Source organism: Streptomyces blastmyceticus (assembly GCF_039521185.1).
GTDB lineage: Bacteria > Actinomycetota > Actinomycetes > Streptomycetales > Streptomycetaceae > Streptomyces > Streptomyces blastmyceticus.
Window position 1 is genome coordinate 57,672 of record NZ_BAAABW010000027.1, and the last position, 57,671, is coordinate 115,342.

Consider the following 57,671-nt stretch of genomic DNA (forward strand, 5'->3'; position numbering starts at 1 on the left):
GCGTGACTGACGGTCAGACGCTTGGTCTTGCGACCCTGCGCCTCGAACGCGGCGGCGATCTCCAGAGCCGCGTCCTCGTCACCCGCGACGACCACGGACTGCGGCCCGTTCACGGCGGCGATGCTCACGCGCTCGGTCAGCAGCGGAAGAACCTCGTCCTCCGACGCCTGCACCGCGATCATCGCGCCACCGGACGGCAGCGCCTGCATCAGACGACCACGAGCCGCCACCAGCTTCGCCGCGTCCACCAGCGACAGGACACCCGCGACATGCGCGGCGGCCAGCTCACCGATCGAGTGGCCGGACAGGAAGTCGGGCTTCAGCCCCCAGCCGTCGACGAGGCGGAACAGCGCCACCTCGACCGCGAACAGCGCGGGCTGGGTGAAAGCCGTACGGTCCAGGACCGAGGCGTCGTCCCCGAACAGCACGTCCTTCAGCGGGCGCTCAAGGTGCTGGTCCAGCTCGGCGCAGACCGCGTCCAGCGCCGCCGCGAACGCAGGGTAGGCGGCGTACAGTTCACGGCCCATGCCCAGCCGCTGGCTGCCCTGGCCGGTGAACAGGAACGCGCACCTGCCGGTGGCGACCTTCCCGTCGACCAGGCCGGCGGCGGGCTCGTCGCGGGTCAGCGCCTCCAGGGCCCGTACGAGGCCCTCGCGTCCGTCCGCGACGACCGCGGCACGGTGGTCGAAGGCGGCGCGGCCGGTGGCGAGGGAGTGGCCGAGGTCGGTGAGGGACTGCTCGGGGTGCGCGGCCAGGTGGGCCAGCAGGTTGGCGGCCTGGTCGCGCAGCGCGGGCCGGTTCTTGGCCGACAGGGTCCACAGCGGCAGCGCGGCGGCCGGCTCCTCCGGCGCGTCGGCGGGCTCCGGCTCGGGGGCCTGCTCGAGCACCGTGTGGGCGTTGGTGCCGCTGATGCCGAACGAGGAGACGGCGGCGCGGCGCGGCGCGCCGGTCTCGGGCCACGGGCGGGCCTCGGTCAGCAGCTCGACGGCACCGGCCGTCCAGTCGACGTCGGTGGCGGGCTCGTCGACGTGCAGGGTCTTGGGCAGCACGCCGTGGCGCATCGCCATGACCATCTTGATGATGCCGGCGACACCGGCCGCGGCCTGGGTGTGGCCGATGTTGGACTTGACGGAGCCGAGCCACAGCGGCTGGTCGGCCTCGCGGTTGCGGCCGTAGGTGGCGAGCAGCGCCTGGGCCTCGATCGGGTCGCCCAGGGTGGTGCCCGTGCCGTGCGCCTCGACGGCGTCGATCTGCGCGGCGGAGAGCCGGGCGCCGGCCAGGGCCTGGCGGATGACGCGCTGCTGGGACGGGCCGTTGGGCGCCGTCAGGCCGCTGCTGGCGCCGTCCTGGTTGACGGCCGAGCCGCGGACCAGGGCCAGCACCGGGTGACCGTTCTTGCGGGCGTCGGAGAGCCGCTCCAGGAGCAGCATGCCGACGCCCTCGCCCCAGCCGGTGCCGTCGGCGGCCGCCGCGAAGGACTTGCAGCGGCCGTCGATGGCCAGGCCGCGCTGGCGGCTGAACTCGGTGAAGGTGCCGGGGGTGGACATGACGGTGACGCCGCCGGCGAGGGCGAGCGTGCACTCGCCGGTGCGCAGCGCCTGCGCCGCCAGGTGCAGGGCCACCAGCGACGAGGAGCAGGCCGTGTCGATGGTGACGGCCGGGCCCTCCAGGCCGAAGGTGTAGGACACCCGGCCGGAGGCGATGGAGCCGGTGCTGCCGTTGCCGAGGAAGCCCTCGACGTCCTCGGGCGCCGAGTACAGCCGGGAGGCGTAGTCGTGGTACATGAGGCCGGCGAAGACGCCGGTCTTGCTGCCGCGCAGCGCGCCCGGGTCGATGCCGGCGCGCTCGAACGCCTCCCAGGTGGTCTCCAGCAGCAGTCGCTGCTGGGGGTCCATGGCGAGGGCCTCGCGCGGCGATATGCCGAAGAACGCCGGGTCGAAGTCGGCGGCGTCGTGCAGGAAGCCGCCCTCGCGGACATACTCCTCGTGCCCGGTCTCCGGGTCGGGGTCGAAGAGCACATCCTCGCCCCAGCCGCGGTTGACGGGGTACGGCGAGACCGCGTCGCCACCGCGGGCCACCAGCTCCCACAGCTCCTCGGGGGTGCGGACCCCGCCCGGGTAGCGGCAGCTCATCGCCACGATGGCGATGGGCTCCTGCTCCCGCTCCTCCACCTCGCGCAGCCGCCGACGCGCTTCGCGCAGATCGGTCGTCGCCCGCTTGAGGTAGTCGAGGTACTTCTCCTCGTTCGCCACAGCCATTTACGCCATCCCCACGTACTTAAGACTTAAGAGTTCCGAAAGCTCACGTGGAGCTGGTCAGTTGAGCCCGAGCTCGTCATCGAGCAGATCGAAGATCTCGTCTGCGGTCGCGGACTGGATCTCGCGGTCCTCGGCGGCGCCGTCCGTTGCACTTTGCGTTTCATTCCACTTCGACAGGAGATCGCGCAGGCGGGCGGCGATTCCGGGGCGTTCGACGTCGTCCGGGCCGATCTTGGAGAGGATCGTCTCGAGCTTGTCGAGTTCTGCGTGTACGGGCGGGAGCGCGGAGTCCGCGCCGTCCACCCCGAGTTCCTCGCGGAGGTATCCGGCGAGTGCGGTGGGTGTCGGGTAGTCGAAGATCAGCGTGACCGGCAGCCGCAGCCCGGCGGCCGCGCCCAGTCGGTTGCGCAGGTCCACGGCGGTGAGCGAGTCGAAGCCCAGGTCGAGGAAGCCCCGTCCGGCGTCGACGCCGTCCGGCCCGGCGTAGCCGAGGACGGCCGCCACGTGCGTCCGTACCAGTTCCATGAGTTCGCGGTCGCGCTCGGCCTCCGAAAGACCGGCCAGCCGCTCGGTGAGCGAGCCGGTGGCGGTGGCGTCGGCGGTGGTGGTGCCGGGCGTCTCCGCGGCGCGCCGTGCGGGGGTACGGACCAGGCCGCGCAGCAGCGTGGGCAGCATCCCGGCGGCGGCCTGGGCGCGCAGCGCCCTGGTGTCGAGCCCGATCGGGACCAGCACCGGCTCGTCCAGCGCGCCGGACAGGTCGAACAGGGCCAGGCCCTCGTCCTGCGACAGCGGCGCGTAGCCGCCGCGCCGCATCCGGGTCACATCGGACTCGTCCAGGCTGCCCGCCATGCCGCCGGCCGCCTCCCACAGGCCCCAGGCCAGCGAGGTGGCGGGCAGGCCGCGGGCGGTGCGGTGCTGCGCCAGTGCGTCCAGGAAGGTGTTGGCCGCGGCGTAGTTGCCCTGGCCCGCGCTGCCGAAGACACCGGCGGCGGAGGAGAACAGTACGAACGCGGACAGGTCCAGGCCCTGGGTCAGCTCGTGCAGGTTCCACGCCGCGTCCACCTTGGGACGCAGCACCGCGTCAAGCCGCTCGCCGGTCAGCGAGCCGATCACACCGTCGTCCAGCACACCGGCCGTGTGCACCACACCGGTCAGCGGGTGCTCGGCCGGGATCGTGCCGAGGAGCTGTTCCAGCGCCTGGCGGTCGGCGGCGTCGCAGGCCGCCCACGTCACCTCGGCGCCCAGAGCGCCGAGTTCGGCCGCGAGCTCCTCCGCACCCGGAGCGGCACCACCACGACGGCTGGCCAGCAGCAGGTGCCGTACGCCGCGCTCGGCCACCAGGTGGCGGGCGAACAGGGCGCCCAGGGTGCCGCTGGCGCCGGTCAGCAGGACCGTGCCGGACGGGTCGAACTCCGGCGCGGAGCCGGTGTCGTGGGCCAGGACACGGGCCAGTCGGAAGGAGTGGGCGGCACCGGAGCGCAGCGCGAGCTGCGGCTCGTCGGTGGCCAACGCCGCGGGCAGGGCCCGGTGGGAGGCGTCGGTGCCGTCGGTGTCGACCAGGACGAAGCGTCCGGGGTTCTCCGACTGTGCCGAGCGGACCAGGCCCCACACGGCGGCGTGGGCCGGGTCGGTGAGCTCCTCGCCGTCGCGGGCCGCGACCGCGCCGCGGGTGACGAACACCAGGCGCGCGTCGTCGAACCGGGGGTCCGCCACCCAGCCCTGCACCAGCTCCAGGGCGGCACGGGCGGCGGTACGGGCGGTGTCGGGCAGCCGCGGTCCGGTGCCGGCCGCGGCCAGCGGGACGAAGACCACGTCCGGGGCGGTGCCGTCGGCGGCCAGGGCCGCCAGGTCGGCGTAGCCGTCCAGGGTCCGGCCGGCGACCGCGAACGGCTCGCCGCCCAGCGCTGCCCAGCGCCGGCCGAGCGGGACCTCGCCGGTCTGCTCGGCGGGCAGCGCCAGCGGCGTCCACACGGGCCGGAACAGCGACTCGTGGTGCGCGGTGCGCGAGGCGTCCAGCTGCTCGGCCGAGACCGGGCGCAGCACGAGCTGGTCGATGGAGGCCACCGGCGCGCCGGTGGAGTCGGCGAGCTGGAGCGCCACGCCGCCGCCGGCCGGCCGCAGCCGGACCCGCAGGCCCGCGGCTCCGGCGGCGTGCAGCCGTGCCCCGGTCCAGGCGAACGGCAGCCGTGCGCCTTCGCCGGAGCCGTCCAGGCCAAGCGCGTGCAGCGCCGAGTCCAGCAGCGCCGGGTGCACCCCGAACTCGCCCGCCTGGGTCTCGAAGCCCTGCGGCAGCCGGACCTCGGCGTACAGCTCCTCGCCATCGCGCCAGGCGGCCGTCAGGCCCTGGAACACCGGCCCGTAGCCGAGTCCGGCGGCCGCCGCGCCGGCGTAGAAGCCGGAGGTGTCGACGGCGGTCGCCCCGGCGGGCGGCCACTCGGCGGGGAAGGGCTCGGCGGGAGCCGCCGCGCCGGGGGCCAGGAAGCCGGTCGCGTGCCGGGTCCACAGCTCGTCGGCGTCGGCTTCTTCGCGGCGCGAGTGCAGGCTCAGCGCCCGCCGCCCGGCCTCGTCGGCGGCGGCCAGCTCCAGCCGCAGCTGCACGGCGCCCCGTTCGGGCAGGACCAGCGGCGCCTGGAGGGTCAGCTCCTCGACGCTGTCGCAGCCCGCCTCCTCGCCGGCGCGCAGCGCCAGCTCGACGAAGGCCGTGCCCGGCAGCAGCACGGTGTCCATGACGGCGTGGTCGGCCAGCCAGGGGTGGCTGCGCAGCGACAGCCGGCCGGTGAAGACGAAGCCGCCGGTGTCGGGCAGTTCGACCGCCGCGCCCAGCAGCGGGTGGTCCGCCGTCTCCAGGCCCGCGGACGCGACGTCCTCGGCGGAGATGCCCACGTCCAGCCAGTAGCGCCGGCGCTGGAAGGCGTAGGTGGGCAGGGTGGTGCGGGACGCGCCGGTGCCTGCGTAGAACGCCTCCCAGTCCATGGCGGCACCCCGCACATGGGCCAGGGCCAGGGCGGTCGCCAGCGTCCGCGCCTCGGGGCGGCCGGTGCGCAGAGCGGGCGCGAAGGCCACGTCGGCGGCGTCGGTCAGGCACTCCTCGGCCATCGCCGAGAGCACGCCGTCCGGGCCCAGTTCGACGAAGGTGGTCACACCGGCCGCGCGCAGGGCGCGGACGCCGTCGAGGAAGCGCACGGCCTCCCGGACGTGGCGGACCCAGAAGTCCGGCAGCCGGATCTCGTCGGCCGCGACCAGGGCGCCGGTCAGGTTGGAAACGATCGGGATCTTCGGGGCGTGGAAGGTCAGACTCTCCGCGAGCTTCCGGAAGTCGGCGAGCATGCCGTCCATGTGCGGCGAGTGGAACGCGTGGCTGACGGTGAGGCGCTTGGTCTTGCGACCCTGCGCCTCGAACGCGGCGGCGATCTCCAACGCCGCGTCCCCGTCACCCGCGACGACCACCGACTGCGGGCCGTTCACGGCGGCGATGCTCACCCGCTCGGTCAGCAGCGGCAGCACCTCCTCCTCCGACGCCTGCACCGCGATCATCGCGCCACCAGCAGGCAGCTCCTGCATCAGGCGACCGCGTGCGGCCACCAGCTTGGAAGCATCAGCAAGGGACAGCACCCCAGCCACATGCGCGGCGGCCAGCTCACCGATCGAGTGACCGGACAGGAAGTCGGGCTTCAGCCCCCAGCCGTCGACGAGGCGGAACAGCGCCACCTCGACCGCGAACAACGCGGGCTGGGTGTACCGGGTCTGGTTCAGCAGCTCGGCGTCGTCACCGAACACCACGTCCTTCAACGGACGCTCAAGGTGCCCGTCCAGGTGCGCGCACACCTCGTCCAGCGCATCGGCGAACGCCGGGAAGGACTCGTACAGTTCACGGCCCATACCGAGCCGCTGGCTGCCCTGACCGGTGAAGAGGAAGGCCACGTTGCCCTCGGTCGCCACGGCACGCAGTTCCCGCGCCGGGTCGGCCTCGCCGCGTGCCAGCGCGTCCAGGGCGCGCAGCACCTCGTCGTGGTCGGCGGCGACCAGCGCCGCCCGGTGCTCCAGCGCCGCGCGGGTGGTGGCCAGCGAGTAGCCGAGGTCGGTCAGGCCGGACCACGGGCGGTCGTCGTCCGCGGCCGTCGTCAACTCGCCGATGTGGGCGCGCAACCGCTGGGCCTGGGCCCGCAGCCCGTCCTCGCCGCGTGCGGACAGCAGCACGGGCACGAAGGGCAGCCCGGTGCCGGCCGCGGGGGCGTGCGGCTCGGCCTCGGCCGCGTCGGCCTCGGGGGCCTGCTCGATGATGGCGTGCGCGTTGGTGCCGCTGATGCCGAAGGAGGAGACGCCGGCCCGGCGCGGGCGCTCGGTGCGCGGCCACTCCCTGGCCTCGGTCAGCAGCTCGACGGCGCCCGCCGTCCAGTCCACGTGCGGCGAGGGCTCGTCGACGTGCAGCGTCTTGGGCAGCAGCCCGTGCCGCATGGCGAGCACCATCTTGATGATGCCTGCGACGCCGGAAGCGGCCTGGGTGTGGCCGAGGTTGGACTTGACCGAGCCGAGCAGCAGCGGGCGCTCCGCCGGGCGGTCCTGGCCGTACGTGGCCAGCAGCGCCTGGGCCTCGATCGGGTCGCCCAGGGTGGTGCCGGTGCCGTGCGCCTCGACGGCGTCCACCTGGTCGCTGGTGAGGCGCGCGTTGGCCAGGGCCTGGCGGATGACGCGCTGCTGCGAGGGGCCGTTGGGCGCGGTCAGGCCGTTGCTGGCACCGTCCTGGTTGACGGCCGAGCCGCGGACGACCGCCAGCACCTCGTGGCCGTTCTTGCGTGCGTCGGAGAGCCGCTCCAGGAGCAGCACGCCTGCGCCCTCGCCCCAGCCGGTGCCGTCGGCGGCCGCCGCGAAGGACTTGCAGCGGCCGTCGGCGGCCAGGCCGCGCTGGCGGCTGAACTCGATGAAGGTGCCAGGAGTGAACATCACGGTGACACCGCCGGCCAGGGCCAGCGAGCACTCGCCGTTGCGCAGCGCCTGCGCCGCCAGATGCAGGGCGACCAACGACGAGGAGCACGCCGTGTCGACCGTGACGGCCGGGCCCTCCAGGCCGAAGGTGTACGCGACGCGGCCGGAGACGACACTGCTGGAGCTGCCGGTGCCGAGGTAGCCCTCGACCTCCTCCGGCGCGGCGTGCAGACGCGAGCCGTAGTCGTGGTACATCACGCCGGCGAAGACGCCGGTCTGGCTGCCGCGCACCGACAGCGGATCGATGCCCGCGCGCTCGAACGCCTCCCAGGAGGTCTCCAGCAGCAGTCGCTGCTGCGGGTCCATCGCCAGGGCCTCGCGCGGCGAGATCCCGAAGAACGCCGGGTCGAACTCGGCGGCGTCGTGCAGGAATCCGCCCTCGCGGGCGTACGAGGTGCCCTGGGTCTCCGGGTTCGGGTCGTAGAGGGCGTCCAGGTCCCAGCCTCGGTTGTCGGGGAAGAGCGAGATGCCGTCGTTGCCGACGGAGATCATCTGCCACAGGTCCTCGGGGGTGCGCACCCCGCCCGGGTAGCGGCAGCTCATGGCGACGATGGCGATCGGCTCGTCGTCGCCGACGGCCGCCGCGACCGGCGCCGGGGCGAGCGCCGCGGTGCCGGTGCCGGCCAGCTCGGTCCGCAGGTGGCGGGCGAGGACGGTCGGGTCCGGATAGTCGAAGATCAACGTGGCCGGCAGCCGCAGCCCCGTCACCGCGTTCAGCTGGTTGCGCAGTTCGACCGCGGTCAGCGAGTCGAAACCGAGCTCCTTGAACGCCCGGCCCGAACCGACGGTCTCCGCCCCGGCGTAGCCGAGGACGGTCGCCACCTGGCCACGGACCAGATCCAGCAGCATCCGCTCCTGCTCCGCCGGGCTCAGCCCGGAAAGCCGCTGGACAAGGCCGGATTCACCCGCACCCGCCGCGACGGCGTCGACCGCACGCCGCACCGGCACCCGCACCAGCCCGCGCAGCAGCGGCGAGATGGCGCCCGAGACTGCGGCGGCGCGCAGCGCCGTGACGTCCACGCGCATCGGCACCAGCGCCGCTTCGCGCACCCGCAGGGCGGTGTCCAGCAGGGCCAGGCCCTCGGCCACCGGCAGCGGCGGCAGGCCGGCGCGCCGCATCCGGGCGATGTCGGCCTCGTCCAGGGTGCCGCCCATGCCGCCACCGGCCCACAGACCCCAGGCGAGAGCGGTCGCGGGCAGATCCTGCGCCCTGCGGTGCTCGGCGAGAGCGTCCAGGAAGGCGTTGGCAGCCGCGTAGTTGCCCTGACCCGGGCCGCCGAAGACACCGGAGGACGACGAGAAGAGGACGAACGCCGCCAGGTCGAGATCGCGGGTCAGCTCGTGCAGGTTCCACGCCGCGTCCACCTTCGGGCGCATGACGTGGTCGACGCGCTCGGGGGTCAGCGAGCTGATCACACCGTCGTCGAGCACACCGGCGGTGTGCAGCACGGCGGTCAGCGGGTGCGCGGCCGGAACGTCCGCCAGGACGGCGGCAAGCGCCTCCCGGTCGGCCACGTCACACGCAGCCCAGGTGACGGAGGCACCGGATTCGGCCAGTTCGGCCGCCAGTTCCTCGGCGCCGGGGGCCTCGCCGCCGCGGCGGCTGACCAGCAGCAGGTGCCGTACGCCGTGCTCGGCCACCAGGTGCCGGGCCACCAGCCCGCCCAGCGAACCGCTGGCGCCGGTGACCAGCACCGTGCCGTCGGCGGCCGGACGGAAGTCCCGCTCGGTGTCGGCGTCCACGGCCACCCGCATCAGCCGGGGCGTGTACGCCACGCCCGCGCGGAGCGCGAGCTGCGACTCGCCCGCCGCCAGGGCGCCGGGGAGCGTACGGCGGGAATCGTCCCGCCCGTCGAGGTCGACCAGCAGCAGCCGGTCCGGGTTCTCCGACTGCGCCGAGCGCAGCAGGCCCCAGACGGCGGCCCGTGCCACGTCGGGCACCGGCTCGCCCGGTACGGCGGCCACCGCACCGGAAGTCAGCACGACCAGCCGGGAGTCGGCGAACCGCTGGTCCGCCAGCCACTCCTGCGCCAGGCCCAGTGCCTCGGCGGCGGCGTGGTGCGCGGCGGCCGCCGCGTCCGTGCCCCCGGCCGCACCGGGCGGGACGAGGACGAACTCCGGCGCCCGGACGCCCGCGTCGACCGCCGCGGCGAGCGCGGCCAGGTCGGCGTAGGAGGGGACGTCCGCGCCGACGAGGCCCGCGTCGCCCAGAACGGCCCAACGACCCGCGACGGTCGCCTCGGTGGCGGTGAGCCGCGTCCACTCCATGTGGAACAGCGACTCGTGGAAGGCCGTGTGCGCGGTCCGCAGCTGCTCGGCCGAGACCGGGCGCAGACCGAGCGACTCGACGGCGGCGACCGGCGCGCCGGTCGTGTCGGCGATCTCCAGCCGCACGCTCTCGGCGCCCACGGGCGCGAGGTGGACGCGCAGCGCCGAAGCCCCGCTCGCGTACAGCGACACCCCGCTCCAGGCGAACGGCAGTCGGCCCGTGTCGTCGCTGACGCCCAGGCCGCCGATGCCGATGGCGTGCAGCGCGGAGTCGAGCAGCGCCGGGTGCAGCCCGTAGCGGCCCGCCTCCTCCTGGGTCTCCTCGGGCAGCCGCACCTCGGCGAAGATCTCGCCGTCGCGCCGCCACGCCTTGCGCAGGCCCTGGAAGTCGGGGCCGTAGGCGAAGCCGATCTCGAGCAGCCCCGCATAGCGGTCGCCGAGCTCCACCTCGACCGCGTCCGCCGGCGGCCACACGTCCATCTCGAAGGCCGGCCGCGGCTGATCGTCGGCGGCCGCGAGCACACCACTGGCGTGCCGGGTCCACGGCTCCTCGGCCGGGAGGTCCTCCAGGCGGGAGTGCAGCGACAGCGGACGGCGGCCCGACTCGTCGGCCGCGCCGACCGACAGCCGCAGCTGGACGCCACCCTGCTCGGGCAGGACCAGCGGCGCCTCGAGCGTCAGCTCCTCCAGGTGCGGGCAGCCGACCTGGTCACCGGCGCGGATCGCCAGCTCCACGAAGGCCGTGCCCGGCAGCAGGACCGTGTCCATGATGGTGTGACCGGCCAGCCACGGGTGCGTCGACAGCGCCAGGCGGCTGGTGAACAACACACCGTCCGCGTCCGGAAGTTCGGCACTGGCCCCCAGCAGCGGGTGCCCGGCCTCGCCCAGACCCAGGGCCGTGACGTCCCCGAGGTACAGCGAGGACACCTTCGGCCAGTAGCGCTGGCGCTGGAAGGCGTACGTGGGCAGGTCGACCCGCGCGGCACCGGTACCGGCGAAGTACGCCGCCCAGTCCACCGCGAGGCCACGGGCGTACGCCCGGGCCACAGCCGCCACCAACGACCCGGCCTCGGCACGATCCTTGCGCAGCGCGGAGACGAACGCGACGTCCTCGCCCTGGGCACACTCCTGCGCCATGGCGGTCAGCACACCGTCGGGGCCCAGCTCCACGAAGGTCGTGACGTTCTGGGCCTCCAGGGCGCGGATGCCGTCGAGGAAGCGGACCGCCTCGCGGACGTGACGGACCCAGAAGTCCGGGTTCGTGATCTCCTCGGCGGAGACCAGCGCACCGGTGAGGTTGGAGACGATCGGAATGCGCGGGGCCTCGTACGTCAGGCCCTCGGCGACCGTGCGGAAGTCCTCCAACATGCCGTCCATGCGCGGCGAGTGGAAGGCGTGCGAGACCGTCAGGCGCTTGGTCTTACGACCCTGCGCCTCAAAGGCAGCAGCGATATCCAGAGCCGCGTCCTCGTCACCCGCGATCACCACGGAAGCAGGGCCGTTGAGGGCGGCAATGCTGACGCCCTCCGTCAGCAGCGGCAGCACCTCCTCCTCAGAGGCCTGCACCGCGATCATCGCGCCACCGGCGGGCAGCTCCTGCATCAGGCGACCGCGCGCGGCCACCAGGGTGCAGGCATCCGCCAGCGACAGCACACCCGCAACATGCGCAGCGGCCAGCTCACCGATCGAGTGACCCGACAGGAAGTCCGCCTTCACGCCCCACGCCTCGACCAGACGGAACAGCGCCACCTCGACCGCGAACAACGCGGGCTGAGTGAAACCGGTCTGGTCCAGCGCCGCGGCGTCCTCGCCGAACACCACGTCCTTCAGCGGACGCTCAAGATGCCCGTCCAGGTGCGCGCACACCTCGTCCAGCGCATCCGCGAACACCGGGAAGGACTCGTACAGTTCACGGCCCATACCAAGCCGCTGACTGCCCTGACCCGTGAACAGGAACGCCGTCTTGCCACCGTCCGCGGAGCCCGTCACCAGACCCGGGGCCGACTCGCCGCGCGCCAGCGACTCCAGGCCCGCCAGCAGGGCGTCCCGGTCGGCGACGACCAGCGCCGCGCGCTCCTCGAACGCCACGCGCTGTGTGGCCAGGGAGTAGCCGACGTCCGCCAGTGCGGCGTCCGGTGTCCCGGTCAGGTGCGTCCGCAGTCGCTCGGCCTGCGCTCGCAGGCCCTCATCGGTGCGGGCGGACAGGAGCACGGGCAGCACGGCCGGCGCGTGGCTCGGCGCCACGGGCTGGTCCTCGGTGACCGGGGCCTGCTCGATGATCGTGTGGGCGTTGGTGCCGCTGATGCCGAAGGAGGAGACCGCGGCCCGGCGGGGGCGGCCGGTCTCGGGCCACGCGGTGGCCTCGGTCAGCAGCGCGATCTCGCCCGCCGCCCAGTCGACGTGCGGGGAGGGCGCATCCACGTGCAGCGTCTGCGGCAGCGTTCCGTGCTCAAGCGCCAGCACCATCTTGATGATGCCCGCGACACCGGCGGCGGCCTGCGTGTGGCCGAAGTTGGACTTGATGGAGCCCAGGTAGAGCGGCTGCTCGGGGGCGTGCTCCTGGCCGTAGGTGGCCAGCAGCGCCTGCGCCTCGATCGGGTCACCCAGCGTCGTACCCGTGCCGTGCGCCTCGACCGCGTCCACGTCGGCGGCCGAGATGCCCGCGCTGGCCAGCGCCTGCCGGATCACCCGCTGCTGCGACGGGCCGTTGGGCGCCGTCAGGCCGTTGCTCGCACCGTCCTGGTTGATCGCACTGCCACGCACGATGGCGAGGACCGGGTGACCGTTGCGCTGCGCGTCCGACAGCCGCTCGACGAGCAGCATGCCGACGCCCTCGCCCCAGCCCGTGCCGTCCGCACCGGCCGCGAACGCCTTGATCCGGCCGTCTGCGGCCAGTCCGCGCTGGCGGCTGAAGTCGATGAAGTTCCCGGGGGTGGACATCACGGTGATGCCGCCGGCGAGGGCGAGTTCGCATTCACCGGCGCGCAGCGCCTGGATGGCCCAGTGCAGCGCGACCAGCGACGAGGAGCACGCGGTGTCGACGGTGACCGCCGGACCCTCAAGGCCCAGGGCGTAGGAGACCCGGCCGGACAGCACGCTGGCCGCGTTGCCGGTGCCCATGAAGCCCTCGGAGCCACCGGGGGCGGCGAGGATGACGGGCAGGTAGTCCTGGCCGTTGGTGCCCGCGAAGACGCCGACCTGCCGGCCGCGCAGCGCGGCCGGGTCGATGCCCGCCCGCTCGAACGCCTCCCACGAGGTCTCAAGCAGCAGCCGCTGCTGCGGGTCCATCGCCAGGGCCTCGCGCGGGGAGATCCCGAAGAACGCCGGGTCGAAGTCGGCGGCGTCGTGCAGGAATCCGCCTTCGCGGACGTACGTGGTGTTCTCGGCGCCGGACTCCGGGTCGTAGAGCGCGTCGGTGTCCCAGCCGCGGTCGGCGGGGAAGCCGGTGACCGCGTCCTGGCCCGATATGAGCAGCTTCCACAGCTCTTCGGGGGTGGTGACGCCGCCGGGGAAGCGGCAGCTCATCGCGACGATCGCGATCGGGTCGTCGTCGACTGCCGCCGTGGCGGCGGGGGCGGCGGCGACCGGGCGGGAGCCGACCAGCTCCTCCTGGAGGAACTCCGCCAGGATGACCGGGGTCGGGTAGTCGAAGATGATCGTGGCGGGGAGCCGCAGCCCGGTGAGCGAGCCCAGCAGGTTGCGGATCTCGACCGCGGTCAGCGAGTCGAAGCCGAGGTCGCGGAAGGCCCGGGTGGGCTCGACGGACTCCGGTCCGCTGTGGCCGAGGACGACCGCCACCTGGGTGCGGACGAAGTCCAGGGCGAGCGCCTCGCGCTCCTCCTCGGTCGCGGCGGCGGCCAGCCGCTGCGCGAAGGAGGCGTCGTCGGAGCCGCTCCCGGCGGCCGTGCGTGCCGCCTCCAGGGCCTGCCGTGCCTCGGGGAGGTCGGCGACCAGCGGGTTGGGGCGGACGGCGGTGAGGCCGGGCGTGAACAGGTCCCAGTCGATGTCCACGACCAGGGAGAAGGTCTCGTCCAGGTCGAGGGCGGTGCGCAGCGCGGCGGTGGCCGGCTCGGAGGCGAGTGCGGGCAGCCCGGACAGCCGGAGCCGCTCGGCGACCAGTTCGTCGGTGGCCATGCCACCCTCGGCCCAGGCGCCCCAGGCCAGCGAGACGGCGTGCAGCCCCTCGGCGCGGCGCTGTTCGGCCAGCGCGTCCAGGTAGGCGTTGGCGGCGGTGTAGTTGGCCTGGCCCGCGGCGCCGAAGGTGGCGGCCATGGACGAGAACAGCACGAAGGCGGTCAGGTCGAGATCGCGGGTGAGCTCGTGCAGGTGGAGCGCGGCGGTGGCCTTGGGGCGCAGCACCGCGGCCAAGCGGGCCGGGGTCTGGGCGTCCAGGACTCCGTCGTCGAGGATGCCGGCGGCGTGCACGACGGTGGTCAGCGGGTACTGCTCGGGGATCGAGGCCAGCAGCGCGGCCAGGGCGTCCCGGTCGGCGGCGTCGCAGGCGGCGATGGTGACCTCGGCGCCCAAGGCGGCGAGTTCCTCGCGCAGTTCGGCCGCGCCCGGCGCGTCCGGGCCACGGCGGCTGGTCAGCAGGAGGTGTTCCACGCCCTGGCCCGCGAGCCAGCGGGCGACGTGCGCGCCGAGCGCGCCGGTGCCGCCGGTGACCAGCGCGGTGCCGCGGCCGGTCCAGGCATTGTCGGTGGTCTCGGCGTGCGGGGCGCGGGTGAGGCGGCGTACGAAGATGCCCTGCGGGCGGATGGCGAGGTGGTCCTCGTCGCCGAGGCCGGAGAGCGCCTCGGCGAACCGGCCGAGGGTCCGCTCGTCGGCGGCCTCGGGCAGGTCGATCAGGCCGCCCCAGCGCTCGGGGTGTTCGTGACCGACGGTGCGGCCCAGGCCCCACAGCTGCGCCTGGGCGGCGCTGGTGAGCCGGTCGGAGCGGCCGGTGGAGACCGCGCCCCGGGTGACGGCCCACAGGGGGGCGTCGAGTTCCGCGTCGCCCAGCGCCTGGACGAGGGCGACGGTGCCCGCGAGGTTCGCGCCGAGCTCGGGGTGGTCGGCGTGCGGCCGCTCGTCGAGGCCGAGGAGGGAGAGCACGCCGGCGGGCGTGGTGCCCTCGGGCAGGGCGGCGCGCAGCCGCTCGGCGAGGTCGGTGCGGTCGGCGGCGGTGGCGTCCACGGCGAGCTGTGCGACGCGCACGCCGCGCTCGGTGAGCATGCGGACGGACTCGGCCGGCCACGGGGAGTCGGCCGCGCCGGCCGGGGTGACGACGAGCCAGGTGCCGGTCAGCAGCGAGGGCTGGGCCCCGGTCAGCGGCTTCCAGGTGGTGCGGTAGCGCCAGCCGTCGACGGTGGAGCGGTCGTGGTGGCGGCGGCGCCAGGCGGACAGCGCGGGGAGCACGGCGCTCAGCGGCTGGTCGCCGTCGATGCCGAGGGTGTCGACGAGGGCCGCGAGGTCCTCGCTGTGCACGACCTCCCAGAAGCGGGCGTCGGTGGCGCTGAGCGCGCCGGTCCCGCCGTCGGCCGCGTCGCCCATGTCGGCGAAGGGGTCGGACGGCCAGAACCGCCGGCGCTGGAAGGCGTACGTGGGCAGGTCGACGCGGTCGGCGCCGGTGCCGGCGTAGAAGGTGGACCAGTCCACGGCCACGCCGCGCACGTGTGCCTGGGCGAGGGCCTGGGCGAGGGTGCGGGCCTCGGGGCGGTCGTCGCGCAGGGCGGGGACGAACGCCATGGCGTTCGCCCTGGTGGTGGCCGGGCAGTCCTGGCCCATGGCGGAGAGCACACCGCCGGGGCCGAGTTCGACGAAGGTGGTGACGCCGCGTGTCTCCAGGGCGCGGATGCCGTCGAGGAAGCGCACGGCCTCGCGGACGTGGCGGACCCAGAAGTCGGCGGTGGTGATCTCCTCTGCGGAGACCAGGTCACCGGTGAGGTTGGAGACGATCGGGATCTGCGGGGCCTGGTAGGTCAGCCGCTCGGCGACCGCGCGGAAGTCGTCCAGCATCGCGTCCATGTGCGGCGAGTGGAAGGCGTGACTCACCGTCAGGCGCTTGGTCTTGCGGCCCTGCGCCTCGAAAGCGGCGGCGATCTCCAGAGCCGCGTCCTCGTCACCCGCGATCACCACGGACTGCGGGCCGTTGAGAGCGGCAATGCTCACCCGCTCGGTGAGCAGCGGCAGGACCTCGTCCTCCGACGCCTGCACCGCGATCATCGCGCCACCGGACGGGAGCTGCTGCATGAGCTGGCTGCGGGCGGCCACCAGGGCGGCGGCGTGCGTCAGCGACAGCACTCCGGCGACGTGGGCGGCGGCGAGCTCGCCGATGGAGTGGCCGGCGAGGAAGTCGGGCTTGAGGCCCCAGGACTCGACGAGGCGGAACAGCGCGACCTCGACCGCGAACAGCGCGGGCTGGGTGTAGCCGGTGCGGTTCAGCAGCTCGGCGTCGTCGCCGAACAGCACGTCCTTCAGCGGCCGTTCCAGGAAGCGGTCGAGCTGGGCGCAGACGTCGTCCAGCGCCTTGGCGAAGACCGGGTAGGTCCCGTACAGCTCACGGCCCATGCCGAGCCGCTGGCTGCCCTGGCCGGTGAAGAGGAAGGCGAGCTTGCCCTCGGCGGCCAGCCCCTCGGTGAGGGTGGGGTGGTGCTGTCCCTCGGCCAGCGCGGCCAGGCCCGCGAGCAGTTCGTCGCGGTCGGCCGCGACGACGGTGGCGCGCCGGTCGAGGGCGGGGCGGGTGACGGCCTGCGAGTAGCCGATGTCGGCCAGGTCCGCGGCGGACTGACCGGACGTCAGGTGGGCGTGCAGCTGGGCGGCCTGGGCGCGCAGCGCGCCCTGGTCCTTGCCGGACAGCACGACGGGGGTGAGCGGCGGCCGGACGGGGGCGGGTGCGGGGGCGTCCGCCGGCTCCTCGGCCGCCGGGGCCGGTGCCTGCTCGATGATGGTGTGCGCGTTGGTGCCGGACATGCCGAACGAGGAGACGCCGGCGCGGCGCGGACGGCCGGTCTCGGGCCACTCGCGGGTCTCGGTCAGCAGCTCGATGTCGCCGGACGACCAGTCCACGTGCGGGGTGGGCTCGGTCAGGTGCAGCGTCTTGGGCAGCACGCCGTGCTTGAGCGCCATGACCGTCTTGATGATGCCGCCGACACCGGCGCCCGCCTGGGCGTGGCCGATGTTGGACTTGACCGAGCCGAGCAGCAGCGGCCGGCCCTCGGGCCGGGACTGGCCGTAGGTGGCCAGCAGGGCGTCGGCCTCGATCGGGTCGCCGAGCGCGGTGCCGGTGCCGTGCGCCTCGACGGCGTCGACCTCGTCCGGGGTGAGCCGGGCGTTGGCCAGCGCCTGGAGGATGACGCGCTGCTGGGAGGGGCCGTTGGGCGAGGTGAGGCCGTTGCTGGCGCCGTCCTGGTTGACGGCGGTGCCGCGGACCACCGCGAGGACCGGGTGGCCCTTGCGCTGCGCGTCGGACAGCCGCTCGACCAGCAGCACGCCGACGCCCTCGCCGAGGCAGAAGCCGTCGGCCTCGGGGGCGAAGGGCTTGGAGCGGCCGTCCAGGGCCAGCCCGCGCATCTTGCTGTAGTCGACGAAGACGCCGGGGGCACACATCAGGGTCGCGCCGCCGGCCAGCGCCATCGTGCACTCGTTGTTGCGCAGCGCCTGCACCGCCAGGTGCAGCGCCACCAGCGACGAGGAGCAGGCGGTGTCGACGGTGGCGGCGGGGCCCTCGAGACCGAAGGTGTACGAGAGGCGGCCTGAGGCGACGCTCGCGGCGTTGCCGGTGCCGAAGTAGCCCTCGAAGTTCTCCGTGGAGCTGAGGATCGCGGCGAGGTAGTCGTGGTTGCTGGTGCCGACGAAGACGCCGATCTGCTGACCGCGCACCGATGTCGGGTCGATACCGGCCCGCTCGAACGCCTCCCAGGACGTCTCCAGCAGCATGCGCTGCTGGGGGTCCATGCCGAGCGCCTCACGGGGGCTGATGCCGAAGACGGACGGGTCGAAGTCGGCGATGCCGTCGACGAATCCGCCCTCGTGCACATAGCTGGTGCCGGGGTGGTCGGGGTCCGGGTGGTACATCGTCTCGACGTTCCACCCGCGGTCCACGGGGAAGTCGCTGACCGCGTCCACGCCTTCGCTGACGACCCGCCACAGATCCTCGGCGGAGCGCACGCCCCCCGGGTAACGGCAGCCGATCCCCACGATGGCTATGGGGTCGTGGTTCTTGGCCTCCGCCGCATGCAGGCGAAGACGAGTCTGATGCAGATCCGCCGTTACCAGCTTGAGGTAGTCCCGCAGCGTCTCTTCATTCGCCATTTAACGCAACCCATTTACGGCAGACGGCATCGGAAATAAGCAATTGGTCCACTACTCGGCGAGAGGCTATGGCCGGACTAACCCTCCCTACAACCCCTAACTGCCCCCTATCACCCCCTGGGTGACAGCGGGGCGATAGGGGGCAGCGGGAATGCCGAGCCTTATACGAGAGTGCGGAAAATCCTGTCCGACTTCGAAAGGCGCGTCAATAGCGAAATGTTCATCAGGCCCTTCCGAGCCCCTTGTTGATGAACGCGAAGAGCTCTTCGTCACTGGCCGACTGGAGCTCCTCGACGACCTCCCCGGCCTCGGGGGCCGGGGCGGCCGCGGCGGGGGCCTGGGCGGCGGAACCGGCGTCCGGGCCCTCGTTCCACTTCCCGAGCAGCGACTGGAGCCGCATGGTGATCCGGGCCCGGGTGATGTTGTCCGGGGCGCTGCCGGCGATCGCCGCCTCCAGCCGGTCGAGCTCCTCCAGCACCGACACCCCGCCGGCCGCCTCGTCCGGCACCACCTCGGCGCGCAGGTACGCGGCCACCGCGGCGGGCGTCGGGTGGTCGAAGATCAGGGCCGCCGGCAGCTTGAGCCCGCTGGCGGCACCCAGCCGGTTGCGCAGCTCGACCGCGGTGAGCGAGTCGAAGCCCAGCTCCTTGAAGGCCCGGCCGGCCTCGATCGCCGAGGCGTCGGCGTGCCCGAGCACCGCCGCCACCGCGCCGCGGACCAGGTCCAGCAGCACCCGCTCCCGCTCGGTCTCCGGCAGCCCGGCGAGCTGCTGGGCCAGCGCGGGACCGGCGGCGCCGGCCTCGGCGGCCTCGGCCCGCATCTCCTCGACGACCTGGCGCGCCTCCGGCAGTTCGTGCAGCAGCGGCCGCGGCCGGTCGGCGGTGAAGGCCAGGGTGAACCGTCGCCAGTCCATGTCGATGACGGTCAGCGCCGTCTCGTCCCGGTCCAGCGCGTGCCGCAGCGCGGTGACAGCCGGCTCCGGCGCCATCTCGTTGATGCCGTGGCGGCGCATCCGGTCACCGACCGCGCCGTCGACGGTGGCACCGTCGCCCCACGGGCCCCAGGAGAGCGTGGTGGCGGGCAGCCCCTCGGCGCGCCGCCGCTCGGCGAAGGCCTGCAGATAGGCGTTGCCCGGGGCCTGGTTGCCCTGCCCCGGCGCCCCGAAGACCGCGGAGAAGTGCGAGAAGAGCACGAACGCGGAGAGCTCCAGATCGCGGGTGAGCTCGTGCAGATGGCGCGTGGCGTCGACCTTCAGCCGCAGCACCCGGTCCATCTGGTCAGGCGTCAGCGCCTCGATCACCCCGTCCTCGACCACCGCGGCGGTGTGCACGACGGCGGTCAGCGGCCGCTCGGCCGGGACCTCCGCGAGCAGCGCGGCCAGCGCGTCCCGGTCGGCGACGTCGCAGGCGGCGACGGTGACCTCGGCGCCCAGCGCGACGAGCTCCTCGCGCAGCTCGGCCGCGCCCGGCGCGTCCGCGCCACGACGACTGGCGAGCAGCAGGTGCTCGGCGCCGTTGCGGGCCAGCCAACGGGCCACCTGCGCGCCCAGGGTGCCGGTGCCGCCGGTGACCAGTGTGGTGCCGGACGGCTGCCAGTCCCGTACGGCCGGGGTGTCGGCCAGCGCGGCCCGCACCAGGCGCGGCCCGAGGACGCCGGTCGCGCGGATCGCCACCTGGCCCTCGTCGCCGTCGCCCGCGAGCACTCCGGCCAGCCGGCCCAGTGCCCGCTCGTCCAGGGTTTCGGGCAGGTCGACCAGACCGCCCCAGCGCTCCAGGTGCTCCAGGGCGGCCACCCGGCCGAGGCCCCAGATCAGCGCCTGCTCGGGCGACTCCAGCCGGTCCGAACGGCCGGTGGAGACGGCACCGCGGGTGGCGCACCACAGCGGCGCGGCGATCCCCGCGTCGCCCAGCGCCTGGACCAGCGACAGTTGCGCGGCGGCACCGGCGGGGAGGGCGGAGTGCCCCGGGTACGGGCGCTCGTCCAGCGCCAGCAGCGACAGCACGCCGTCGTAGGCCGCGTCGTCCCCGGTGAGCTCGGCGCGCACCAGGGCGGCCAGCGCCTCCCGGTCCGTCGCCGTGGCGTCCACCGTGAGCCGCCGTACGTCGGCGCCCCGCTCGCCCAGGGCGGCGGCGACGGCCGCCGCGCGCTCGTCCTCGGTCCCCGGCGCGACCAGCAGCCAGGAGCCGGAGAGCTGCGCGGACGGCCCCTCGGGCAGCTGCTTCCAGGTCACGCGGTAGCGCCAACTGTCCACAGCGGACTGCTCGCGGGCCTGCTTGCGCCAGGCGGAGAGCGCCGGCAGTACGGCGCTGAGCGGCTGCGAGCCGTCGACCGCGAGCTCCTGGGCCAGCGTCTGCCAGTCCTCACGCTCCACGGTCTCCCAGAAACGGGCGTCCACCGGGTCGGCCTGCGCCGCCCCGGCCGCCCGCGCGGGCGCCGCCTCCGGCCAGAACCGCTCGGTCCGGAAGGCGTAGGTGGGGAGTTCGACGCGTGCGGCGCCGGTGCCCTCGTAGACCGCGTCCCAGTCGACGTCGACACCGCGCGTCCACGCATCGCCCAGCGAGGTGAAGAAGCGCTCCAAGCCACCCTCGTCACGGCGCAGCGATCCGATGACGGCGGCCTCGCGGCCCGCGTCCTCGGCAGTCTCCTGCACACCCATCGTCAGCACGGGGTGCGCGCTGGACTCGATGAAGGCTCCGAAGCCCTCGTCGAGCAGACGACGGACAGCACCTTCGAGCTCGACGGTCTGACGGAGGTTGGTGAACCAGTAGTCCGCGTCCAGCTCGGGACCCTTGACCCACTCCCCCGTCACCGTGGACAGGAACGGCACCTCGGCCGCCCGAGGCTGTACGGGAGCCAGAAGTTCACGCAGCTCGTCGCGCAGCAGCTCGACCTGGGCGGAGTGCGAGGCGTAATCCACCGGCACCTTACGGGCCCGCACCTCGTCCGCCTCACACGAAGCGATCAGCTCATCGAGAGCCGTGGGCTCACCGGAAACCACAACGGACGACGGCCCATTGACGGCCGCCACCGAGATGCGGGATTCACCCCACGCGGCGATCCGATCCCGGACCTCGGCCACCGGCAGCGCTATGGACACCATGCCGCCCTTGCCCGCCAGCACCCGGCCAATAGCCTGGCTGCGCAACGCGACAACACGGGCAGCATCCTGGAGCGAGAGAATCCCCGCCACACACGCGGCCGCGATCTCACCCTGCGAGTGACCGACCACAGCGTCCGCACGCACACCGAACGAGCGCCACAGCTCCGCCAGCGAAACCATCACGGAGAACAGCACCGGCTGGACCACGTCCACCCGCTCCAACGACGGCGCACCCTCCACGCCACGCAGCACATCCACCAACGACCAGTCGCAGAACTCCGCGAGCGCCGCAGCGCACTCTTCGATCCTGGCGGCGAACACCGGCGAAGCGTCCATGAGCTGGACCGCCATGCCGACCCACTGCGAGCCCTGGCCGGGGAAGACGAAGGCGACCTGTCCGCCGACGGCCGAACCCTGCACCACGCCCGCGGCCATGCCGCCCTCGGCGAGAGTCGTAAGGCCGGCCAGCAGCTCGTCGCGGTCCTCGGCGACGATCGCCGCACGGCGCTCCAGGGCGGAGCGGGTGACGGCGAGCGAGTAGCCCACGTCCACCGGGCGGGCGCCGGTGTCGGCCCCCAGCCGGTCCAGCAGCTTGGCGGCCTGCGCGCGCAGCGCCGCCTCGCCCTTGGCGGAGAGCACCCACGGCAGCACGCCCGGCCGGCGCGTCGGCGCCTCGGCCTCGGCCGGCTCCTCCGCCGGGGCCTGCTCGACGATGACGTGCGCGTTGGTGCCGCTGAAGCCGAAGGCGGAGATGCCCGCGCGGCGCGGACGTCCGGTCTCCGGCCAGGCCGTGGCCTCCCGCGCGAGCGCCACCGAGCCGGCCGCCCAGTCGATGTGCGGGGAGGGCTCGTCGATGTGCAGCGACTCGGGCACCACGCCCTGTCGCATGGCGAGAACCATCTTCATGACGCCCGCGATGCCCGCGGCGCCCTGGGTGTGGCCGATGTTGGACTTGACGGAGCCCAGCAGCAGCGGCTGGTCGGCCGGGCGGTCCTGGCCGTACGTCGCGAGCAGCGCCTGCGCCTCGATCGGGTCGCCGAGGGCGGTGCCGGTGCCGTGTGCCTCGACGACGTCCACGTCGGCGGTGGACAGCCGGGCGTTGGCCAGGGCGCGTCGGATGACGCGCTGCTGGGACGGGCCGTTGGGCGCGGTCAGGCCGTTGCTCGCGCCGTCCTGGTTGATGGCGGTGCCGCGGACCACGGCGAGCACCTTGTGGCCGTTCTTCCGGGCGTCGGAGAGCCGCTCCAGGAGGAGCACGCCCACGCCCTCGGCCGGGCCGAAGCCGTCGGCGTCCGCCGAGAACGCCTTGCAGCGGCCGTCCCGGGACAGCCCGCGCTGCCGGCTGAACTCGATGAACAGGCCGGGCGTGGACATCACGTGGACGCCGCCGGCCAGCGCCAGCGAGCACTCCCCCAGCCGCAGCGCCTGCACCGCAAGGTGCATCGCCACCAGGGACGCCGAGCAGGCCGTGTCGACGGTGACCGCCGGGCCCTCCAGGCCGAAGACGTAACTGACCCGGCCGGAGAGCACGCTGGCGGAGTTGCCGGTGCCCAGATGCCCGCCGAAGTCCTCCTCGGCGTCCAGCGCGACCGACAGGTAGTCGGAGGCGTTGATGCCGGCGAAGACGCCGGTCTGGCTGCCGCGCAGGGCGGCCGGATCGATGCCCGCCCGCTCGAACGCCTCCCAGGAGGTCTCAAGCAGCAGCCGCTGCTGCGGGTCCATGGCGAGGGCCTCGCGCGGCGAGATCCCGAAGAACCCCGAGTCGAACCGGGTGGCGTCGGCGAGGAATCCGCCCTCGCGGGTGTAGGTGGTGTCCGGGGTGTCCGGGTCCGCGTCGAACAGGTTCTGCAGGTCCCAGCCGCGGTCGGCGGGGAATTCCGTCGCCGCGTCGCCGCCGGCGGCCAGCAGCCGCCACAGTTCTTCGGGGGTGCGGATGTCGCCGGGGAACCGGCAGCTCATTGCGACGATGGCGATCGGCTCGCGGGCCTGGTCCTCGATTCCCTGAAGGCGCCGGTACGCCTCGTCGAGGTCTGTGGTGACCTTCTTCAGATATTCGCGGAGCTTTGCTTCATTCGCCATGTGGCGCTTCCTATTCGAATGCGGTGGATCGTCGGGGTGGTCTGTGGGGTGGTGCTGCCGCGCTTCGGGCCGCTGAATTCCCCGTTGTTCGCGGGCCGGGCTTTCACGCCCGGCCCGCTCGGTCTTCTCAGCTCTTGCCGAACCTCTTGTCGATGAAGTCGAAGAGCTCGTCGTCACTGGCCTCTTCGAGCACGTTCGCCCCGGCGGTGTCATCCGCGGCGTTCCGGATGTCGTTCCACTTCGTCAGCAGGGACTGCAGGCGCACCGCGACGCGGTCGTGGGCGTCCTCGTCCTCGGTCAACGCGGCCAGGTCCTCCGGCGCCTGGGCCGACAGGATGTTCTCCAGCCGCTCCAGCTCCTCCAGGACGGAGTGCCCGGGCTCGGCGGCCTGCGGTGCCACCTCTTCCCGCAGCCGGTGCGCGAGCGCCAGCGGGGTCGGGTAGTCGTAGACCAGCGTCGCCGAGAGCCGCAGTCCGCTGGCCGCGTCGAGGCGGTTGCGGAGCTCCACGGCGGTCAGCGAGTCGAAGCCGAGCTCCTTGAACGCCTGCTCGGCGCCGACCTGTTCCGTGGACGCGTAGCCCAGGACGGCCGCCACCTGACGGCGCACCAGATCCAGCACGGTGCGCTGCTGCTCCGCCTCGGAGAGGCCGGCGAGGCGTGCCGCCAGCGTCTCCGCCGTGGCCTCGGCGGCCACGGTCGCGCGTCCGGACTCCGCGGCGCGGCGGGCGGGGACGCGCACCAGGCCGCGGTAGAGCGGCTGCAGCTCCCCGGCGGCGGCGTTGGCGCGCAGGGCGGCCAGGTCCAGCCGCACCGGCACCAGCACCGGCTCACCGGTCCCGTGCGCCGCGTCGAACAGGGCCAGGCCCTCCGCCGCGGACAGCGGCAGCACACCGCCGCGCGCCGACCGGTCGAGGTCGGCCGCGCCGAGCGTGCCTGCCATGCCGCGCTCCTCGGCCCACATGCCCCACACCAGGGACACGGCGGCCAGCCCGCGGGCCCGGCGGTGCCGGGCGAGTGCGTCCAGGAAGACGTTGGCCGCCGAATAGCTGCCCTGGCCGGGGCTGCCGAGGGTACCTGCCGCCGCCGAGTAGAGCACGAAGGCGGACAGGTCCAACTCCCGGGTCAGCTCGTGCAGGTTCACCGCCGCGTCGACCTTGGGCGCGAGCACCCGGTCCACCCGCTCCGGCGTCAGCAGGTCGATGACGCCGTCGTCGAGCACGCCCGCGGTGTGCACCACGGCCGTCAGCGGATGCTCCGCCGGGACGTCCGCCAGCAGAGCGGCCAGCGCCTCCCGGTCGGCGGCGTCGCAGGCGGCCACGGTGGCCTCGGCGCCCAGCTCCCGCAGTTCCGCGGTCAGTTCGGCCATGCCCTCGGCGGCCGGACCGCGTCGGCTGACGAGCAGCAGGTGGCGGGCGCCGTGCTCGGCGACCAGGTGCCGGGCCAGCAGCCGGCCCAGACCACCGGTGGCCCCGGTGATCAGGACGGTGCCCTCGGGGTCGACGGCACCCGCCCAGGCCGGCGTGCCGGCCTCGGCCTCGGTCCCGACCCGGGCCAGGCGCGGCGCGTACGCCGTGCCCGCGCGGAGCGCGATCTCCGGCTCGCCCGTGGCCAGCGCGCCCGGGACGGCCGCGAACGACGCTGCCCCCGACTCCGTCCAGGGGGACCCCAGGCCGTCGATGTCCAGCAGCAGGAACTGCTCGGGGTTCTCCGCCTGCGCGGCCCGCAGCAGACCCCAGACCGGGGCCGTCACCAGGTCGGCGACCTCGGTGTCATCGGCCGCGGCGACCGCGCCGCGGGTGACGACCACCAGCCGCGCGGCGCCCGGCCGACCGCCGTTCAGCCACTCCTGAAGCAGGTTCAGGGCGTGGTGGACGGCGGTGTGGACGGCTCCGGCGAGGTCCTCGCCGGCCGCGTCGCCGGGCTCGTGCAGCAGCGGCAGCAGCACCGTCTCCGGTGCGGAACCGCCCGCCGCGACGGCCGCGTTCAGCGCCGCGAGGTCGTCGTACGCCTCGACACGCACCCCGGCCGACTCCAGCGCCGCGCCCAGCTTGAGCTCGTCGCCGCCGATGACGGCGAACCGCTCGGCGGGGACCGCCTGGGCGACCGGCAGCGCCGTCCAGTCGACGCGGAACAGCGACTCGTGGCCGCCGTCCGTGGCCGTGGACGCACCGGCGATCCGGTCCACGTCCAGCGGCCGGGTGGCCAGCGCGTCGACGGTCGCGACGAGCGAGCCCGCCGCGTCGGCCAGGACCACCGAGACCGCCCCGTCCTGGGCCGGGTCGGCGGCCGGGGCCAGCCGTACCCGCAGCGCGTCCGCGCCGATCGCGCGCACGCTCACCCCGCGCCACGAACCCGCCAGCGCGGCACCGTCGGTGTCCGCGGCCAGCAGTGCCAGCGGCTGGAGCGCGGCGTCCAGCAGTGCCGGGTGCAGTGCGAAGCGCGCCGCCTCCGGCTGCCGGTCCTCCGCGAGGCGGACCTCGGCGAAGAGCTCCGCACCACGCCGCCAGACGCGCTCCAGGCCCTGGAAGGCCGGGCCGTGCGACAGACCGGTCCGGGCCAGCCGGGCGTAGACCTCGTCGGCCGGCACCGGCTGTGCCTCGGCCGGCGGCCAGGCGGACAGCCCGGCCGGGCTCGCCGCGGCCCCTCCGGTGGCCAGCAGGCCACTGGCGTGCCGGGTCCACGGCTGGTCCGCCCCTTCCGGACGGGAGTGGACGGCCAGCGTGCGGCGGCCGGCGTCGTCGGGCTCGCCGACCGACACCCGCAGTTGCACCCCGCCGTGCTCCGGAAGCACCAGCGGCGCCTCCAGGGTCAGCTCCTCCAGCAGTTCGCAGCCGGCGTGGTCACCGGCGCGGACGGCCAGCTCGACGAAGGCCGAGCCGGGCACCAGCGCCGTGTCGCCGACCGCGTGGTCGGCCAGCCAGCCGTGCGAACGCAGCGACAGCCGGCCGGAGAAGAGGAACGCGTCCGAGTCGGGCAGCTCCACCGCGGCACCCAGCAGGGGGTGACCGGCGGCGCCGAGCCCCATCGAGGCGAACTCGTCGAGGCCCAGCAGGGCGTCGGCCCAGTAGTGCCGCTGCTGGAAGGCGTACGTCGGCAGGGCCACGCGGCGCGCGCCCGTACCGGCGAAGAACGCCTCCCAGTCCGGGGCCGTGCCCCGGACGAACAGCCGCGCCAGCGCGTCCGTCGCCGCCTGCGCCTCCGGCCTGCCCTTGCGCAGCGCCGGTACGAGCTCGGCGCGGCCGGGCTCGGCCAGGCACTCCTGGGCCATGGCGGTCAGCACCCCGTCGGGGCCCAGCTCCACGAAGGTCGTGACGCCGTGCTCCTCCAGGGCTCGGATGCCGTCGAGGAAGCGGACGGCCTCGCGGACGTGACGCACCCAGAAGTCCGGGCTGGTGATCTCCTCGGCGGAGACCAGCGCGCCGGTCAGGTTGGAGACGATCGGGATGCGCGGAGCCTCGTACGACAGACCCTCGGCCACCGTGCGGAACTCCTCCAACATGCCGTCCATGCGCGGCGAGTGGAAGGCGTGGCTGACGGTGAGGCGCTTCGTCTTACGACCCTGCGCCTCGAAGGCAGCGGCAATCGCAAGCGCCGCGTCCTCGTCACCCGCGACGACCACGGACTGCGGGCCGTTGAGGGCAGCGATGCTCACGCGCTCGGTCAGCAGCGGCAGCACCTCCTCCTCGGACGCCTGCACGGCGATCATCGCGCCACCGGCGGGGAGTTCCTGCATCAGGCGACCGCGCGCGGCCACCAGGGTGCAGGCGTCCGCCAGCGACAGCACACCCGCGACATGCGCGGCGGCCAGCTCACCGATCGAGTGACCGGAGAGGAAGTCCGCCTTGATGCCCCATGCCTCGACGAGGCGGAACAGCGCGACCTCGACCGCGAACAGCGCGGGCTGGGTGTACCGGGTCTGGTTCAGCAGCTCGGCGTCGTCACCGAACACCACGTCCTTCAACGGACGCTCAAGGTGCCCGTCCAAGTGCGCGCACACCTCGTCCAGCGCATCCGCGAACACTGGGAAGGACTCGTACAGTTCACGGCCCATGCCGAGCCGCTGGCTGCCCTGACCGGTGAAGAGGAACGCCGTCTTGCCGGCCGTGGCCGAGCCCTGGACGAGCCCGGGCTCAGCCGACTCGCCGCGGGCGAGGGCGGCCAGACCGCGCAGCAGCCCGTCCCGGTCCCCGGCGGCCAGTACGGCCCGGTGGTCCAGGGCGCTGCGGGTCGTGGCGAGCGAGTACGCCACGTCCACCGCGTCGGCCTCGGGCCGCTCGGCGAGGTGCGCCCGCAGCCGCTCGGCCTGGCCGCGCAGCGCGGCCTCCGACTTGCCCGACAGCACCCACGGCAGCACCGGGAGCCCCGTCACCGGAGCGGTGGCGGCGGTCTCCGCCGGCAGCTGCTCGGGCGCCTGCTCCAGGACCGTGTGGGCGTTGGTGCCGCTGATGCCGAACGCGGAGACCGCGGCCCGGCGCGGGCGGCCGGTCTCCGGCCACTCCACCGACTCGGTCAGCAGCGCGATCTCGCCCGCCGACCAGTCGACGTGCGGGGTCGGCGCGTCGACGTGCAGCGTCTGCGGCAGCACCCCGTGCTGAAGCGCCAGCACCATCTTCATCACACCCGCGACGCCCGCCGCGGCCTGCGTGTGACCGATGTTGGACTTGATCGAGCCCAGGTAGAGCGGCTCGCCGACCGTGCGCTCCTGGCCGTAGGTGGCCAGGAGGGCCTGTGCCTCGATCGGGTCGCCCAGCGTCGTGCCCGTGCCGTGCGCCTCGACCGCGTCGACCTCGGCGGCCGAGATGCCCGCGCTGGCCAGCGCCTGCCGGATCACCCGCTGCTGCGACGGACCGTTCGGCGCCGTCAGACCATTGCTCGCACCGTCCTGGTTGATCGCGCTACCACGCACGATCGCCAGCACCGGGTGACCGTTCTTCTGCGCGTCGGAGAGCCGCTCGACGAGCAGCATGCCGACACCCTCACCCCAGCCCGTACCGTCCGCACCGGCCGCGAACGCCTTGATCCGGCCGTCCGTTGCGAGCCCGCGCTGCTTGCTGAACTCGACGAACGAGCCCGGCGTGGACATCACGGTCACACCGCCCGCGAGGGCGAGCGAGCACTCGCCGTTGCGCAGCGCCTGGATGGCCCAGTGCAGCGCGACCAGCGACGAGGAGCACGCAGTGTCGACGGTGACCGCCGGACCTTCCAGGCCCAGGGCGTACGAGACCCGGCCGGACATGACGCTGGCCGCGTTGCCCGTGCCCATGAAGCCGTCGCCGCCGTCGGACGAGTTGAGCACCAGCGACATGTAGTCCTGGCCGTTGGTGCCGGCGAAGACGCCGACCTGCCGGCCGCGCAGCGCGGCCGGGTCGATGCCCGCCCGCTCGAACGCCTCCCAGCTGGTCTCCAGCAGCAGGCGCTGCTGCGGGTCCATCGCGACGGCCTCGCGCGGCGAGATCCCGAAGAACGCCGCGTCGAAGGCCCCGGCGTCCGTCAGGAAGCCGCCCTCACGGACGTACGTGGTGTTCTCACCGTCGGACTCCGGGTCGTACAGCCCCTCGACGTCCCAGCCGCGGTCGGCGGGGAAGCCGGTGACCGCGTCCCGGCCGGAGGCCAGCAGCTTCCACAGCTCCTCGGGGGTGGTCACGCCGCCGGGGAAGCGGCAGCTCATCGACACGATCGCGATCGGGTCGTCGGCCACGGCCGCCACGGAGGCGGCGGGACCGGCGACGGGCTCGCTCTCCTCGCCCAGGACCTCGGTCCTGAGGTGGTCGGCGAGCGCCGCCGACGACGGGTAGTCGTAGACCAGGGTGGGCGGCAGCCGCAGCCCGGTCACGGAGTTGAGCCGGTTGCGCAGCTCGACCGCGGTCAGCGAGTCGAAGCCCAGCTCCTTGAAGGCGCGTCCGGCCTCGACCTCCGCCGCGTCGGCGTGGCCCAGCACGTCCGCCACCGCGGAGCGCACCAGGTCGAGCAGCGCCTGCTCGGCCTCGGCGCGGGACAGCCCGGCCAGCCGTCGGGCGAGTGAGGACTCGCCCTCGGCCGCCGCGCCCGCACCGGGCGCCTGTGCCGCTTCGGCCTCCAGCGCGGTGCGCGCCTCGGGCAGTTCGAGCAGCAGGGCGCTCGGCCGCGAGGCGGTGAAGCCCGGCGCGAGCAGCGCCCAGTCGATGTCCGCGATGGTCACCGCGGTCTCGTCCAGGTCGAGTGCCCGCTGCAGCGCGGCGATCGCCAGCTCCGCCGCCATCGGCGGCACGCCGGCGCGGCGCATGCGCTGCTCCAGGGCATCGTCGCCGGCCATGCCGCCCTCGGCCCACGGGCCCCACGCGATCGACGTCGCGGGCAGGCCCTCGGCTCGCCGGCGCTCGGCCAGCGCGTCCAGGAAGGCGTTCGCGGCAGCGTAGTTGCCCTGCCCGGCGGCGCCCATGGAACCGGCTGTCGAGGAGAAGAGCACGAACGCCGACAGGTCCAGATCCCGCGTCAGCTCGTCCAGGTTGGCCGCGGCCTCCGCCTTGGCGCGCAGGACGGTCGCGAAGCGCTCGGGGGTGAGCGCGTCCAGCACGCCGTCGTCCAGCACGCCGGCCGCGTGCACCACGGCAGTCAGCGGCAGCTCCGCGGGCAGCCCGGCCAGGAGACCGGCCAGGGCCTCCCGGTCGGCCACGTCACAAGCCGCGACCGTGACCTGAGCGCCCAGCGCGACGAGTTCGTCGCGCAGCTCGGCCGCGCCCGGCGCGTCCACGCCGCGACGGCTGGTCAGCACCAGGTGCTCGGCACCCTGGCCCACGAGCCAGCGCGCTACATGGCCGCCCAGCGCACCGGTGCCACCGGTGACCAGCACCGAGCCGGCGCCCGGTCGCCAGGTCCGGCCGGCCTTCGCCGGGGCCGTGCCCCGGGTGAGCCGGCGCCCGAAGACACCGGAGGAGCGGACCGCCACCTGGTCCTCGCCACCACGGCCGGAGAGCACCCCGGCGAGGCGCGCCAGCGCCCGCTCGTCCGCCGTCTCCGGCAGGTCGACCAGACCGCCCCAGCGCTCCGGGAGCTCCAGCGCCGCCACCCGGCCCAGGCCCCAGACCCGCGCCTGCACCGGGTCGACCGGCGCGTCGGAGCGGCCCACGGAGACCGCGCCACGGGTGGCCACCCACAGCGGGGCGTCCACGGCGGCGTCGCCCAGCGCCTGGGTCAGCGCGAGCGTACGGTGCAGCCCCGCGGCACCCGCGGCGGCCAGCAGCGAGAACACGCCCGCCACCGCACCGTCCCCGGCCTCCGCGCGCAGCCGCTCGGCCACCGAAGCGCGGTCGCCCTCGGCGCCCAGCTCGACGACCCGGGCCTCGGCGCCGCGTGCCGCCAGCGTCCGTACGACGCCCTCGGCCCACGCCGCACCGGCCTGGTCCGCGGCGGTGACGACCAGCCAACGACCACTCGGCGCGCCGTCGGCACGGAGGGTCACCGGCTTCCACGTCGCCTGGTAGCGCCAGGCGTCGACGGTCGACAGCTCGGTCTGCTGACGCCGCCACGAGGACAGCATCGGCAGGACGGCGCTCAGCGAGGAGAGCTCCTCGGCGTCTTCGGAGCGCAGCGTGCCCGCGAGGGCCTCCAGGTCCTCGCGCTCGACGGCCTCCCAGAACCGCGCGTCCACCGCGTCCGAAGTCGGCGCGCCGCCCTGGGCAGGCCCCTCGGGGGACTCGACCCAGTAGCGCCGGCGCTCGAAGGCGTACGTCGGCAGGTCGACCCGCGTGGCCTCCGTCCCGGCGAAGAACGCCGTCCAGTCCAGGGCGACACCCCGGACGTGCAGCGCGGCCAGCGCACCGGTCACCGACTCGGCCTCGGCACGCCCCTTGCGCAGCGCGGGGACGAACGCCGCGCCCTCGCCGGTGAAGCACTCCTGCGCCATCGCGGTCAGCACGCCGTCGGGGCCCAACTCCACGAAGGTCGAGACGCCCTGAGCCTCCAGGGTCCGCACCACATCCAGGAAGCGGACCGCCTCGCGGACGTGCCGGACCCAGAACTCCGGGCTCGTGATCTCCTCGGCGGAGACCGGCGCGCCCGTCAGACCGGAGACGACCGGGATGCGCGGGGCCTCGTACGACAGGCCCTCGGCGACCGTGCGGAACGCCTCCAACATGCCGTCCATGCGCGGCGAGTGGAAGGCGTGGCTGACGGTGAGGCGCTTGGTCTTACGACCCTGCGCCTCGAAACCGGCCGCAATCGCGAGCGCCGCGTCCTCGTCACCCGCGACCACCACGGAAGCAGGGCCGTTGAGAGCGGCGATGCTGACACCCTCCGTCAGCAGCGGCAGCACCTCGTCCTCGGAAGCCTGCACCGCGATCATCGCGCCACCGGCCGGAAGCTCCTGCATCAGGCGACCGCGCGCGGCCACCAGCTTGGAAGCATCAGCAAGGGACAGCACCCCAGCCACATGCGCGGCGGCCAGCTCACCGATCGAGTGACCGGCCAGCACGTCGGCCCTGGCACCCCACGCCTCGACGAGACGGAACAGCGCCACCTCGATGGCGAACAGCGCGGGCTGGGTGTACCGGGTCTGGTTCAGTAGCTCGGCGTCGTCACCGAAGACCACGGTCTTCAGCGGCTGTTCCAGGTGCCGGTCCAGCTCGTCGCAGACCGCGTCCAGCGCCTCCGCGAACGCCGGGTACGCGGCGTACAGTTCGCGGCCCATGCCGAGTCGCTGGCTGCCCTGGCCCGTGAACAGGAACGCCGTCCCGCTCTCGGTGGCGGTTCCTGTGATCAGGCCCGCGGCGGTGGTGCCGCGCGCCAGGGCGCCCAGTCCGGCGCGGAGGCCGGCGAGGTCGTCGGCGACGACCGCCGCGCGCCGCTCCAGTGCCGCCCGGCCGGTCGCCAGCGAGTAGGCCACGTCGGTGGCGGCCGTCTCGGTGTGCGCGGCGAGGTGGGCGAGGAGCCGCTCGGCCTGGCCGCGCAGCGCGGCCTCGGACTTGCCCGACAGCACCCACGGGACCGCCGGGAGCTCCGCCGCCGGGGCGGCGGGCCGGGCGGGAGCCTGCTCGGGCGCCTGCTCCAGGATGGTGTGGGCGTTGGTGCCGCTCACACCGAAGGAGGAGATCGCCGCGCGGCGCACCCGGCCGGTCTCCGGCCAGGCCCGTGCCTCGGTCAGCAGCTCGATGTCACCGGCCGCCCAGTCGACGTGCGGGGTGGGCTCGTCCACGTGCAGCGTCTGCGGCAGCACACCATGGCGCATCGCCATGACCATCTTGATGATGCCGCCGACACCGGCGGCGGCCTGGGTGTGACCCACGTTCGACTTGAAGGAGCCCAGCCACAGGGGCTGTCCCTCGGGCCGCTCCTGGCCGTAGGTGGCCAGCAGCGCCTGCGCCTCGATGGGGTCGCCCAGGGTGGTGCCGGTGCCGTGCGCCTCGACGGCGTCGACCTCGGCGGCCGAGACGCCCGCGTTGGCCAGCGCCGCGCGGATGACGCGCTGCTGCGACGGGCCGTTGGGAGCGGTCAGGCCGTTGCTCGCGCCGTCCTGGTTGACCGCGGAGCCCCGCACCACGGCGAGGACCGGGTGGCCGTTGCGGCGGGCGTCCGAGAGCCGCTCGACGAGCAGCATGCCCGCACCCTCGGACCAGCCGGTGCCGTCCGCCGCGGCCGCGAAGGACTTGCAGCGGCCGTCGGTCGAAAGGCCCTGCTGGCGGCTGAAGTCGATGAACGTGTCGGGGGTGGCCATGACGGTCACACCACCGGCGAGCGCCATCGTGCACTCACCGTTGCGCAGCGCCTGCGCCGCGAGGTGCAGGGCGACCAGCGACGAGGAGCACGCCGTGTCGATGGTGACCGCCGGGCCCTCCAGGCCGAAGGTGTACGACACCCGGCCGGAGGCGACGCTGCCCGCGGCGCCGGTGCCGAGGTAGCCCTCCAGGTCCTCCGGGACGCCCGTCAGGCGCGTCAGGTAGTCGTGGTACATCACACCGGCGAAGACGCCGGTCCGGCTGCCGCGCACCGAGGTCGGGTCGATGCCCGCCCGCTCGAACGCCTCCCAGCTGGTCTCCAGCAGCAGTCGCTGCTGCGGGTCCATCGCCATGGCCTCACGCGGGTTGATCCCGAAGAACGCCGGGTCGAACTCGGCGGCGTCGTGCAGGAATCCGCCCTCGATGGTGGAGCTGGTGCCGGACGCGCCGGGGGTGCCGCCGTTCAGTGCCTCCAGGTCCCAGCCACGGTCCGCCGGGAAGCCGGAGATCGCGTCCACCGAGCCCAGGACGAGCTGCCACAGCTCCTCGGGGCTGGTGATCCCGCCCGGGAAGCGGCAGCTCATGCCGACGATGGCGATCGGCTCGTCGTCGGCCACGACGGCGGTGGTGTCCGGGGCCGTGGTGACGACCTCGTCGCCGACCAGCTCGGTCCGCAGGTGACGGGCGAGGACCGTCGGGTCCGGATAGTCGAAGATCAACGTGGCCGGCAGCCGCAGCCCCGTCACCGCGTTCAGCTGATTACGCAGCTCGACCGCGGTCAGCGAATCGAAACCGAGCTCCTTGAACGCCCGGCCCGAACCGACGGTCTCCGCCCCGGCATAGCCGAGAACAGCCGCCACCTGGCCACGGACCAGGTCCAGCAGCATCCGCTCCTGCTCCGCCGGGCTCAACCCGGCAAGCCGCTGCACGAGACCCGACTCGCCCGCACCCGCCGCGACGGCGTCGACCGCGCGTCGCGCCGGCACCCGCACCAGCCCGCGCAGCAGCGCGGAGACGGGGCCGTTCGCGGCCTGCGTGCGCAGCGCCGGGAGATCCAGCCGCATCGGGACCAGCGTCGGCTCGCCCGTGGTGAGGGCGGCGTCGAAGAGCCGCAGGCCGTCGGCGACGGACAGCGGGGGCACTCCGGCGCGCCGCATCCGGGTGATGTCGGCCTCGTCCAGGGTGTCACCCATGCCGCCACCGGCCCACAGACCCCAGGCGAGGGCGGTCGCGGGCAGGTCCTGCGCCCTGCGGTGCTCGGCGAGAGCGTCCAGGAAGGCGTTGGCAGCGGCGTAGTTGCCCTGGCCAGGGCCGCCGAAGACACCGGCGGCCGAGGAGAACACCACGAACGCCGACAGGTCCAGGTCCCGCGTGAGCTCGTGCAGGTTCCAGGCCGCGTCCACCTTCGGGCGGAAGACGTGCGCCAGGCGCTCCGGGGTCAGCGAGCCGACCGTGCCGTCGTCGAGCACACCGGCGGTGTGCAGCACGGCGGTCAGCGGGTGCGCGGCCGGAACGTCCGCCAGGACGGCGCCCAGCGCCTCCCGGTCGGCCACGTCACACGCCGCCCACGTCACCGACGCACCGGCTCCGGTGAGCTCTGCCGCCAGCTCGGCCGCACCGGGCGCCTCGGCGCCCCGACGGCTCACCAACAACAGGTGCCGCACGCCCTGTTCGGCCACCAGGTGCCGGGCGAACAGCCCGCCCAGCGAGCCGCTGGCGCCCGTCACCAGCACCGTGCCGTCCGGGTTCCACACGGTGGCGTCGGCGTCGTCCGCCGAGGCAGCGCGGGCCAGTCGCGGCGCCTTGAGGGCGCCCTCCCGGATCGCGGTCTCGGGCTCGCCGGCGGTCAGCGCGGCGGGCAGCGCACCGAGCGAGTCGGCGTGCCCGTCGAGGTCCACCAGCAGGAAGCGGTCCGGGTTCTCCGACTGCGCCGAGCGCAGCAGGCCCCGTACGGTCGCGCCCGCCAGGTCGGTCACCGGCGCACCGGCCTCGGTGGCCACGGCCCCCGAGGTCAGCACCACCAGCCGGGAGTCGGCGAAGCGCTCCTCCGCCACCCACGCCTGCACCAGGGCGAGCGCCTCGGCGCCGGCCCGGTGGGCGACGGCGGCCGCGTCCTCGTCGGCCCCGTCCGCGGACGGGGAGACGAAGACGAACTCCGGTGCCTTGGCGCCGTTTTCGACCGCCTCGACGAGGTCGGTGTACGTGGCGTACGCCGGAACGTCCGCTCCGACGAGGGCGGCGGAGCCGAGGACCGCCCAGCGGTCGTCGGCGGCCGCGGCGGACGCCGCCGCGAGCTCGGTCCACTCCACGCGGAACAGCGACTCGTGGTAGGTCGTCCGGGCGTTGCGCAGCTGCTCGTCCGAGACCGGGCGCAGCGCGAGCGACTCGACGGCGGCGACCGGCGCGCCGGTCGCGTCCGCGATCTCCAGCAGCACGCCGTCGCCGCCGGTGGCGGCCATCCGGACGCGCAGGGCGGAGGCGCCGCTGGCGAGCAGCGACACCCCGGCCCAGGCGAACGGCAGCCGGCCCTGGGTCTCGGTGCCGCCCAGGCCGCCGAGGCCCAGCGCGTGCAGCGCCGAGTCCAGCAGCGCGGGGTGCAGCCCGAAGTCCGCGGCCTGCGCGTCCTCGGGCAGCTGCACCTCGGCGAAGATCTCGCCGTCGCGCCGCCACGCCCTGCGCAGGCCCTGGAAGGCCGGGCCATAGGCGAAGCCGACGTCCCGCAGGTGCTCGTAGCGGTCCTCGACCGCCACCTCGGCCGCGCCCTTCGGCGGCCACACACCCAGCTCGAAGGCCGGCTCCGAGCGGTCCGCGGCGGCCAGCACACCGCTGGCGTGCCGGGTCCACGGCTCCTCGGCCGGGAGGTCCTCCAGGCGGGAGTGGAAGGTCAGGGGGCGGCGGCCCGACTCGTCGGCCGCGCCGACCCACAGCCGCAGCTGGACCCCGCCCTGCTCGGGCAGGACCAGCGGCGCCTCCAGCGTCAGCTCTTCGAGGTGCTCGCAACCGACCTGGTCACCGGCGCGAATGGCCAGCTCCACGAAGGCCGTTCCCGGCAGCAGGACCGTGTCCATGATGGTGTGGTCCGCGAGCCAGGGGTGGGTGGACAGCGCCAGGCGGTTGGTGAACAGCATCCCGTCCGCGCCCGGCAGCTCGGCGCTCGCGCCGAGCAGCGGGTGCCCGGCCCGGCCGAGACCCACGGCCGCGACGTCCCCGAGGTACAGCGAGGACACCTTCGGCCAGTAGCGCTCGCGCTGGAAGGCGTACGTCGGCAGCTCGATCCGCGCGGCACCGGTGCCCGCGTAGTACGCAGCCCAGTCCACCTTCGCACCGCAGACGTGCGCCCGCGCCACGGCCGCGGTGAGTGCCTCGGCCTCGGCACGGTCCTTGCGCAGCACCGGCACGAAGGCCGCGCCCTCACCGGTGACGCACTCCTGCGCCATCGCGGAGAGCACCCCGTCCGGGCCCAGCTCGACGAAGGTGGTGACGCCCTGCGCCTCCAACGTCCGCACGCCGTCGAGGAATCGGACCGCCTCGCGGACGTGGCGGACCCAGAAACCGGGGTCGGTGATCTCCTCGACGGAGACCAGCGCGCCCGTCAGGTTGGAGACGATCGGGATACGCGGAGCCTCGTACGACAGCCCCTCGGCCACCGCACGGAAGTCCTCCAACATGCCATCCATACGCGGCGAGTGGAACGCGTGGCTGACGGTCAGGCGCTTGGTCTTACGACCCTGCGCCTCGAAACCGGCCGCGATCTCAAGCGCCGCGCCCTCGTCACCCGCAATCACCACGGAAGAAGGGCCGTTGAGAGCGGCAATGCTGACACCCTCCGTCAGCAGCGGAAGAACCTCATCCTCCGACGCCTGCACCGCGATCATCGCGCCACCGGCAGGCAGCTCCTGCATCAGACGGCCACGAGCGGCCACCAGCTTGGAAGCATCGGCAAGGGACAGCACACCCGCAACATGCGCAGCAGCCAGCTCACCGATCGAATGACCGGACAGCACATCGGCCTTGACGCCCCACGCCTCGACGAGACGGAACAGCGCCACCTCGACCGCGAACAGCGCGGGCTGAGTCCAGCCGGTCCGGTCCAGAAGTTCGGCGCCCTCACCGAAGACCACGGTCTTCAGCGGACGCTCCAGGTGCCGGTCCAGCTCGTCGCAGACCGCGTCGAACGCCTCCGCGAACACCGGGAACGCGGCGTACAGCTCACGCCCCATGCCCAGCCGCTGACTGCCCTGGCCCGTGAACAGGAACGCGGTCTTGCCGCCGATCGCGGAGCCCGTCACCAGGCCCGCGGCCGACTCGCCGCGTGCCAGGGCCTCCAGGCCCGCCAGCAGGGCGTCCCGGTCGGCGACGACCAGCGCCGCGCGCTCCTCGAGGAGGGTGCGGTGTGCGGCCAGGGAGTGGCCGAGGTCGGTGAGTGCCGTCTCCGGCTGCTCGGTCAGGTGCGTCCGCAGGCGCTCGGCCTGGGCGCGCAGGCCCTCGCCGGTGCGGGCGGACAGGACCACCGGCAGCACCGGCGGGACCGCGCCCGGCTCGGCCGCGTTCTCGACGGCCTCCTCGGCCGGCGCCTGCTCCACGATGGCGTGCGCGTTGGTGCCGCTGAAGCCGAAGGAGGAGATGCCCGCGCGGCGCGGACGGTCGGTCTCCGGCCAGGCCACCGACTCGGTCAGCAGGGCGATGTCACCGGCCGCCCAGTCGACGTGCGGGGTGGGCTCGTCGATGTGCAGGGTCTGCGGCAGCACGCCGTGCCGCATCGCGAGCACCATCTTGATGATGCCCGCGACGCCCGCGGCGGCCTGCGTGTGACCGATGTTGGACTTGATGGAGCCGAGGTACAGCGGCCGGTCGGCGGGGCGGTCCTGGCCGTACGTGGCGAGCAGGGCCTGCGCCTCGATCGGGTCGCCGAGCCTCGTGCCGGTGCCGTGCGCCTCGACCGCGTCGACCTCGGTGGCCGACAGTCCGGCCGCCGCCAGTGCCTGGCGGATGACGCGCTGCTGGGACGGGCCGTTGGGCGCCGTCAGGCCGTTGCTCGCACCGTCCTGGTTGACCGCCGAGCCGCGCACGACGGCGAGGACGGGGTGGCCGTTCTTGCGCGCGTCGGAGAGCCGCTCGACGAGCAGCATGCCGACGCCCTCGCCCCAGCCGGTGCCGTCGGCACCGGCCGCGAACGCCTTGATGCGACCGTCCGTGGCGAGACCGCGCTGGCGGCTGAAGTCGATGAAGACGCCCGGGGTGGACATGACGGTGACACCGCCGGCCAGGGCCAGCGAGCACTCGCCGTTGCGCAGCGCCTGGATGGCGGAGTGCAGGGCGACCAGAGAGGAGGAGCAGGCCGTGTCGATGGTGACGGCCGGGCCCTCCAGGCCGAAGACGTACGCCAGTCGGCCGGAGATCACGCTGGCCGCGTTGCCCGTGCCCATGTGGCCTTCGAGGCCCTCGGAGCCGCCGAGCAGCAGCGACAGGTAGTCCTGCCCGTTGGTGCCGACGAACACGCCGGCGTGGCTGCCGCGCAGCGTCGCCGGGTCGATCCCGGCCCGCTCGAACGCCTCCCACGAGGTCTCCAGCAGCAGGCGCTGCTGCGGGTCCATGGCGAGCGCCTCGCGCGGCGAGATCCCGAAGAACGTCGGGTCGAAGTCGGCGACGTCGTGCAGGAAGCCGCCCTCACGGGCGTACGAGGTGCCCTCGGCGTCCGGGTCCGGGTTGTAGAGCGCCTCCAGGTCCCAGCCGCGGTCGGTGGGCATGCCCGAGATGACGTCCGTACCGGAGGAGAGCAGCTGCCACAGCTGCTCGGGGGTGTGCACGCCGCCGGGGAAGCGGCAGCTCATCGCGACGATCGCGATCGGGTCGTCGGCCACGGCCGTCATCACCGGACCGGTGATCGCGGCCTGCTCGCCGAGGAGTTCGGCGAGGAGATGGTCGGCGAGGGCGTTCGGCGTCGGGTAGTCGTAGATGAGGGTGGCGGGCAGCCGCAGGCCGGTGACGGCGTTGAGACCGTTGCGCAGCTCGACGGCGGTCAGCGAGTCGAAGCCGATCTCGCGGAACGCGCGGTCGGCCGCGACGTCGTCGACGTGGGCGTGGCCGAGCACCTCGGCGACGTGGCCGCGGACGAGGTCCAGCAGGAAGGTGCCGCGCTCGGACTCGCCGAGTCCGAGCAGCTGCCGGCCGAGCGAGGAGGCCGGCTCGGCGGCCTTGCCCACCCGGTCGACGGCGGTGGTGGCAAGGTTCGCCGACCGGCGCGTCTCGGCCAGGTCGGACAGCAGCGGGCTGGGCCGTACGGCGGCGAAGCCGGGGCCGAACCGCTCCCAGTCCACATCGGCGACGGCCAGCACGGCGTCGTCCAGGTCCAGGGCCTGCTGGAGGGCGCTGATCGCGAGAGAGGCGTCCATCGGCGGCAGCCCGGCGCGGCGCATGCGCTGCTCCAGGGCCGCGTCGGCGGCCATGCCGCCCTCGGCCCACGGGCCCCACGCGATCGAGGTCGCGGGCAGGCCCTCGGCCCGCCGGCGCTCGGCCAGCGCGTCCAGGTAGGCGTTGGCGGCGCCGTAGTTGGCCTGACCCGCGGCACCGAGCGTGCCGGAAATCGAGGAGAAGAGGACGAACGCGGACAGGTCCAGCTCGCGCGTGAGTTCGTCCAGGTTGGCCGCGGCCCCGGCCTTGGCGCGCAGGACGGTGGCGAAGCGCTCGGGAGTGAGCGCGTCCAGGACGCCGTCGTCCAGCACACCGGCGGCGTGCACCACGGCGGTGAGCGGGAGTTCCGCGGGCAGCGAGGCGATCAGGGCGGCCAGGGCCTCCCGGTCGGCCACGTCGCAGGCCGCGACGGTGACCCGGGCCCCGGAGGCCGCGAGCTCGTCGCGCAGCTCGGCCGCGCCCGGCGCGTCCGGGCCGCGGCGGCTGGTCAGCACCAGGTGCTCGGCGCCGTTGTCCACCAGCCAGCGGGCGACCTGGGCGCCCAGCGCGCCCGTGCCGCCGGTGACCAGCACGGAACCGCGCGGCCGCCATGCGTCGGCCTCGGCGACCGGCGTGGCGGCGGCCCGTACGAGCCGACGGCCGAGGACTCCGGCGGAGCGGATCGCGATCTGGTCCTCGTCACCGGCACCGGCCAGCACCGTGGCCAGCCGGGTCAGCGCGCGGTCGTCCGCCGTCTCCGGCAGGTCGACCAGGCCGCCCCAGCGCTCCGGGTGCTCCAGGGCCGCGATCCGGCCCAGGCCCCAGACCTGCGCCCGGGCCGGGTCCGCGGGTGCGTCGGTGCGGCCGGTCGACACCGCGCCGCGGGTGGCCACCCACAGCGGGGCGTCCACGGCGGCGTCGCCCAGCGCCTGCGTCAGCGCGGCCGTGGCCGGCAGTCCGCCGTCCTCGGTGAGCGCGAGCAGCGAGAGCACACCGGACACCTCGGTGCCGACGGCCGCCTCGCGGAGCCGCTCGGCGTACCCGGAGCGGCCGTCGGCGGCGCCCAGTTCGACGAGCCGCGCCTCGGCGCCGCGCTCGGTGAGCGTACGGATGACTCCGGCGGACCACTGCGCCTCACCCTCGGGCGCGGCGACGAGCCAGACGCCGGTGGGACGGGACGCCGTGCTCGGGGACAGCGGCTTCCAGGACACCTGGTAGCGCCAGCCGTCGACACCGGCCGGGGCCGCGAGGGCCCGCACCGGCGCGTCCGGCCAGTAGCGGCGGCGCTGGAAGGCGTACGTCGGCAGGTCGACCCGTGCGGCTCCCGTGCCGGCGAAGAACGCCGCCCAGTCCACCGTCACACCGCGGACGTGCGCCCGGGCCACGGCCGCCATCAACGACCCGGCCTCGCCACGGTCCTTGCGCAGCGCGGGGACGAAGGCCGCACCCTCGCCGGTGACGCACTCCTGCGCCATCGCGGAGAGCACCCCGTCCGGGCCCAGCTCGACGAAGGTGGTGACGCCCTGCGCCTCCAAGGTGCGCACCGCGTCCAGGAAGCGGACGGCCTCACGGACGTGCCGGACCCAGAAGCCGGGGCTGGTGATCTCCTCGGCGGAGACCAGCGCACCCGTCAGACCGGAGACGATGCCGATGCGCGGAGCCTCGTACGACAGCCCCTCGGCCACCGCGCGGAACTCCTCCAACATGCCGTCCATGCGCGGCGAGTGGAAAGCGTGGCTGACGGTGAGGCGCTTGGTCTTACGACCCTGCGCCTCAAAACCGGCCGCGATCGCAAGCGCCGCGTCCTCGTCACCCGCGATCACGACCGACCGCGGGCCGTTGAGGGCGGCGATGCTCACGCGCTCGGTGAGCAGCGGAAGAATCTCGTCCTCCGACGCCTCGACCGCGATCATCGCGCCACCGGCGGGGAGTTCCTGCATGAGGCGACCGCGCGCGGCCACCAGCTTCGCCGCGTCCGCCAGCGACAGCACACCCGCGACGTGGGCGGCGGCCAGCTCGCCGATCGAGTGGCCGGACAGCACATCGGCCTTGACGCCCCACGCCTCGACGAGGCGGAACAGCGCCACCTCGACCGCGAACAGCGCGGGCTGCGTGTACCGGGTCTCGTTCAGCAGCTCGGCATCGTCACCGAAGACCACGGTCTTCAGCGGACGCTCCAGGTGCCGGTCCAATGCGTCGCAGACCGCGTCGAACGCCTCCGCGAACACCGGGAACGCGGCGTACAACTCACGCCCCATACCGAGCCGCTGACTGCCCTGACCTGTGAACAGGAACGCCGTCCCGCCCTCGGTGAGGGTGCCCTCGGCGAGGCCGGGGGCGGTGTGGCCGGCGGCCAGTGCCTCCAGGCCGCGCAGCAGCGCGTCGCGGCCGTCGGCGGCGAGTACCGCGCGGTGGTGCAGCCCGGCGCGGCCGGTGGCCAGCGAGCGGGCGACGTCGGCCGGTTCGAGCTCCGGGTGGGCCGTCAGGTGGGCGTGCAGCCGCTCGGCCTGGGCGCGCAGCGCCTCCTGGCTCTTGGCCGACACGGTGAAGGGCAGCAGCGGGAGCCGGGTGGTGGCGGCCGTCGTCGGCTCCGCCGGGTCGGCCGCCGGGGCCTGCTCGATGATGGTGTGGGCGTTGGTGCCGCTGATACCGAAGGAGGAGACGGCGGCGCGGCGCGGGCGGCCGGTCTCCGGCCACTCGATGGTCTCGGTCAGCAGCTCGACCGCGCCGGCCGACCAGTCGACGTGCGGGGTCGGCTCGTCCACGTGCAGCGTCTGCGGCAGCACGCCGCGCTCCATCGCCTTGACCATCTTGATGATCCCGGCGACACCGGCGGCGGCCTGCGAGTGGCCGATGTTGGACTTGATGGAGCCGAGGTACAGCGGCCGGTCGGCGGGGCGGTCCTGGCCGTACGTGGCGAGCAGGGCCTGCGCCTCGATCGGGTCGCCCAGGGTGGTGCCGGTGCCGTGCGCCTCGACGACGTCGACCTCGGCGGTGGTGAGCCCGGCGCCGGCCAGCGCCTTGCGGATGACGCGCTGCTGCGCGGGGCCGTTGGGCGCGGTCAGGCCGTTGCTCGCACCGTCCTGATTGACGGCGGAGCCGCGGACGACGGCGAGGACGGGGTGTCCGTTGCGCCGCGCATCGGAGAGCCGCTCGACGAGCAGCATGCCGACGCCCTCGCCCCAGCCGGTGCCGTCGGCGGCCGCCGCGAACGCCTTGACGCGGCCGTCGGAGGCCAGCCCGCGCTGGCGGCTGAACTCGGCGAACGTGCCGGGGGTCGTCATGACGGTGACGCCGCCCGCGAGCGCCATGGAGCACTCGCCCTGGCGCAGCGCCTGGATGGCCCAGTGCAGGGCGACCAGGGAGGAGGAGCAGGCGGTGTCGACGGTGACGGCGGGGCCTTCGAGGCCGAGGGCGTAGGAGATGCGCCCGGAGATGACGCTGCCGGCGTTGCCGGTCATCACATGGCCCGCGACCTCGGCACCGGCCTGCTCCAGGCCCACTTCGTAGGCGCTGTAGGAGGCGCCGACGAAGACGCCGACGCTGCGGCCGCGCGCCTCGTCCGGGTCGATGCCCGCGCGCTCGAACGCCTCCCAGGACGTCTCCAGCAGCAGCCGCTGCTGCGGGTCCATGGCGAGGGCCTCGCGCGGCGAGATCCCGAAGAAGGCGGCGTCGAACAGGTCGGCCTCGTGCAGGAAGCCGCCCGCCCGGGCATAGTCGCCCGGCTCGGCCTCGGACGCCCAGTCCAGCGACTCCCAGCCGCGGTTGACCGGGAAGCCGGTGATGGCGTCCTCGCCGCCGGTGACCAGCCGCCACAGCTCCTCGGGCGAATCCACGTCGCCGGGGTAGCGGCAGCTCATCGCGACGATGGCGATGGGGTCGTCGTCGGGCGCGGCGGTGGCCACCGCGTCGGCCTGCTCGGCGTCCTCGTCGACGAGGTCGCCCAGGAGCTCGCCGCGCAGGTGGTCGGCGAGGAAGGCGGAGTTGGGGTAGTCGAAGACGATGGTGGTGGGCAGCTTCAGCCCGGTGGCCGCGGAGAGCCGGTTGCGGAGCTCGACCGCGATCAGCGAGTCGAAGCCCAGCTCCTTGAAGGCCCGGCGCGGCTCGACGGCCTCCGGGCCGGCGTGTCCGAGCACCGCGGACACCTGGGTGCGGACCAGGTCGAGCAGGGTGCGCCGGCGCTCGGCCGGGGGCAACGCGAGCAGCCGCTCGGACAGCGAGGAGCCGGTGGCGGAGAGCCCGGCGGCGGCGGTGCGCCGGCCGGTGCCGCGGATCAGGCCGCGCAGCAGCGCCGGCACCGGGCCGGTGCCGTGCGCGGAGCGCAGCGCCGCCAGGTCCAGCCGGGCCGGGACGAGGACGGCCCGGCCGGTGCGGCGGGCGGCGTCGAAGAGCGCCATGCCCTCGTCGTCGCCGAGGGCGCCCATGCCGCTGCGGGCCAGCCGCAGCAGGTCGGTCTCGGTCAGTGCGCCGGTGATGCCGCCGGACCGGGCCCACAGGCCCCAGACCAGGGAGGTGGCGGGCAGGCCCTGGGCGTGCCGGTGGCCGGCGAGCGCGTCGAGGAAGACGTTGCCCGCGGCGTAGTTGGCCTGGCCGGCGCCGCCCAGGGTGCCGGCGATGGCGGAGAACAGGACGAAGGCGGACAGGTCGAGGTCGCGGGTGAGCTCGTGCAGGTTCCACGCCGCGTCCACCTTGGGGCGCAGCACGCGGTCCAGCTGCTCGGGCGTGAGGCCGGGCACGGTGGCGTCGTCCAGGACACCGGCGGTGTGCACGACGGCGGTGAGCGGGTGGGCGGCCGGGACGGCGGCCAGGGTGGCGGCCAGCGCCTCGCGGTCGGCGGCGTCGCAGCCGGCGATGGTCACCTCGGCGCCCAGCGCGGCGAGTTCCTCGCGCAGCTCGTCGGCGCCGGGGGCCTCGGGGCCGCGGCGGCTGGTGAGCAGCAGGTGGCGGACGCCGTGCTCGGTGACCAGGTGGCGGGCGAGCAGGCGCCCCAGGCCGCCGGTGCCGCCGGTGATCAGTACGGTGCCCTCGGCGTCCAGGGCGGGCACCGGGGTGTCCGGGCCCTTCAGGTCGGCCGCGGTGGTGCGGGCCAGGCGCGGCACCAGGATCTCGCCGTCGCGCAGCGCCAGTTCGGGTTCCCCGGTGGCCAGCGCGCCGTGCAGGGCGGCCGTGGAGGCGTCGGTGCCGTCGAGGTCGACGAGGACGAAGCGGTCCGGGTTCTCGGTCTCGGCGGAGCGCAGCAGGCCCCACAACGCGGAGTGCGCCAGGTCGGTGACGTCCTCGTCGGGGCCGGCGGCGATCGCGCCCCGGGTGACGAGGGCCAGCTTGGCGTCGGTGAAGCGGGTGTCGGCCAGCCAGCCCTGCACCAGCTCCAGCGCACGGAGCGCGGCCCGGTGGGTGGCGGCGGCGAGGTCCTCGCCGTCCTGGGCGGCGGGGAAGGAGGCCAGCACCAGCCCGGGCGCCGGGGTCTCCCCCGCGTCGACAGCCGCCGCGAGGGCGGCGAGGTCCGGGAAGGAGGCGTCGGCGACGCCTGCCGGGCCCAGCCCGAAGGCGTCGGCGCCGAGTACCGCGCGGCGTCCGGCGGCGCCCGGCTCGGCGGTGACGGCCCGCGGTGCCACCCAGTCCAGCCGGAACAGCGCCTGCTGGTGGGCGAAGGAGCCGACGGCACCGAGGTCGGCGTCGCTCTCCGGCAGCGGGCGGAGGGTCAGCGCGTCGACGGTGGCGACCGGCTGACCGGTGGCGTCGGCGAGCACCAGCGCGACGGTGTCCTCGCCGACCGGCGAGATCCGTACGCGCAGCGCGTCGGCGCCGACCGCGTGCAGGGTCACGCCCTGCCAGGCGGCGGTCAGGCGGGCGCCGGAGCTGCCGTGCAGCGCGTGCAGCACCGCGTCGAGCAGCGCCGGGTGGACGGCGAAGGCCGCGGCGGCCGGGTCGGCGTCCTCGGCCAGCCGCACCTCGGCGAACAGTTCGTCGCCGCTGCGCCAAGCGGCGGTCAGCCCCTGGAAGAGCGGCCCGTGCCGCAGCCCGGCGGCGGCCAGCTCCGTGTAGAGGTCGTCGGTGTCGATCGCCTCGGCGCCGGCCGGCGGCCAGGTGGTCAGCTCGGCGGGGGTCGCCGCGGGGCGCGTGTCGGCGAGCGCGCCGGTGGCGTGCCGGGTCCACGTCGTGTCGGCGGCGTCGTCGGTACGGGAGGAGACGGTGAACGCGCGGCGGCCTGCGGCGTCCCGCGCCCCGACCTCGACCTGGATGCGCACCCCGCCGCGGGCGGGCAGCACCAGCGGGGTCTCCACGGCGAGTTCGGCGAGGTACTCGCAGCCGACCTGGTCACCGGCGCGGATCGCCAGCTCGACGAGGGCGGCGCCCGGCAGCACGGCGGTGCCGAGCACGGCGTGGTCGGCCAGCCACGGGTGGCTGTCGAGCCCGAGCCGCCCGGTGAACAGGAAGCCGTCGCTCATCGCCAGCGGCACCGCGGCGCCGAGCAGCGGGTGGTCCGCCGACTCCAGACCGATGGCCGTCGCGTCACCGGTGGTGGCGCCGGGCTCCAGCCAGAACCGCTGGTGCTGGAAGGCGTACGTGGGGAGTTCGGCCCGGCCGGCGCCGGTGCCCGCGTAGAACGCGGCCCAGTCGACCGCCACGCCACGGACCTGCGCCCGGGCGAGGCCCGTGGTCAGCGCCTCCGCCTCCGGGCGGCCCTTGCGCAGCACCGGCACGAAGTCGGCCTCGGTGCCGGTGACGCAGTCCTGGCCCATCGCGGAGAGCACCCCGTCGGGGCCCAGCTCCACGAAGGTGGTGACGCCCTGGGCCTCCAGGGTGCGCACCGCGTCCAGGAAGCGGACGGCCTCACGGACGTGACGGACCCAGAAGCCCGGGTTCGTGATCTCCTCGGCGGGAACCACAGCACCCGTCAGACCGGAGACGATCGGGATGCGCGGGGCCTCGTACGACAGACCCTCGGCCACCGCACGGAAGGCATCCAACATGCCGTCCATGCGCGGCGAGTGGAAGGCGTGCGAAACCGTTAGACGCTTCGTCTTACGACCCTGCGCCTCGAAAGCCGAAGCGATCGCAAGCGCCGCATCCTCGTCGCCCGCGATCACCACGGAAGCAGGGCCGTTGAGAGCGGCAATGCTGACACCTTCGGTCAGCAGCGGAAGAACCTCGTCCTCAGAAGCCTGCACCGCGATCATCGCGCCACCGGCAGGCAGCTCCTGCATCAACCGGCCACGAGCGGCGACCAGCTTGGAAGCATCAGCAAGGGACAGCACCCCCGCCACATGCGCGGCAGCCAGCTCGCCGATCGAGTGACCGGAGAGGAAGTCCGCCTTGATGCCCCATGCCTCGACGAGGCGGAACAGCGCCACCTCGACCGCGAACAACGCAGGCTGAGTGAAAGCCGTCCGGTCCAGGACCGAAGCGTCGTCCCCGAACAGCACGTCCTTCAGCGGCAGTTCGAGATGCGCGTCCAGCTCGGCGCAGACCGCGTCCAGCGCCGCCGCGAAGGCCGGGTACGCGGCGTACAGCTCGCGCCCCATGCCCAGCCGCTGGCTGCCCTGGCCCGTGAACAGGAACGCGGTCTTGCCGTCGATCGCGGAGCCCGTCACCAGGCCCGGGGCCGACTCGCCGTTTGCCAGGGCCTCCAGGCCAGCCAGCAGGGCGTCCCGGTCGGCGACGACCAGCGCCGCGCGCTCCTCGAAGGCCGCGCGCCGCGTGGCCAGGGAGTGGCCGAGGTCCACCAGATCGGCGGCCGGGGCGGCCGCCAGGTGCGCACCCAGGCGCTCGGCCTGGGCGCGCAGGCCCTCACCGGTGCGGGCGGAGAGGACCACGGGCAGCACCGGCGGGACCGCGCCCGGCTCGGCCGCGCTCCCGGCGGCCTCCTCGGCCGGGGCCTGCTCGATGATCGTGTGCACGTTGGTGCCGGACACACCGAAGGAGGAGACGCCGAAGCGGCGCGGGTGGCCGGTCTCCGGCCAGGGCCGGGCGTCGGTCAGCAGCTCGACGTCGCCCGCCGCCCAGTCGACGTGCGGGGAGGGCTCATCCACATGCAGGGTCTGCGGCAGCGTTCCGTGGCGCATCGCCATGACCATCTTGATGATGCCCGCGACACCGGCGGCGTTCTGCGTGTGGCCGATGTTGGACTTCAGCGAGCCCAGCCACAGCGGCTGTCCCTCGGGCCGCTCCTGGCCGTAGGTGGCCAGCAGCGCCTGCGCCTCGATCGGGTCACCCAGGGTGGTGCCCGTACCGTGCGCCTCGACCGCGTCGACCTCGGCGGCGGACAGCCGGGCGTTCTCCAGCGCCTGCCGGATCACGCGCTGCTGCGCGGGACCGTTCGGCGCCGTCAGGCCGTTGCTCGCACCGTCCTGGTTGACCGCCGAGCCGCGCACGACCGCCAGCACCTGGTGCCCGTTACGACGGGCGTCGGAGAGCCGCTCGACCAGCAGCACACCGACACCCTCGGACCAGCCCGTGCCATCGGCGGATGCGGCGAAGGACTTGCACCGGCCGTCGGCCGACAGACCACGCTGCCGGCTGAACTCCACGAAGACGTCCGGGGAGGCCAACACGGTCACACCGGCCGCGAGGGCGAGCGAGCACTCGCCGGTGCGCAGCGCCTGGACGGCCAGGTGCAGCGCCACGGACGAGGAGGAGCACGCGGTGTCGATGGTGGCGGCCGGGCCCTCCAGGCCGAAGGCGTAGGAGAGCCGGCCGGAGACCACGCTGGAGGCGGTGCCGGTGAGCAGGTGGCCCTCGACGCCATCAGGCAGGTCGTACTCGCCCGCGCCGTACGCCTGGGCGGAGGCGCCGACGAAGACGCCGGTGCGGGAGCCGCGGACGGCCGCCGGGTCGATGCCCGCGCGCTCGAACGCCTCCCAGGAGGTCTCCAGCAGCAGGCGCTGCTGCGGGTCCATGGCGAGGGCCTCGCGCGGCGAGATCCCGAAGAAGCCGGGGTCGAACTCGGCGGCCTCGTAGAGGAAGCCGCCGCCGCGGGCGTAGAAGGTGCCCTCGCGGTCCGGGTCGGGGTCGTAGAGGGACTCGATGTCCCAGCCGCGGTCCTCCGGGAAGCCGGAGATGGCGTCGCCGCCGCGGTCGACCAACTGCCACAGGTCCTCGGGCGACCGCACGCCGCCGGGGTACCGGCAGCTCATGCCGACGATGGCGATGGGCTCCCGGGACGCCTCGGTCAGCTGCTGGTTCTGCCGGCGCAGCCGGTCGGTCTCCTTGAGCGAGGCCCGCAGTGCTTCAACGATCTTTTCGTTGGGGGTTGTCATCTTGCTACTCCGTGCTTGGGCCGCGTCAGGATTCGGTGCCGTCAAGGCTGTCGAGGTCGAGTGCCATGTCGATGAGGTGCTGGAGGTCCATCTCGTCGATGGACCCGGCCGCGTCGTCGGCATGGGCAGTGGGTGTCGCCGCCTGGGGGTCGGCCAGCTGGAGAAGCGACTCCAGCAGTCCGGCCTCCCGGATCCTGCTGATCGGGAGGGCCGCCAGGGTCCTGCGCAGTTCGGCGTCCTGGGGGTCGGTGTCCACGACCGCGGGACCGGCGGCCGTGCTGTGCCCGGCCGGGGCCAGTTCGCGCAGCAGTTGCTCCGCGAGGGCCTGCGGGGTCGGGTAGTCGTAGACGAGGCTGGCGGGCAGCCGGAGCCCGGTCGCCGTGCCCAGCTTGGTGCGCAGCTCGACCGCGGTGAGCGAGTCGAAGCCGAGCTCGCTGAAGGCGCGTCCGACGCCGACGTCGGTGGCGGAGGCGTGGCCGAGGGCGGCCGCCACGTGCTCGCGGACCACCTCCAGCAACGCGTCCCGCCGTTCGCTCTCCGTCAGCTGGGCCAGTCGCTCGCGCAGCCCGGACGCCGGTGCTCCCGCCGTGTCCTCGCCGTCGGTGCCGTCCCGCAGGGCGGTACGGACCTGCGGGAGATCGTCGATCAGCGGGCTCGGGCGGGCCGCTGTGAAGGCCGGGGCGAAGCGCTGCCAGTCGACGTCGACCACGGTCGCGGCCGTCTCGTCGCGGGACAGCACCCGCAGCAGGGCGGCCATGCCCGACTCCGGTGACATCGGCGGCAGGCCGCGCCGGCTGAGCTGCTCGGAGGCGTCGCCCTCGGCGGCCATGCCGCCGTCCGCCCACGGGCCCCAGGCCACCGAGGTCGCGGTCAGGCCGCGCGCCCGGCGCTGTTCGGCGAGCGCGTCGAGGAAGGCGTTGGCCGCGGAGTACGCGCCCTGCCCACCACTGCCCCACACCCCGGCGATCGACGAGAAGAGGACGAAGGCGTCGAGCGTACGGTCCTCGGTGTCGCCCGGGAACAGGCTGTCCAGGTGGACCGCGCCGGTCGTCTTGGCCGCCACGACCGAGGCGAACCCGGGGAGTTCGGTCCCGGTGCCGGGCACCTGGGAGACGCCCGCCGCGTGCACCACGGCCCGTACCGGGGCACCGTCCGCCGCCAGCTTGTCCACCAGGGAGGCGAGCGCCTCGCGGTCGGCCACGTCACAGGCCTCGACGGTCACCACGGTGCCGGTGCCGGACAGTTCGGCCACGATCTCGGCCGCGCCGGGCGCGTCGGCGCCCCGTCGGCTGAGCAGCACCAGCCGTTCGGCGCCGGAGCCGGCCAGCCGTCGGGCGACGTGCTTGCCCAGCGCGCCGGTGCCGCCGGTGACCAGGACGGTGCCGCGCGGCGTCCACTCCTCGCCGCCGCCGGGCGCCGTCCGCTGCGCCAGGCGCCGTACGAACAGCCCTCCGGCGCGGATCGCGAGCTGGTCCTCGTCGCCGGGCGCTCCGGCCAGCACGCCGGCCAGCCGGGACAGCGCCCGCTCGTCCAGCGTCTCCGGCAGGTCGACCAGGCCGCCCCAGCGCTCGGGCTGCTCCAGGGCGACGGCCCGGCCCAAGCCCCAGACCTGCGCCTGCGCGGGGCTGTCCAGCCGGTCGATGCCGTCGACGGAGACCGCGCCGCTCGTGGCGCACCACAGCCGCGCCGAGGCGTACTCCGCACGCCCCGCCAGCGCCTCGGCCAGCGCGTTGGTCAGCGCCAGGCCGACCGGCACCGCGGGGTGGGCGGGGTGCGCCCGCTCGTCCAGCGCCAGCAGCGAGAACACTCCGGCCAGCGGGCCTTCGGCGGCGGTCGCCGACGCCAGCCGGGCGGCGAGCGCCTCGGGCTCGGTGTCCGCCGCGTCCAGCTCCACGCGTATGATCCGCGCCGCGCGCCGCGCCAGGTCCTCGGTGACCGCGCCGACCCGGGCGTCGTCCGCGAGGCTCGCGGGGGCGACGACCAGCCAGGTCCCGGCGGGGTCCGACGGCCGCTCCTGCGGCTGCGGCTTCCAGGCGACGTTGTAGAGCCGGCCGTCCGCCGTGGTCTTCTCCTGCTCCCTGCGCCGCCACGACGACAGGGCGGGCAGCACGGCGCTGAAGGGCTGCTCGCCCTCCACCGCCAGCTCGGCGGTGAGGGTTCCCATGTCCTCGCGCTCGACCGCGTCCCAGAACCGCGCGTCGACCGCGTCCAGCGCGGTACCCGCGGCGGGCGCCTCCGCGGTGCCGCCTTCCGGCCAGAACCGGCGGGGCTGGAACGCGTATGTCGGCAGGTCCTCGACCCGGCGGGCGCCGGTGCCCGCGTAGTACGCGGCCCAGTCCGGCGTCACTCCACGGACGTGCAGCCGGGCGATCGTCTGGATCAGCGCCTCCGCCTCCGGACGACCCTTGCGCAGCCCGGCCACAAAGGCGGCCTCGACACCGGTGACGCAGTCCTGCGCCATCGCCGTCAACACACCGTCCGGACCCAGCTCGACGAAGGTGGTGACGCCCTCGGCCTCAAGGGCGCGGATGCCGTCGAGGAAACGCACGGCCTCACGGACGTGACGCACCCAGAAGTCCGGGCTGGTGATCTCCTCGGCGGAGACCACCGCACCCGTCAGGTTCGACACGATCGGGATACGCGGAGCCTCGTACGACAGCCCCTCGGCGACCGTGCGGAAGTCCTCCAACATGCCGTCCATGCGCGGCGAGTGGAAGGCGTGCGAGACCGTCAGACGCTTGGTCTTACGACCCCGCGCCTCAAAGCTTGCGGCGATCGAGACAGCCGCGTCCTCGTCACCCGCGATCACCACAGAGGCAGGGCCGTTGAGAGCGGCAATGCTGACACCCTCCGTCAGCAGCGGCAGCACCTCCTCCTCGGACGCCTGCACCGCGATCATCGCGCCGCCAGCCGGGAGTTCCTGCATCAGGCGACCACGAGCGGCAACCAGCTTGGAAGCATCAGCAAGAGACAGCACGCCTGCCACATGCGCAGCAGCCAGCTCACCGATCGAGTGACCCGACAGGAAGTCCGGCGTGATGCCCCACGCCTCGACCAGACGGAACAGTGCCACCTCGACCGCGAACAGCGCGGGCTGAGTGAAGCCCGTCCGGTCCAGCGCCGAGGCGTCGTCCCCGAACAGCGCGCTCTTCAGCGGCAGTTCGAGATGCGCGTCCAGCTCCGCGCAGACCGCGTCCAGCGCCTCCGCGAACACCGGGAACGCGTCGTACAGCTCACGCCCCATCCCCAGCCGCTGGCTCCCCTGGCCCGTGAACAGGAACGCCGTCCTGCCACCGGCCACCGAACCCTCGACCAGACCCGCCGCCGACTCACCGCGCGCCAGCGCCTCCAGGCCCCGGCCGAGCTCGTCGGCGTCCTGTCCGAGCAGCACCGCGCGGTGCTCCAGGGCCGAGCGGGTGGTGGCCAGGGAGTGGGCCAGGTCGAGCGGGCGCAGCCCCTCGGTGGTGTCCAGGTACGAGCGCAGCCGCCCGGCCTGGGCGCGGAGGGCGTCCGCGCTCCGTGCGGAGACCGGCCACGCGAGGACGGGCAGGTCCGTCCCGGCGTCGGCGGCCGGGGCCGCGTCGGCCGGAGCCTGCTCGATGAGCGCGTGGGCGTTGGTGCCGCTGAAGCCGAAGGAGGAGACGGCGGCGCGGCGCGGGCGGCCGGTCTCGGGCCACGGGGTGGTCTCGGTCAGCAGCTCGATGTCGCCCGCCGCCCAGTGGACGTGCGGGGTGGGCTCGTCGACGTGCAGGGTCTGCGGCAGCACGCCGTGCTCGATGGCCTTGACCATCTTGATGATGCCCGCGACACCGGCCGCGGCCTGCGTGTGGCCGATGTTGGACTTCACCGAGCCGAGGAGCAGCGGCTGTCCCTCGGGCCGGTCCTGGCCGTAGGTGGCGAGCAGCGCCTGGGCCTCGATCGGGTCGCCCAGCGTCGTGCCCGTGCCGTGCGCCTCGACCACGTCCACGTCGGAGGCGGTCAGGCCTGCGTTGGCGAGTGCCTGGCGGATGACGCGCTGCTGCGAGGGGCCGTTGGGGGCGGTCAGGCCGTTGCTGGCGCCGTCCTGGTTGATGGCGGTGGCGCTCAGCACGGCGAGGACCGGGTGGCCGTTGCGCCGTGCGTCCGAGAGCCGCTCCACCAGCAGGACGCCGACGCCCTCGGACCAGATGGTGCCGTCCGCGTCGCCGGAGAACGCCTTGATCCGGCCGTCGGCGGCCAGGCCGCGCTGCCGGCTGAACTCCAGGAAGGCGCTGGGGGTGGACATCACCGTGACGCCGCCGGCCAGTGCCAGTGAGCACTCGCCGCTGCGCAGCGCCTGCGCGGCCAGGTGCAGTGCCACCACCGACGACGAGCACGCGGTGTCGACGGTGAGGGCGGGGCCTTCCAGGCCGAAGGTGTACGAGAGCCGGCCGGAGGCCACGCTCGCCGAGTTGCCGGTGCCCAGGTGTCCTTCGAGGCCCTGCGGCTCGTTCAGCCACAGGGTCAGGTAGTCCTGGTCGTTGGAGCCGATGTACACGGCGGTCTTGCTGCCGCGCAGCGTGACCGGGTCGATGCCGGCCCGCTCGAACGCCTCCCAGGTGGTCTCCAGCAGCAGTCGCTGCTGCGGGTCCATGGCGAGGGCCTCGCGCGGCGAGATCCCGAAGAAGTCCGCGTCGAAGTCGGCGACGTCGTGCAGGAAGCCACCGTGGCGGACGTAGCTGGTGCCTTCGAGGTCGGGGTCGTCGCTGTAGAGGGTGTCGAGGTCCCAGCCGCGGTCCACGGGGAAGGGGGTGATCCCGTCACCGGCGGAGACCAGCAGCTGCCAGAGGTCCTCGGGCGAGCGGACGCCGCCCGGGAAGCGGCAGCTCATCGCCACGATGGCGATCGGGTCGTCGTCGGCCGAGGCCGTGGCCACCGTGGCCGGGACGGCCGCCTCGGCGGTGTCGCCGACGATCTCGGTGCGCAGCCAGTCGGCCAGGACGAGCGGGGTCGGGCGGTCGAAGACCAGCGTGGGCGAGAGGCGCAGCCCGGTCGCCTCGCGCAGCTGGTTGCGCAGCTCGACGGCGGTCAGCGAGTCGAAGCCCAGCTCCTTGAACGCCCGGCTCTCCTCGACCTCCTGCGGGCCCGCGTAGCCGAGCACCGCCGCGACCTGCGTACGGACCAGGTCGAGCAGCAGCCGGCGCTGCTCGGACTCGCCCAGTCCGGCGAGCCGTCGGGCCAGGCCGAGGTCGCCTGCGCCGGTGGCGGCGTGCACCGCGCGGCGCGCCGGGACGCGGACCAGGCCGCGCAGCAGCGGCGGGATCCCGCCCGCGGCGGCCTGCTTGCGCAGCGCCGCGGTGTCCACGTGCATCGGGGCGGGTGCGGCCTCGGCCGTGGTGAGTGCCGCGTCCAGCAGCGCCAGGCCCTCCGCCGGCGACAGCGGGGGCAGGCCCGCGCGCCGCATGCGGCTGATGTCGATCTCGTCCAGGGCTGCCGCCATGCCGGCGCCGGCCCACGGGCCCCACGCCAGGGAGGTGGCCGGGAGCCCCTCGGTCCTGCGGTGCGTCGCCAGGGCGTCCAGGAACGCGTTGGCGGCGGCGTAGTTGCCCTGTCCCGGGCTGCCGAAGAGTCCGGAGGCGGAGGAGAAGAGGACGAACGCGGAGAGGTTCAGCTCGCGCGTCAGCTCGTGCAGGTTCCAGGCCGCGTCGACCTTCGGGCGCAGCACGTGTGCGAGCCGCTCCGGCGTCAGGGAGGCGGTCAGGCCGTCGTCGAGCACTCCGGCGGTGTGCACGACGGCGGTCAGCGGGTGGGCGGCCGGGACCGAGCCGATGACCCGGGCCAGTGCGTCGCGGTCGGCCGCGTCGCAGGCCGTCCAGGTCGCCTCGGCGCCCGACTCGGCCAGTTCCGCGGTGAGTTCGGCGGCCCCGTCGGCTTCGGCGCCCCGGCGGCTGACCAGCAGCAGGCGGCGTACGCCGTGCTCGGTGACCAGGTGCCGGGCCACCAGCCCGCCCAGTGCGCCGCTGGCGCCGGTGACCAGCACCGTGCCGTCGGTGTTCCAGACGGTGGCGGTGTCGTCCGTGACCGGCACGCGGGCCAGCCTCGGTGTGCTGACGACGCCCGAGCGGACGGCCAGTTGCTCCTCGCCCGAGGCCAGCGCGGCCGACAGCGGGGCACGCGCCTGCCAGTCGTCGATGTCCAGCAGGACGAAGCGGTCGGGGTTCTCGGCCTGCGCCGAGCGCACCAGGCCGCGTACGGCGGCCTGGGCGAGGTCGTGCGGGGAGGCCGTCAGCACCAGCCGCGAGTCGGCGAACCGCTCGTCGGCCAGCCATGCCTGGATCAGGGTGAGCGCCTCGGCGGTGGCGCGGTGCGCCGCGACGGCGGCGTCCTGGTGCTCCTCCGTGCCGGGCGGGGCGAAGACGAATTCCGGTACGTCCGCGCCGGACGCGACGGCCTCGGCCAGCGCCGCGAGGTCGGCGTACGCCGGGATGTCCGCGCCCGCCGGGGCGGCGGAGCCCAGGGCGGCCCACCGGCTGCTGTCCGCCGCGCCCGTGTCGGTCGCGCCCGTCAGTTCGGTCCATTCCACCCGGAACAGCGATTCGTGGTGGGTGGCCCGCGCGGTCTGCAGCTGCTCGGCCGTGACCGGGCGCAGTGCCAGTGCCGCCACGGCGGCGACCGGGGCGCCGGTCGCGTCCGCGATCTCCAGCCGTACACCTTCGGTCCCCTGAAGTTCCAGGCGCACCCGCAGCGCGGCGGCGCCGCTCGCGTACAGCGACACCCCGGTCCAGGCGAACGGCAGCCGTCCCTGGCCCTGGTCGTCGGCGTCGAGTGCGAGGGCGTGCAGCGCGGCGTCCAGCAGCGCCGGGTGCAGGCCGAACGCGGTGGCCTGGGCCGCGTCGGGCAGGCGCACCTCGGCGAAGAGCTCGGTGCCGCGCCGCCAGGCGGCCGTGAGCCCCCGGAAGGCGGGGCCGTAGGGAAGTCCGCCGGTGGCGAGGGTCGCGTAGAGCTCCTCGACATCGGTTGCCTCGGCGCCGTTCGGCGGCCATTCGGTCAGCGCGAAGTCCGGTCGCGGGGCGCCGGTGGCGAGGAGGCCACTGGCGTGCCGGGTCCACGGCGCCTCGGCCGGGGCGTCCGCCACTCGGGAGAGCACGGACAGCGGGCGGCGGCCCTCGCCGTCGGGCGCGCCCACCACGAGCTGCAGCCGGACGCCGCCCCGCGCGGGCAGCACCAGGGGTGCTTCCAGGGTCAGTTCGTCCAGGTGGTCGCAGCCGACCTGGTCCCCCGCGCGGATCGCCAGCTCGACGAAGGCGGTGCCGGGCAGCAGTGCCGAGCCCAGGACGACGTGGTCGGCCAGCCACGGGTGGGTGTCCAGGCCCAGCCGTCCGGTGAACAGGAACCCGTCGCTCTCGGCGAGCGGCACGGCCGCGCCCAGCAGCGGGTGGTCCGCGGACTCCAGCCCCACGGCGGTCACATCGCCGGTCGGCGCGCCGGGCTCCAGCCAGAACCGCTGGTGCTGGAAGGCGTACGTCGGCAGGTCCACACGGCCCGCGCCGGTGCCCGCGAAGTACGCGGCCCAGTCGACCGCCGTACCGCGCACGTGGGCGCGGGCGACGGCCGTGGTGAGTGCCTCGGCCTCCGGGCGGTCCTTGCGCAGCACCGGCACGAACGCCGCGCCGTCCGTGGTCACGCACTCCTGCGCCATGGCGGCGAGCACGCCGTCGGGGCCCAGTTCGAGGTATGTGGTGACGCCCTGTGCTTCGAGCGTGCGGACCTTGTCCAGGAACCGTACGGCGTCGCGGACGTGCCGCACCCAGAACTCGGGGCTCGTGATGTCACCGGTGCAGACCACGGGGATCCGCGGGGCGTGGAACGTCAGCTTCTCCACCACGGTGCGGAAGGCGTCGAGCATGCCGTCCATGAGCGGGGAGTGGAACGCGTGGCTGACCGTGAGGCGCTTGGTCCTGCGGCCCTGCGCCTCGAACCCGGCCGCGATCTCGGTGACCGCGTCCTCGTCGCCGGAGACGACCACGGACGTGGGACCGTTGAGGGCGGCGATGCCGACGCGGTCGCCCAGCAGCGGGAGGATCTCGTCCTCGCTCGCCTCGATCGCGGTCATCGCGCCGCCGGCGGGCAGTTCCTGCATCAGGCGGCCGCGGGCGGCCACGAGCTCGCAGGCGTCCGCCAGGGACAGCACCCCGGCGACGTGCGCCGCGGCGAGCTCGCCGATGGAGTGCCCGGCCAGGGCGTCCGGCCGCACACCCCATGTCTCGAGGAGCCGGAACAGGGCCACTTCGAGCGCGAACAGCGCGGGCTGGGTGAAGCCGGTACGGTCCAGCGGCTCGGCCTCGGAGCCGAACAGCACGTCCTTCAGCGGTCGTTCGAGGTGCGGGGCGAGGCCGTCGCAGACCGCGTCCAGCGCCTCGGCGAAGGCCGGGTACGTCTTGTACAGCTCGCGGCCCATGCCCAGCCGCTGGCTGCCCTGGCCGGTGAAGAGGAACGCGGTCCTGCCACCGGCCACCGCGCCCTCGACCAGGCCCGGCGCGGACTCGCCGCGGGCCAGGGCGTCCAGGGCGGTGCGGAAGCCGTCGCGGTCGGCGCCGACGATGACGGCGCGGCGCTCCAGGGCGGCCCGGCCGGTCGCCAGGGAGCGGCCGATGTCGGCCACGGCGGCGGGCGCGCCGTCGAGGTGGGCGGCGAGGCGGCGTGCGTTCTCGCGCAGCGCGGCCTCGCTCTTGGCGGAGAGGGTCCAGGGCAGGACGGGCGGTACGACGGCGGGGGCGGCCGGAGCGTCCGCGTCCGTGCTTTCCGCCGTCTCCTCGGGCGCCTGCTCCAGGATGGTGTGGGCGTTGGTGCCGCTGACGCCGAACGCCGATATCCCGACGCGGCGCGGCTGGCCGGTCTCGGGCCACGGCCGGGCCTCGGTCAGCAGCTCGACATCGCCGGCCGCCCAGTCGACCTCCGGCGTGGGCTCGTCCACGTGCAGGGTCTGCGGCAGCACGCCGTTGCGCATCGCCATGACCATCTTGATGATGCCGGCGGCACCGGCGGCGGCCTGGGTGTGGCCGATGTTGGACTTCAGGGAGCCCAGCCACAGGGGCTGCCCCTCGGGCCGCTCCTGGCCATAGGTGGCCAGCAGCGCCTGCGCCTCGATCGGGTCACCCAGCGTCGTACCCGTGCCGTGCGCCTCGACGACGTCGACCTCGGCGGCGGACAGCCGGGCGTTCTCCAGCGCCTGCCGGATCACACGCTGCTGCGCGGGACCGTTGGGAGCGGTCAGGCCGTTGCTCGCACCGTCCTGGTTGACGGCCGAGCCGCGCACGACCGCCAGCACCTGGTGGCCGTTCTTACGGGCGTCGGAGAGCCGCTCGACCAGCAGCACACCGACACCCTCGGACCA

At 74.4% G+C, this 57,671-nt stretch carries 5 protein-coding genes (2 of these 5 cut by a window edge); all 5 read right to left on the reverse strand.

Annotated elements, in window-relative coordinates; genetic code table 11:
• On the reverse strand, positions 1–2,258 hold the 5' portion of the coding sequence (locus ABD269_RS27385; protein WP_344122124.1) for a type I polyketide synthase. Its footprint begins 19,144 nt before the window's first position; only the first 2,258 of its 21,402 coding nucleotides appear in the window; it begins with the start codon at positions 2,256–2,258; its stop codon lies beyond the left edge, outside the window.
• Between the two features lie 57 nt (positions 2,259–2,315).
• A complete protein-coding gene (locus tag ABD269_RS27390) occupies positions 2,316–17,801 on the reverse strand; it encodes a type I polyketide synthase (protein ID WP_344122127.1) in 15,486 nt (5,161 codons plus the stop codon).
• A 223-nt stretch (positions 17,802–18,024) separates the two neighbouring features.
• Positions 18,025–22,980, reverse strand: a complete 4,956-nt coding sequence (locus tag ABD269_RS27395; RefSeq protein ID WP_344122129.1) for a type I polyketide synthase — start codon at positions 22,978–22,980, stop codon at positions 18,025–18,027.
• A gap of 127 nt (positions 22,981–23,107) precedes the next feature.
• Positions 23,108–48,319: a type I polyketide synthase gene (locus ABD269_RS27400; RefSeq protein ID WP_344122131.1), complete on the reverse strand. Its 25,212-nt coding sequence runs from the start codon at positions 48,317–48,319 to the stop codon at positions 23,108–23,110.
• Between the two features lie 25 nt (positions 48,320–48,344).
• A protein-coding gene (locus ABD269_RS27405) for a type I polyketide synthase (RefSeq protein ID WP_344122133.1) crosses the window boundary here: on the reverse strand, positions 48,345–57,671 show its 3' portion. 810 nt of this gene lie beyond the right edge of the window; 9,327 of the gene's 10,137 nt are visible here — the last part of the coding sequence; the start codon falls outside the window, past its right edge; it ends in the stop codon at positions 48,345–48,347.

What these genes read in the sequence shown, in the direction of transcription:
- ABD269_RS27390 (WP_344122127.1), bottom strand. Translation starts at nt 17,801, where the DNA reads ATGGCGAATGAAGAGACGCTGCGGGACTACCTCAAGCTGGTAACGGCG.
- ABD269_RS27395 (WP_344122129.1), bottom strand. Translation starts at nt 22,980, where the DNA reads ATGGCGAATGAAGCAAAGCTCCGCGAATATCTGAAGAAGGTCACCACA.
- ABD269_RS27400 (WP_344122131.1), bottom strand. Translation starts at nt 48,319, where the DNA reads ATGACAACCCCCAACGAAAAGATCGTTGAAGCACTGCGGGCCTCGCTC.